The sequence below is a fragment of the Pleomorphomonas sp. NRK KF1 genome, from assembly GCF_023721755.1.
Lineage (GTDB): Bacteria > Pseudomonadota > Alphaproteobacteria > Rhizobiales > Pleomorphomonadaceae > Pleomorphomonas.
Map to the genome: position 1 here is coordinate 113,640 of NZ_JAMDLH010000002.1, position 56,540 is coordinate 170,179.

General features: G+C 63.7%; 54 protein-coding genes and 1 riboswitch (2 of these 55 cut by a window edge). Of the genes, 34 read left to right on the forward strand and 20 right to left on the reverse strand.

Features of this window, described 5'->3' with window-relative positions; genetic code table 11:
• Together M4J39_RS05965 and M4J39_RS05970 are read right to left on the reverse strand one after the other, a co-directional pair.
• Positions 1-533: the 5' end (the start) of a peptidylprolyl isomerase gene (locus M4J39_RS05965; protein ID WP_251726911.1), read on the reverse strand. It extends 1,360 nt beyond the left edge of the window; the window shows 533 of its 1,893 coding nt (coding positions 1-533); the start codon lies at positions 531-533; its stop codon lies off the left edge, out of view.
• A gap of 152 nt (positions 534-685) precedes the next feature.
• The gene (locus tag M4J39_RS05970) at positions 686-1,180 is read right to left on the reverse strand and encodes a TIGR00645 family protein (protein WP_251726912.1); all 495 of its coding nucleotides are present in this window, start codon (positions 1,178-1,180) and stop codon (positions 686-688) included.
• A 154-nt stretch (positions 1,181-1,334) separates the two neighbouring features.
• Here M4J39_RS05970 and tpiA point away from each other — a divergent pair, with 154 nt between their 5' ends.
• From tpiA to thiM, 6 genes are all read left to right on the forward strand, one after another.
• Positions 1,335-2,078 (forward strand): triose-phosphate isomerase, encoded by a 744-nt coding sequence (tpiA, locus tag M4J39_RS05975; RefSeq protein WP_251726913.1) that lies wholly within the window; start codon positions 1,335-1,337, stop codon positions 2,076-2,078.
• 295 nt (positions 2,079-2,373) lie between these two features.
• The gene (locus M4J39_RS05980) at positions 2,374-3,705 is read left to right on the forward strand and encodes a dihydroorotase (protein WP_251726914.1); all 1,332 of its coding nucleotides are present in this window, start codon (positions 2,374-2,376) and stop codon (positions 3,703-3,705) included.
• 1 nt (position 3,706) lies between these two features.
• Positions 3,707-4,186, forward strand: coding sequence for a cyclic pyranopterin monophosphate synthase MoaC (gene moaC / locus M4J39_RS05985; RefSeq protein ID WP_251726915.1), 480 nt, complete (start codon positions 3,707-3,709; stop codon positions 4,184-4,186).
• A gap of 235 nt (positions 4,187-4,421) precedes the next feature.
• A complete protein-coding gene (locus M4J39_RS05990; RefSeq protein ID WP_251726916.1) occupies positions 4,422-5,639 on the forward strand; it encodes an amidase family protein in 1,218 nt (405 codons plus the stop codon).
• A gap of 172 nt (positions 5,640-5,811) precedes the next feature.
• Positions 5,812-6,555 (forward strand): phosphotransferase family protein, encoded by a 744-nt coding sequence (locus tag M4J39_RS05995; RefSeq protein ID WP_251726917.1) that lies wholly within the window; start codon positions 5,812-5,814, stop codon positions 6,553-6,555.
• 88 nt (positions 6,556-6,643) lie between these two features.
• Positions 6,644-6,747: riboswitch (TPP riboswitch) on the forward strand.
• 60 nt (positions 6,748-6,807) lie between these two features.
• Entirely contained in the window at positions 6,808-7,614 is an 807-nt protein-coding gene (thiM, locus tag M4J39_RS06000) for a hydroxyethylthiazole kinase (protein ID WP_251726918.1), read from the forward strand.
• 2 nt (positions 7,615-7,616) lie between these two features.
• Here the strand turns inward: thiM and M4J39_RS06005 are convergent, their stop codons facing one another.
• From M4J39_RS06005 to M4J39_RS06020, 4 genes are all read right to left on the reverse strand, one after another.
• The gene (locus M4J39_RS06005) at positions 7,617-9,392 is read right to left on the reverse strand and encodes a monovalent cation:proton antiporter-2 (CPA2) family protein (protein WP_251726919.1); all 1,776 of its coding nucleotides are present in this window, start codon (positions 9,390-9,392) and stop codon (positions 7,617-7,619) included.
• A gap of 63 nt (positions 9,393-9,455) precedes the next feature.
• Entirely contained in the window at positions 9,456-10,574 is a 1,119-nt protein-coding gene (locus M4J39_RS06010) for an ABC transporter permease (RefSeq protein WP_251726920.1), read from the reverse strand.
• Positions 10,571-11,770 carry an ABC transporter permease gene (locus M4J39_RS06015; protein WP_251726921.1) on the reverse strand — a complete coding sequence of 400 codons (1,200 nt, stop codon included), beginning with the start codon at positions 11,768-11,770 and terminating at the stop codon, positions 10,571-10,573. The genes M4J39_RS06010 and M4J39_RS06015 overlap by 4 nt, the downstream gene beginning before the upstream one ends.
• A 3-nt stretch (positions 11,771-11,773) precedes the next feature.
• Positions 11,774-12,766, reverse strand: coding sequence for an HlyD family secretion protein (locus M4J39_RS06020; protein ID WP_251726922.1), 993 nt, complete (start codon positions 12,764-12,766; stop codon positions 11,774-11,776).
• A 120-nt stretch (positions 12,767-12,886) separates the two neighbouring features.
• On the opposite strand from M4J39_RS06020, the gene M4J39_RS06025 reads away from it, so the two are divergent.
• Positions 12,887-13,528, forward strand: a complete 642-nt coding sequence (locus M4J39_RS06025) for a TetR/AcrR family transcriptional regulator (RefSeq protein ID WP_251726923.1) — start codon at positions 12,887-12,889, stop codon at positions 13,526-13,528.
• Between the two features lie 4 nt (positions 13,529-13,532).
• On the opposite strand, the gene M4J39_RS06030 is transcribed toward M4J39_RS06025, so the two are convergent.
• Positions 13,533-14,612, reverse strand: coding sequence for an ABC transporter ATP-binding protein (locus M4J39_RS06030; protein WP_371875405.1), 1,080 nt, complete (start codon positions 14,610-14,612; stop codon positions 13,533-13,535).
• A 327-nt stretch (positions 14,613-14,939) separates the two neighbouring features.
• On the opposite strand from M4J39_RS06030, the gene M4J39_RS06035 reads away from it, so the two are divergent.
• The 5 genes from M4J39_RS06035 to M4J39_RS06055 all read left to right on the forward strand — a co-directional run bounded on the left by M4J39_RS06035 (position 14,940) and on the right by M4J39_RS06055 (position 21,710).
• A complete protein-coding gene (locus M4J39_RS06035) occupies positions 14,940-17,288 on the forward strand; it encodes an alpha-L-rhamnosidase (protein ID WP_251727567.1) in 2,349 nt (782 codons plus the stop codon).
• Between the two features lie 68 nt (positions 17,289-17,356).
• Positions 17,357-18,655 (forward strand): ABC transporter substrate-binding protein, encoded by a 1,299-nt coding sequence (locus tag M4J39_RS06040; protein ID WP_251726924.1) that lies wholly within the window; start codon positions 17,357-17,359, stop codon positions 18,653-18,655.
• A 238-nt stretch (positions 18,656-18,893) separates the two neighbouring features.
• Positions 18,894-19,784: a carbohydrate ABC transporter permease gene (locus M4J39_RS06045; RefSeq protein ID WP_251726925.1), complete on the forward strand. Its 891-nt coding sequence runs from the start codon at positions 18,894-18,896 to the stop codon at positions 19,782-19,784.
• On the forward strand, positions 19,781-20,614 hold the full coding sequence (locus M4J39_RS06050; RefSeq protein ID WP_251726926.1) for a carbohydrate ABC transporter permease: 834 nt from the start codon (positions 19,781-19,783) through the stop codon (positions 20,612-20,614). Before M4J39_RS06045 ends, M4J39_RS06050 begins: the two co-directional genes overlap by 4 nt.
• 73 nt (positions 20,615-20,687) lie before the next feature.
• Positions 20,688-21,710: a LacI family DNA-binding transcriptional regulator gene (locus M4J39_RS06055; RefSeq protein ID WP_251726927.1), complete on the forward strand. Its 1,023-nt coding sequence runs from the start codon at positions 20,688-20,690 to the stop codon at positions 21,708-21,710.
• Between the two features lie 3 nt (positions 21,711-21,713).
• Here M4J39_RS06055 and rhaM read toward each other — a convergent pair whose 3' ends face one another.
• Complete coding sequence (gene rhaM, locus M4J39_RS06060; protein ID WP_251726928.1) at positions 21,714-22,028, reverse strand: L-rhamnose mutarotase; 315 nt, start codon at positions 22,026-22,028, stop codon at positions 21,714-21,716.
• A gap of 382 nt (positions 22,029-22,410) precedes the next feature.
• Between rhaM and M4J39_RS06065 the strand changes: the two genes are divergently transcribed.
• From M4J39_RS06065 to M4J39_RS06100, 8 genes are all read left to right on the forward strand, one after another.
• A complete protein-coding gene (locus tag M4J39_RS06065; RefSeq protein WP_251726929.1) occupies positions 22,411-23,679 on the forward strand; it encodes an L-rhamnose isomerase in 1,269 nt (422 codons plus the stop codon).
• 6 nt (positions 23,680-23,685) lie between these two features.
• Complete coding sequence (gene rhaD / locus M4J39_RS06070; protein WP_251726930.1) at positions 23,686-24,543, forward strand: rhamnulose-1-phosphate aldolase; 858 nt, start codon at positions 23,686-23,688, stop codon at positions 24,541-24,543.
• Between the two features lie 78 nt (positions 24,544-24,621).
• A complete protein-coding gene (locus M4J39_RS06075) occupies positions 24,622-25,434 on the forward strand; it encodes a DeoR/GlpR family DNA-binding transcription regulator (protein ID WP_251726931.1) in 813 nt (270 codons plus the stop codon).
• 51 nt (positions 25,435-25,485) lie between these two features.
• Positions 25,486-26,481 carry a rhamnose ABC transporter substrate-binding protein gene (gene rhaS / locus M4J39_RS06080; RefSeq protein WP_251726932.1) on the forward strand — a complete coding sequence of 332 codons (996 nt, stop codon included), beginning with the start codon at positions 25,486-25,488 and terminating at the stop codon, positions 26,479-26,481.
• A gap of 348 nt (positions 26,482-26,829) precedes the next feature.
• A complete protein-coding gene (locus tag M4J39_RS06085) occupies positions 26,830-28,353 on the forward strand; it encodes a sugar ABC transporter ATP-binding protein (protein WP_371875406.1) in 1,524 nt (507 codons plus the stop codon).
• Positions 28,354-28,399: 46 nt separating this feature from the next.
• On the forward strand, positions 28,400-29,389 hold the full coding sequence (locus tag M4J39_RS06090; RefSeq protein ID WP_251726934.1) for an ABC transporter permease: 990 nt from the start codon (positions 28,400-28,402) through the stop codon (positions 29,387-29,389).
• Entirely contained in the window at positions 29,386-30,402 is a 1,017-nt protein-coding gene (locus M4J39_RS06095; protein WP_251726935.1) for an ABC transporter permease, read from the forward strand. The genes M4J39_RS06090 and M4J39_RS06095 overlap by 4 nt, the downstream gene beginning before the upstream one ends.
• Positions 30,403-30,425: 23 nt before the next feature.
• Positions 30,426-31,793, forward strand: a complete 1,368-nt coding sequence (locus M4J39_RS06100; RefSeq protein WP_371875432.1) for an FGGY-family carbohydrate kinase — start codon at positions 30,426-30,428, stop codon at positions 31,791-31,793.
• Here M4J39_RS06100 and M4J39_RS06105 read toward each other — a convergent pair.
• Together M4J39_RS06105 and M4J39_RS06110 are read right to left on the reverse strand one after the other, a co-directional pair.
• Entirely contained in the window at positions 31,769-33,163 is a 1,395-nt protein-coding gene (locus M4J39_RS06105) for an HWE histidine kinase domain-containing protein (protein ID WP_251726937.1), read from the reverse strand. The two genes, M4J39_RS06100 and M4J39_RS06105, sit on opposite strands and share 25 nt — an antisense overlap.
• Positions 33,164-33,220: 57 nt before the next feature.
• A complete protein-coding gene (locus M4J39_RS06110) occupies positions 33,221-34,024 on the reverse strand; it encodes a response regulator (RefSeq protein WP_251726938.1) in 804 nt (267 codons plus the stop codon).
• A gap of 218 nt (positions 34,025-34,242) precedes the next feature.
• Between M4J39_RS06110 and M4J39_RS06115 the strand changes: the two genes are divergently transcribed.
• On the forward strand, positions 34,243-34,455 hold the full coding sequence (locus tag M4J39_RS06115) for a NepR family anti-sigma factor (RefSeq protein ID WP_251726939.1): 213 nt from the start codon (positions 34,243-34,245) through the stop codon (positions 34,453-34,455).
• Complete coding sequence (locus tag M4J39_RS06120; protein ID WP_251726940.1) at positions 34,452-34,955, forward strand: sigma-70 family RNA polymerase sigma factor; 504 nt, start codon at positions 34,452-34,454, stop codon at positions 34,953-34,955. Before M4J39_RS06115 ends, M4J39_RS06120 begins: the two co-directional genes overlap by 4 nt.
• A gap of 68 nt (positions 34,956-35,023) precedes the next feature.
• Here M4J39_RS06120 and M4J39_RS06125 read toward each other — a convergent pair whose 3' ends face one another.
• On the reverse strand, positions 35,024-36,145 hold the full coding sequence (locus M4J39_RS06125; RefSeq protein WP_251726941.1) for an AI-2E family transporter: 1,122 nt from the start codon (positions 36,143-36,145) through the stop codon (positions 35,024-35,026).
• Between the two features lie 247 nt (positions 36,146-36,392).
• Between M4J39_RS06125 and M4J39_RS06130 the strand changes: the two genes are divergently transcribed.
• The gene (locus M4J39_RS06130) at positions 36,393-36,920 is read left to right on the forward strand and encodes a hypothetical protein (RefSeq protein ID WP_251726942.1); all 528 of its coding nucleotides are present in this window, start codon (positions 36,393-36,395) and stop codon (positions 36,918-36,920) included.
• The gene (locus M4J39_RS06135) at positions 36,917-37,315 is read left to right on the forward strand and encodes a phage holin family protein (RefSeq protein ID WP_251726943.1); all 399 of its coding nucleotides are present in this window, start codon (positions 36,917-36,919) and stop codon (positions 37,313-37,315) included. Before M4J39_RS06130 ends, M4J39_RS06135 begins: the two co-directional genes overlap by 4 nt.
• 14 nt (positions 37,316-37,329) lie before the next feature.
• Here M4J39_RS06135 and M4J39_RS06140 read toward each other — a convergent pair whose 3' ends face one another.
• The 4 genes from M4J39_RS06140 to M4J39_RS06155 form a co-directional block, all read right to left on the reverse strand.
• A complete protein-coding gene (locus tag M4J39_RS06140) occupies positions 37,330-38,385 on the reverse strand; it encodes a sensor histidine kinase (RefSeq protein ID WP_251726944.1) in 1,056 nt (351 codons plus the stop codon).
• A complete protein-coding gene (locus tag M4J39_RS06145) occupies positions 38,386-38,799 on the reverse strand; it encodes a response regulator (RefSeq protein WP_251727568.1) in 414 nt (137 codons plus the stop codon).
• Between the two features lie 29 nt (positions 38,800-38,828).
• Positions 38,829-40,337, reverse strand: coding sequence for an ATP-binding protein (locus M4J39_RS06150; RefSeq protein WP_251726945.1), 1,509 nt, complete (start codon positions 40,335-40,337; stop codon positions 38,829-38,831).
• Positions 40,338-40,458: 121 nt separating this feature from the next.
• Positions 40,459-40,620, reverse strand: a complete 162-nt coding sequence (locus M4J39_RS06155) for a DUF1328 domain-containing protein (RefSeq protein WP_251726946.1) — start codon at positions 40,618-40,620, stop codon at positions 40,459-40,461.
• Between the two features lie 419 nt (positions 40,621-41,039).
• On the opposite strand from M4J39_RS06155, the gene M4J39_RS06160 reads away from it, so the two are divergent.
• Positions 41,040-42,113: a putative zinc-binding metallopeptidase gene (locus M4J39_RS06160; protein WP_251726947.1), complete on the forward strand. Its 1,074-nt coding sequence runs from the start codon at positions 41,040-41,042 to the stop codon at positions 42,111-42,113.
• A gap of 111 nt (positions 42,114-42,224) precedes the next feature.
• Here the strand turns inward: M4J39_RS06160 and M4J39_RS06165 are convergent, their stop codons facing one another.
• The 5 genes from M4J39_RS06165 to M4J39_RS06185 all read right to left on the reverse strand — a co-directional run bounded on the left by M4J39_RS06165 (position 42,225) and on the right by M4J39_RS06185 (position 44,737).
• A complete protein-coding gene (locus M4J39_RS06165) occupies positions 42,225-42,440 on the reverse strand; it encodes a hypothetical protein (RefSeq protein WP_251726948.1) in 216 nt (71 codons plus the stop codon).
• A 93-nt stretch (positions 42,441-42,533) separates the two neighbouring features.
• The gene (locus M4J39_RS06170) at positions 42,534-42,680 is read right to left on the reverse strand and encodes a hypothetical protein (RefSeq protein ID WP_251726949.1); all 147 of its coding nucleotides are present in this window, start codon (positions 42,678-42,680) and stop codon (positions 42,534-42,536) included.
• 280 nt (positions 42,681-42,960) lie between these two features.
• The gene (locus M4J39_RS06175) at positions 42,961-43,797 is read right to left on the reverse strand and encodes an FTR1 family protein (RefSeq protein ID WP_251726950.1); all 837 of its coding nucleotides are present in this window, start codon (positions 43,795-43,797) and stop codon (positions 42,961-42,963) included.
• 36 nt (positions 43,798-43,833) lie between these two features.
• Positions 43,834-44,190, reverse strand: coding sequence for a cupredoxin domain-containing protein (locus tag M4J39_RS06180; RefSeq protein ID WP_251727569.1), 357 nt, complete (start codon positions 44,188-44,190; stop codon positions 43,834-43,836).
• Between the two features lie 4 nt (positions 44,191-44,194).
• Positions 44,195-44,737: an iron transporter gene (locus M4J39_RS06185; protein ID WP_251726951.1), complete on the reverse strand. Its 543-nt coding sequence runs from the start codon at positions 44,735-44,737 to the stop codon at positions 44,195-44,197.
• Between the two features lie 266 nt (positions 44,738-45,003).
• On the opposite strand from M4J39_RS06185, the gene M4J39_RS06190 reads away from it, so the two are divergent.
• The 9 genes from M4J39_RS06190 to M4J39_RS06230 form a co-directional block, all read left to right on the forward strand.
• Entirely contained in the window at positions 45,004-46,455 is a 1,452-nt protein-coding gene (locus M4J39_RS06190) for a 4Fe-4S binding protein (RefSeq protein ID WP_251726952.1), read from the forward strand.
• 365 nt (positions 46,456-46,820) lie between these two features.
• A complete protein-coding gene (locus tag M4J39_RS06195; RefSeq protein WP_251726953.1) occupies positions 46,821-48,002 on the forward strand; it encodes an efflux RND transporter periplasmic adaptor subunit in 1,182 nt (393 codons plus the stop codon).
• Positions 47,999-51,145: an efflux RND transporter permease subunit gene (locus tag M4J39_RS06200; RefSeq protein ID WP_251726954.1), complete on the forward strand. Its 3,147-nt coding sequence runs from the start codon at positions 47,999-48,001 to the stop codon at positions 51,143-51,145. The genes M4J39_RS06195 and M4J39_RS06200 overlap by 4 nt, the downstream gene beginning before the upstream one ends.
• A gap of 168 nt (positions 51,146-51,313) precedes the next feature.
• Positions 51,314-52,294 carry an aldo/keto reductase gene (locus M4J39_RS06205; protein ID WP_251726955.1) on the forward strand — a complete coding sequence of 327 codons (981 nt, stop codon included), beginning with the start codon at positions 51,314-51,316 and terminating at the stop codon, positions 52,292-52,294.
• A gap of 217 nt (positions 52,295-52,511) precedes the next feature.
• Complete coding sequence (locus M4J39_RS06210; RefSeq protein ID WP_251726956.1) at positions 52,512-53,348, forward strand: MetQ/NlpA family ABC transporter substrate-binding protein; 837 nt, start codon at positions 52,512-52,514, stop codon at positions 53,346-53,348.
• A gap of 114 nt (positions 53,349-53,462) precedes the next feature.
• Positions 53,463-54,551, forward strand: coding sequence for an ATP-binding cassette domain-containing protein (locus M4J39_RS06215; RefSeq protein WP_251727570.1), 1,089 nt, complete (start codon positions 53,463-53,465; stop codon positions 54,549-54,551).
• A complete protein-coding gene (locus M4J39_RS06220; protein ID WP_251726957.1) occupies positions 54,532-55,188 on the forward strand; it encodes a methionine ABC transporter permease in 657 nt (218 codons plus the stop codon). Before M4J39_RS06215 ends, M4J39_RS06220 begins: the two co-directional genes overlap by 20 nt.
• A gap of 182 nt (positions 55,189-55,370) precedes the next feature.
• A complete protein-coding gene (locus M4J39_RS06225; RefSeq protein ID WP_251726958.1) occupies positions 55,371-56,294 on the forward strand; it encodes a metal ABC transporter substrate-binding protein in 924 nt (307 codons plus the stop codon).
• 43 nt (positions 56,295-56,337) lie between these two features.
• On the forward strand, positions 56,338-56,540 hold the beginning of the coding sequence (locus tag M4J39_RS06230; protein WP_251726959.1) for a manganese/iron ABC transporter ATP-binding protein. It continues 694 nt past the right edge of the window; only the first 203 of its 897 coding nucleotides appear in the window; it begins with the start codon at positions 56,338-56,340; the stop codon falls past the right edge of the window.

Sequence of the window (56,540 nt, forward strand, 5' to 3'; positions counted from 1 at the left end):
ATGGTCTTCGGCACGGTCAGGCCGCCAACGAGGCCGGACGACAGCTGCCAGCGCAACTCCGCCGTACGCCGCTGGGCGATGAACATGGACTCGTTGAGGCCGCTCTGATTGAGAAGCTCGGTGAAATAGTCCCGATTGAAGCTCTGAGCCCCCGGCGGCCTCAGTTGCGGATCGTCGGCGATGCCCTGGGCCAGTCGCTCGTCGGAAACACCGAGGCCGGTGGAGGCGGCCATGTCGGCCACGGTCGCGTCGGCCAGCAACGAACTGAGGATTCCCTGCGGCAGGCCGATGGCACGCGCCATGTCGGGGGTGATCGCCTGACCGAGCTGACGGGCCAGTGTTTGCGACTGCCGCTGGTAGGCAAGCTGGAATTCGCCGAGCGTGACCTTGGTGTCGCCGACCGTGGCGAGCGTATCGGTGTGAGAGGCCCCAAGCCGAGAGCCGACGCCCCAGCCGATGAAGGACAACGTCAGGAGGCCCAGAAAGATCTTCGCAGGAAGCGTATTCGCCCCGCGGCGCATTGAATCAAGCATTATGTCGTCCGTCTCGGGGGCGCGCGCGCCCATCCATCCCAGTCACGCCACCGGTCTCGCAGGGACCGCTTCGGCGCGCGGGATCATAGGGGCGGCGGCCTTATGCCGCAAGCACCGGTTTTGCCCGACAAAGGGCCGAAATCCGGCTCCGATCAGTGCTTGGCCATGATCTTGTCGAGTACGCCGAGCATCAGCGCCGACACCACGAAAGTGACGTGCATGACCACCTGCCACATGATCTGGTTGTCGGTGTACTCCCTGGCGTTCAGGAAAACCTGCAGCAGATGGATCGAGGAAATGGCGACGATCGACGAGGCGACCTTGATCTTCAGGCTGCCGCTGTCGAGCTTGCCGAGCCAATGGAGTTCGGCACCGTGATCGTCGAACCGGCCGACGAAATTCTCGTAGGAAGCGATCATCACCATGACGAGGAGACTGGCGACGAGCGCCGCATCGATCAGGCCGAGCATCGCGAGAATCATCTCGGCCTCCTCGTAGACGAAGACATTGCCGATGACCTTCCAGAGCTTGACGCCGAAGGATAGGCCGTAGACGGCGAGCGCCACGGAAAGCCCGATCAGAAAGACAACGAGAATCCAGCGGCTTCCCAAAATGATACGCTCGACGACCGTCTCCAGTGCCTTCATAGTCAATAGCCCTTGCTAGCGTTTTGCACCTGCCGGATATAAATGCGCTTGCGGGTTTTCGCCTACAAGATCATCTTCCAGGCCGCTCCAAGGATTCACGCCGGCCCGGTTCGGAATGGTCCACGCCCACAACGCACATCGAAGGAACGAGAGCATGTCGGTCAAGCCGCTGGTTGCCGGAAACTGGAAAATGAACGGCCTCAAGGCCTCCGTCGCCGAATTCGAAGCCATCGCCGCCGGCTATGACGCCGCCCTCAAGGCCAAGGCCGAGCTGGCCATCTGCCCGCCCTTCACGCTCGTCGCCACCCTCGCCGCGAAGGGCCTGCTGCCCGTCGGCGGTCAGGACTGCCATGCCAAGGTTTCTGGCGCCCACACGGGCGACACTTCGGCCGAGATGCTGAAGGACGCCGGCGCCACCTATGTCATCGTCGGCCACTCCGAACGCCGTACCGACCACGCCGAGACCGACGCCGTCGTCAAGGCCAAGACCGAAGCCGCCTGGCGCGCCGGCCTCGTCGCCATCGTCTGCGTCGGCGAAACCCATGCCGAGCGCACCGGCGGCAAGACCCTCGAAGTGGTCGGCACGCAGGTCGCCGGTTCGCTGCCCGACGGCACGACCGCGGCCAACACCGTCGTCGCCTACGAGCCGGTGTGGGCCATCGGCACCGGCCTGACGCCGACCGCCGCCGACGTCAAGGAAGTGCACAACTTCATTCGCAAGGAACTGGTGAAGCGCTTCGGCGCCGATGCCAATGGCATCCGCATCCTCTACGGCGGCTCGGTGAAGCCGTCGAACGCGGCCGAGCTGATGGCCGTCGAGGACGTGAACGGCGCGCTGGTCGGTGGTGCCTCGCTGAAGGCCACCGATTTCCTTGGCATCGCCGCAGCTTACAAGTAATACTATCGGCTCCGGCGCCGTCTCCTTCGAGGGCGCGCCGGAGCCGACACCGCATGTACCGCCAGGAGGGCGGGCCGCCACCCCTCTCCAGCTCTTCCCGAGAATGGGAAGAGAGCTTGTCGAGACGACCGCCCCCTCTTGGGTCGCGTGCCGGATCGATGGTCGGTCTCGCCGGAGCGCGAGCGGCGCCGTCTTCCCGCCGGAAGGCGGAGAGGGGTAAATCTAGCGATTAAGTGGAAAGACCGATAAGAGGTCTTCCTGCCGGCCTTGGGCCACTCGCATAGGACCACGCCCCATGACTTTCGATACCGTCCTCAGAAACGGAACAGTCGCCAACCACGACGGCATCGGTGTGCGCGACATCGGACTTCGCGATGGCCGTATCGCCGAGATTGGCGACCTTTCCCAAGCATCAGCCGGCGAGACGATCGACTGTACCGGCCTGACCGTGTTGCCCGGCGTCATCGACAGCCAGGTGCATTTCCGCGAACCCGGCGCCACCCACAAGGAAGACTTGGAGACCGGCTCCCGTGCCGCCGTCATGGGCGGTGTGACCGCCGTCTTCGAGATGCCCAACACCAATCCGCTGACGACCACCGCCGAGCGCCTTGCCGACAAGGTGGCGGCCGGCAGCCATCGCATGCACTGCGATTTCGCCTTCTGGGTGGGCGGCACGCACGGCAACGTGCGCGACATTCCCGAGCTCGAACGCCTGCCCGGCGCTGCCGGCATCAAGGTCTTCATGGGGTCGTCGACCGGTGACCTGCTTGTTGCCGATGACGAAGGTGTCGCCGCCATTCTCGGCGCCACGCGCCGCCGCGCCGCCTTCCATTCCGAAGACGAAGCGCGCCTCATCGAGCGCAAGCCCTTGCGCGTCGCCGGCGACCCGTCGAGCCATCCCGTCTGGCGAGACGTCGAGGCAGCTCTGAAGTCGACCCAGCGGCTCGTCCGCATCGCCCGCGCCAAGGGCGCCCGCATCCATGTGCTGCACATCTCCACCGGCGACGAGATGGACTTCCTGAAGGACCATAAGGACGTCGCCACGGTTGAGGTCACGCCGCATCACCTGACGCTCACCGAGGCCGACCATCAGCGGCTGGGTACCCTCGTTCAGATGAACCCGCCCGTCCGTTCGGCCGCCCACCGCGACCGCATCTGGCGCGGCCTCAAACAGGGCATCGCCGACGTGCTCGGCTCCGATCATGCCCCGCACACACTGCAGGAAAAGGCCAAGCCCTACCCCGACAGCCCCTCGGGAATGACCGGGGTTCAGACCCTGGTGCCGATCATGCTCGACCACGTCAATGCCGGTCGCCTGACGCTGCAGCGCTTTGTCGATCTGACCTCGGCCGGCCCGGCGCGCATCTTCGGAATGGCGCGAAAGGGACGCATCGCCGTCGGCTACGACGCCGACTTCACCATCGTTGACCTCAAGCGCCGGGAAACGATCCGCGACCGCTGGATCGCCTCCCGGTGCGGCTGGACGCCTTATGACGGCGTCGAAGTCACCGGCTGGCCGGTTGGAACCGTCGTGCGCGGCCGGAAGGTGATGTGGGAGGGTGATCTGGTTACGCCTTCTTCCGGCGAGCCGGTCCGTTTCGTCGAAGCGCTGCCGCGAGGGACCTGACATGACGCGGCCCCTCAGCCATCTCGACGAGAAAGGCGCCGCCCACATGGTCGACGTCAGCGAAAAGGCGATCACGGCCCGCACCGCGATCGCCGGCGGCAGGGTGATGATGACGGCCGAAACGCTGGCGCTCATCATCGACGGCCGCACGCCGAAGGGCGACGTGATCGCCACCGCCCGCATTGCCGGCATCATGGCCGCCAAGAAGACGGCCGACCTCATTCCCCTTTGCCATCCCCTGCCGATCAGCAAGGCGGCTATCGACATCTCGCCGGATCCAACCTTGCCCGGCCTTGAGATCACCGCCATCGTCCGTTGTACCGGCAACACCGGCGTGGAGATGGAGGCAATGACCGCCGTCTCCGTTGCCTGCCTCACGATCTACGACATGGTCAAAGCGGTCGAGAAGGGCGTACGCATCGAAGCCATCCGCCTCATCGAGAAGGATGGCGGCAAATCCGGCCGTTGGCTCGCCGACTAGTCGTCTTGCCGACATGGCGGGGTTATCGGATCGGTTGAGGATAACCGGTTGAGGATGCGACGGTTTCGACCGACTTTCTCGCTCCAAGTGCGGGGCATGGTGCGTGCGGACTTCCGGACCGAGCGTGCAGGCGCGACCGTATCCACCGCCGATTGCCCCTACCATTCGCTTTGCGTTGTCCCTCGTCCCGAATCGTGGTCTGCCGGGCTTTGGGGGCAATACACGAGTGGAAACCATGTCCGAAATCGTTCCGTCCGACCCGTCCGGTTCTCTTGTCGAACGGCTGGATCTTCCGCCTGTCGGAAACGGGCCGCTGGATGGCATGACCTTCACGGTCAAGGACAATATCGACGTCGCCGGCCATCGAACGTCCTACGGCAGTCTTGCCTGGAGGGACGCTCACCCCGCACCGGTGCACAACGCGGTGTGTGTCGATCAACTGCTCTCGGCAGGGGCGCGTTGCGTCGGCAAAGTCGTGGCTGACGAGTTTACCTACAGCCTCGACGGAGAGAGCCAGTTCTTCGGAACGCCACGCAACGCCAAGGCGCCGGAGAGAGTTCCCGGCGGCTCGTCCAGCGGATCGGCCGCATCCGTGGCGAATGGGTTGGCGCATTTCTCCATCGGCACGGACTCCGGCGGATCCATCCGCGTTCCGGCCAGTCTGTGCGGGCTGTGGGGCATGCGCCCTTCGCTCCACCGGATTTCGGAAGCCGGCGTTCTGCCCTTCATGCCGAGCGTCAGTACGGTTGGCGTGTTGGCCGACCGGTTCGAACACCTCGACGCGGCGGCTCGCGTCCTGCTACGGAGCGGGTCACGAGCAGTCGCCCCGCTCAGGCGTCTGTTGCTGCTGACCGACGCGCTCGATGTTTCCGACAGGGCTGTGCAAGAGCAGGCCAGCGCCGCGTTGCGCCGCATTGCCGACAAGGCCGGAGTTCCGCTGGAGTCCGTTCGATTCTCCGAGATCGCAGGAGAAGACCTTCCGCTTGGCGACTGCAACGTCAAGGCTCTACGCGACATGCAGACGGCCGAGTTCCAGAGCACGATCGGCAACTGGATCGAGACCGCCAAGCCGACGCTCGGCACGACCTTTACCCTGGCCTACGGCAACGTACGGCGCTTCGACCGGGTTGCTGCGCTGGACAGTCTTGTCCTCTGCGAGCGTTTCTTCGAGGCGATCAACGCGTTCCTTCCGACCGGCGTCATGATCTGCTTTCCAACGACACCGGTCATAGCGCCTCTCAAAGGAACGCTGACGACCCTCAAGAACGTGCTGGACTTCTACGACCGCACCATGACCATCACCGCGTTCTCCGGCGTCGGTCGCCTGCCCGAGATTTCCGCGCCCCTGCTGACGATCGACGGTTGCCCTGTGGGCCTGTCCTTCGCCGCCGGACACTATCAGGACGAGTTCCTGTTGGCGTCGGCGCGCCAAATCCTCGGGGTCGCGGCCTAGCACGGTCGCGAGACCGCCAGGTGAACAACAAAGCTGGCCGGCCAAGAATGGCGCCGGACGCGCCCAATGGACCGGGCGATGAAGGGACCGGCGATCGGGGAAAAAAGCGACGGTCGCCCTTCTTTTCCCTGTAGAATGGGGGCGGTTGGGCAGCAATCGACAGGATTTTGGAATGAGCGAGATCGGCCGTCGGCTCGGCTCAGGCAATGAAGCCGAAGTGTTCGAATACGGAGAGTTTGCGCTCAAGCTCTACCGAAGCGAGTCCCGGAAGGCCGCCGCATTTCGGGAAGCGTCCAATCTGTCCATCCTCGAACAGCTCGCCCTGCCAACGCCGAGGATCCACGCTGTCGGTGAGTATGGCGGCCGCTGGGGCCTGGTGATGGACCGCGCGCATGGCCCGAGCTTCGCCGATCGGATGATGTCGGGCGACCGGAGGGCGCATATCGAAGAGCTGGCACGACTGCACCTTCTCGTTCACCGTCAGCCAGGAAGCGCCCTGCCGGATCTGAAAGAGCGGCTGTCAGCCAAGATCCGGCGCGCCGAAGAGCTTGATGACAACGCGCAGGACCGCCTCCTTCGCCAACTCGACGCGCTGCCGGATGGCGACAGCCTATGTCATGGCGACTTTCATCCCTGGAACATTCACGGCTCCGCCAACGAGATCATGGTCCTGGACTGGGTGGATGCCTGCAGTGGCACGCCGGCCGCCGACGTCTGCAGAAGCTATGTCCTGATCCACCAAGCTGACCCGATGGCAGCGGCCGAGTACGTCGACGCCTATGCCAGACTGGGCGGAACGACGGCCGCCGATATCATGGCCTGGCTGGCACCAGTCGCTGCCGCTCGTCTGGCGGAAAGGATACCTGCCCAAACCGAGGACTTATTGAGGCTCGCCGGTGTACCCTCCAAAGTGTGATGGTGGGTCGGCGGGATGGATGTCCGCCACGATACGCCACGCTCCGCCTCGGCTACTTGCGCCGCTTTCCCGTCCCGCCTATGCTCGCGCCGTCTCAAGGGGGTGTCCGGCCTGGCCGGACTGAGAGGAGCGATCCAACCCCACGAACCTGATCCGGATCATGCCGGCGGAGGGATTGAGGCGAGCGGCCCGGACTGTCCGGCAGCCACACGTCTTCTTGTCCGCGGGCGATCTTCGCGCAAGGAGCCCGCGATGACCACCCTGACGCTTGCCGACGTTCACGCCCTTCATGAGAAGGTGCGCGCCGAACGGCCGCTCGTACACAACATCACAAATTTCGTGGCGATGAACGTTGCCGCCAATGTGCTGCTCGCAGCCGGTGCCTCACCGGCCATGGTCCACTCCATGGACGAGGTGGAGGACTTCGGCCGCATCGCCCGGGCGCTGACGCTGAACATCGGCACGCTGTCGTCCGACTGGATCGCGGGCATGAAGCTCGCGGCAGCCGTCTACAAGACTGCCGGCAAGCCCATCGTGTTCGATCCCGTCGCCGTCGGCGCGACGCGTCTCCGCAACACCGCCTCCGCCGACCTCGTCGCCATGGGGCCGACGGTGATCCGCGGCAACGCCTCCGAGATCATGGCGCTTTCGGGCGTTGCCGGTCTCGCCTCCAAAGGGGTCGACAGCTCGGCGAGTTCCAATGCCGCCCTCGACAGCGCGGTCGCGCTGGCCCGGTCGAGCGGCGCGGTGGTCGCCGTCACCGGCGAGGTCGACTACGTCACCGACGGCGCGCGAACCGTTGCCATCGACGGCGGCCATGAGCTGATGCCGCTTTCGACTGCGCTCGGCTGTTCTCTGACCGGTCTCGTCGGGGCCTTCGTCGCCATCGCTCCGGCGTTCGACGGTACGGTGGCGGCGCTTGCCGTTTACGCGGCGGCCGGCGCCATTGCCGGCAAGCGCGTCAAGGGACCGGGCTTCCTGCCGCAGGAACTGTGCGACGCGCTCTACTCTCTCGATCTCGCGGAGCTCGAAGCCAACGCGGCGATACGCACCGTCTGACGTCAGGACTCGTCTGCCGCCAGCTTCCTGGGTAGTGTCAGCGGTTCGGGAACCGGCCGTGTCGTCAGGTTCTCGCGACCGGCCATGACGCCGCCTTGCACCTGCGCCAGCAGTCGCTCGGCATCAAGGCGGCGGATGGTGGCGAGCGCCTCGGTCGTCCGCTCTTCGCTGCAGCCGAGCGCCCTAAGGCCCTCGGCGCCCATGCGCAGCGCCGCGTCGAAGGTCTCGCGCACCTCCACATCGACACCGGCGCGGATCAGCTCGATCGAGTGGACGCGGTCATAGGCCCGGACCAGCAGCCGGGCCAGCGGGAAGTTCGCCTTGACGAGCTCGACGATACGGTTGGCGTCCTTTCGGTCGTCGACACAGACCATGATCACCTCCGCCTCGGCGGCACCTGAGTGCTCGAGAGCGTCGAGCCGGGTGCCGTCGCCATAGAAGACGCGGAAGCCGAACCGGCCCGCCTCGCGGATGCGGTCGGGATCGTTCTCGATCATGGATACGTCGACGCCGCGAGACAGCAGCAGTTGCGCGGCGATCTGGCCGAAGCGGCCGAAGCCAACCAGCAGCACCCTGCCACGCAGATCGCGCGCCTCCTCGACCCCGTCGAGCGACTTCACCTCCCCGCGCCGAAAGTGGCCGGCAACGACGAGCACCAGCGGCGTCAGGGCCATGGAAAGGATGATGACCGTGGAAAACAGCGCGGCATCGTCGGACGGAATGACGCCGCCACTCGCCGCCGCCGTGTAGAGTACGAAGGCGAACTCGCCGCCTTGGGCAAACATCAGTGCTCGACGAAAGGCGGACCGATGATTTGAACGAAAGAGGCGCGCCACCGTGTAGATGCCGATCGCCTTCACCACGACGAAGGCGAGCAGCAGGCCGACCAGCAGCGGCCAGCGCTCGGCGACGACGCGAACGTCAAGCGACATGCCGACCGCGAGGAAGAACAGGCCCATCAAAAGGCCCTTGAAGGGCTCGACGTCGGCCTCGACCTGATGACGGTAGCTCGACCCCGACAGCATCACGCCGGCGAGGAAGGTGCCCATTGCCATGGAAAGGCCAACCCGTTCCATCAGCAAGGCCGCGCCGAGGACAACCAGCAAGGCACCGGCCGTCAGCACTTCACGGGTACGGGCCCGGGCCAGCAGTCCGAAGAAAGGATCGATCAGGAAGCGGCCGGCAATGAGCAGTGCCGCGACGGCCGCGACCCCAAGCCCGATACCGATCCATCCGTTGTCGCTGTGGCTGACCGGCGACAGCCAGGCCACCAGGGCCAAAAGCGGCACGATGGACAGGTCTTCGAACAACAGGATCGACACTGCCTTCTGCCCGTCTGGGCCGGCCAGTTCGCCTCTTTCCTGGAGCATCGACATGATGACCGCCGTCGACGACAGCACAAAGCCGGCTCCGGCGATGAAGGCTGGAATCGGCAGGAGACCGAACAGCAGAATGGCAACGGATGTCAGCAGGCCGGTACAGGCGACCACCTGGGCAAGCCCCAGACCGAAGATCTGACCACGCATGGCCCACAGTTTCTGTGGCCTGAGTTCCAGACCGATCAGGAACAGGAACATGACCACGCCGAGTTCCGACACGTGCAGCATGGCGGCGGGATCGGAGAACAGACCAAAGGCCGAGGGGCCGACCAGGGCACCGGCGGCAAAATAGCCCAGGACCGAGCCGAGGCCGAGCCGACGGAAAAGCGGCACCGCCAGGACTCCGGCCGAAAGAAGGACCACTACCGGACCGATCGTCGACCCCAGACCCGCCGCCATGCCGCACCTCGCGTCAGTGTTTTTCCGAGTGTGGTCAGAAACCGTCCCAGCGCGCAAGTCGGCTCAGGCGGAGCGGCCTTTCTTCCACCGCTCGATCGCGACGGCGAGCGTCGAGTAGGCAATGCAAAGGGCGAGCTGAACGAAAATCGCCGTCTCGACCGACCTGAGATCGGCGCCCATCTGGTTGACCCGGACCAGCGCAGGCACGGCCGTCGTCGACGGAATGGCGAAAGCCACGGTGCGGAGAAACTGCGGCATGGCCTCGGCCGGCCAGGAAACGCCGGACAGGAAGAACAGTGGCATGCCAAGCACGACCAGAAAGAAGATGACGCCTTCCTTGCTGGGAATCAGCCGGGCAACGGCAAGCCCCATGGCCGTGACGGCGGCCAGAAAGGGCACGGCAACCGCGTACATGACGGCAACGTCGCCAATGCGGGGCAACCGGTAGACCCAGGGCAGCAAAACAAGCACCACCCCGGCCCAGAGACTGTAGAGGGCGACGTAGACGATCGCGTCGGCAAAGGTCGATAGCCCGCCGGCCGAACGGCGCCCCGCCTTGAGATTGCCGATCCCCATCAGAAGCGTCTGCTGCAGGATCAGCACGAAGACGGCCGGCAGGACGAAGCTCGCATAGCCACCGGTCGGGTTGAACAGCGGCACGGTCGTGACACGCAACGGCTCGACGATCGCCATGGCCTGCGCCGCGTCGACGCCGGACGCGGTGAGCCGCCCGACTTGCACCTCGGCGCCCAGGCTGCGCGCCGCGTTGGACAGCGCCGAGGACATGACCGAGTTCAGCAGGAAGTAGCCACCGTCGGAGAAAACGGCGATGGGCGCGGCGCGGGCGGCGAGAAGGTCGCGCTCGAACCGCGGCGGCACGACGACGATGCCGTGGACCTGACGCTTCAAGAAGAGCGCGCGCGCCGAGGGCATGTCGGCGGCATAGTGGGCAACCGCCACGGCATCGGCGGCGTCGATGCGGCGGATCAGCTCACGGCTCAACGTCGAGCCATCCTGATCGATGACCGCGACCGGCATGTCCCGTACCACTTCGGAGAGGTAGGGCTGAGGAAAGAACACCGAAAAGAACAGCGTGGCGCCCAACATGGTCGAGCGGGCGCCCTTGTCGTTCCAGATGGCCAGGATCGCAGCGGCGATCTCGCGGAAGAAGGCGCCGATCATCGGGCAACCTCCTTGCTTGCCGCAAGCCTGGGACGACCATGGCGCCACAGGAGAAGCAGAGTGACACCGCCATAAACCAGTGCCAGCGAACACAGCCAGGCGAAGGCCGGCATGGAAATGTCGAGCGGCGCGCCACGCAGGATGTTGTCGGTCCGAAGCTCCAGGTAGTGCGTCACCGGCAACAGGTCCGCCCAGACGTCAGAGAAGCCGTTCATGGACAGGCGTGGGAAGGTTATGCCAGTGAAGCCGAAGGCCGGCCCGGTGATGACGCCGACGGCGGCGAGCGCCGATACCGTGTCGCGGGCGACAAGCGCCGCCGCCGCGCCGAGCATCTGGGAGGCAAGTACGAAGACGACGCCATAGGCGACGTGAAACGTGAGGCTGCCACCAAAGCGCGCGCCCATCGGTCCGAACAGCAGCGCATCGGCGCCCCAGAGCACCAGGAGATAGGCGAGCGTGTAGGGAGCCAGCTTGCCGGCCGCCGTTCTCGTGAGAGTACCGCCGAGCCGGAGCGACTTGCCGAGGCCGGCGACTCCCTGACGATCCCGAGAGAAGGACAACGCCGCGCTGGCGCCGATGAAGATCTGCAACACGGTCGGCATCACCGCCGCCAGCAGGAACTGGACATATTCGAGGCTGGGGTTGAACAGCGCGCTCTGGCGGATCGGCACGGGAACCACCGCCTGCGTTGCGCTCTCCACGTCGGAGCCACGAGCGACACGCGCCTCGACCGAGATGCCGGCTGCCACCGTGCCGAGCGCGCCGCCAACCGAGCGGGCAACCAAGCTACCCGGCGTCATGTACTGGTTGTTGTAGAACAGCACCACTTCCGGTCTGCGTCCCGCCAGCACGTCGCGCTCGGTGCGGGGCGGGATCAGCACCACGCCGTAGGCTTGCCCCATGAGGAGCCGTTGCCGTCCCTCGCCGAGCGTGCCCTCCTCGTGAGTGACGGCTACCTCGGGTGTCGCATCGACGATGCGCACCATCTGTCGCGACAGCGTCGAGCGATCCTGATCGACGACCGTGATCGGAAGATCACGCGGCAACCCAAGCTGAAATACCGCCGCAAGCAGGACGAACAACAGTAACGGGAAAGGCGCGAGCATGAACATCAGCCCGGGGCGGGCGCCGATCTGTCGCAGTTCGGCGAGAAGAACCCGCCGGAAGCCGGCCGCGAGGTGGGCCTTCCGCGCCATGGTTCAGCGGTCCATGAGCCGGGGACCGGACCAGTCGATCAACCCGCTCATGCCGGGGCGTAGGCCTTCGACGGTTCCCTCCGGCCTTGCTCGCACTTCGAAGGTGCGCAGGTCGAAGTCGCCGGTTGCCTTGGTGGCGCGCCAGTTGGCGTAGGATCCTTGGGCGTTGATGACGGTGACGTGGGTTTCGATCTCGCGACCGCCCAATGCCGGCACGCGCACCTTCAGCGTATCGCCGACGGCAAGGCCGTTCAGCAGGTCTTCCCGAACGTTGAAGGTGAACCAGGCGTTGTCGATATCGACGATGGAAAGAAGCGGCGTGCCCGCGCCGAAAAGCTCGCCGATCTCGGCGGTACGCGCCGTCACTTCGCCGGCGATCGGCGCCGTCACCGTGAGTTCGGCAAGGTCGGTCTCGATCTGGGCGACGGCCGCCGCGGCCTGCTCGACCTGCGCTACCGCCACGGCCTTCTGCTCGGGGCTGTTGCCCTTGATCGCGAGCTGGAGGTTGGCCTCTGTGGCGGCGCGAGCCTTGATCGCGGCGTTGAGCTTGTTGGAGGCTTCGTCGAGCACCTGCTCGGAGGCAAACGACCGCTCCTGCAACTGACTGACGCGGTCGTAGGTCTTCTCAGCGAGGAGAACGTCGGCTTCTGCCTTTTCCCGTTCGGCACGGCGGGCGTCGATCATCTCCTGCCGCGTCGAGAAGGCAAGCTCGCGGTTGGAGTTGGCAACCGCCAGCGCCGCCTTCGAGGTATCGAGCCCGGCCCGAAGTGCCGGGCTATCCAGCTCGATGACCAGATCGCCGGCAGACACCCGATCGCCAATATCGACCGGCGTCCTGACGACGCGACCGGCGACGCGCGCGGCGAGGTCGACGCGGGTCGCTTCCACTTCACCCTGAAGCATCAGCGGTTCGGGGTGTTCGACCGCCCAGAGAACGGAAAGACCGAGGCCGGCGGAGGCCAGCAGAGCGATAACAAGGGGGCGCCAAGCGGACAACGGTTCTCATCCTCGCGATCCGCAGCCGCGATCCAGTCGGATTCGGCTTGCGAAAATATGGAAAATCATTGTTTTCTTTATTTCCCGACGCCACCCTATGTCAAGCAAGAGGGAACCATCATGGTCGACAGCACTCAGCCCCCAACGCGCGGTCCCGGACGGCCACCGGTCAGAAGCGAGGACGAAACGCGCGCCCTGATCATCGCGGCTGCGGCGAAGGCCTTTCTGGAAACGGGTTACGTTCGGACCGGCATCGATACCATCGCACGCGATGCAGGCGTATCGACGCGGACGCTCTATCGCCTTTTCTCCGCCAAGGAGGACTTGCTGAAGGAGGCGATGGAAGCCCGAATCGACGCCGCGATCGGCAGCCTCGACGCGGCGCGACTGGCGCGGGTCGATCCGCGCGCCAGCCTTGAAGCCTTGCTGTCCAGCTACGCCGACCTTGCGCTGTCGGATGAAGCCGTGCGCCTCACTCGCCTCATCGCCGGCGAGCGCCAGGAGGTGCCGGCGCTTGCCGACAGCTACCGGCAGGCCACGGCCCGCATCACCCAGGCATTCGAGACATGGGTTAGCGACCACCAGGAAAGTGGTTTTCTGCGCGCCGGTGACGTCGAGACGGTGGCGCATCTTCTTCGCGGCACGATCAACGAGGCGCAGCGACAGATCCTTCTCGGCCTCCGGGGACCATTCACCCCAGACGAGCGGAGGAACTGGGTGAAGGCGTCGATCGCCCTGTTCCTGGATGGATTTGCCGTGTGATCCCTTAGCGAATGCGCAGGCCAGTGTCCGAATCGAACAACAGAACGCTTGCGGAATCGAACCCGATGTCGAGCGTCGCGCCCCGCCAGCCCGGCGGCAGGAAGCGCGCCTCGGCGATCACCTGTTCTCCGTCCGGCGATCGGCCGTAGGCGTAGGTTTGCCCGCCGAGATTTTCCAGAACCTCGATAGGCAGAACCATCATGTGTGTGCCCGTCTGGTGGAAATGCTCCGGCCGGACGCCGGCCAGCACCGCCGCGCCGGCTGCGAGGTCCGCTTCGATGGGGAGCCTCAGCACCAGATCGAACGCGGGAATGCGGACTTCGGTGCCGGCTTCCGTCCGACCACCGACGATACCCTTCAGGAAATTCATCTTGGGCGAGCCGATGAAGCCGGCGACGAACAGGTTGTCAGGATCGGCATAGAGATCGATGGGGCGTCCGATCTGCTCGACCCGACCCGACCTCAGCACGACGATCTTGTCGGCCAGCGTCATCGCTTCCACCTGATCGTGTGTCACGTAGATCATCGTCGTCTTCAGTTCGCGATGCAGGCGGGCGATCTCGAGGCGCATCTGTACGCGCAGCTCGGCGTCAAGGTTGGACAGCGGCTCGTCGAACAGGAAGACCTTGGGATTGCGGACGATCGCCCGACCTATGGCGACGCGCTGGCGCTGGCCACCCGACAACTGCTTGGGCTTGCGATCGAGCAATTCCTCGAGATGAAGCACGCGGGCCGCCTCCCCGACCTTGCGGGCGATCTCGGCCTTGGACGCACGATTGATCTTCAGGCCGAAGCCCATGTTTTCCGCCACCGTCATGTGCGGATAGAGCGCATAGGACTGGAACACCATGGCGACTCCGCGCTGCGAAGGCGGCGTCTCCGTGACGTCCGCACCATCGATCTCGATGTTCCCAGACGTGGTGTCCTCCAAGCCGGCGATAAGGCGCAATAGCGTCGACTTGCCGCAACCCGACGGACCAACGAAGACGACGAACTCGCCGCTGTCGATGTCGAGATCGACCGAGTGAATGACTGCGAGCTCGCCAAAGCTCTTGCGCACGCTTTCGAGTTTCAGTCCCGCCACGTTGTCCTCCCGTCGGCGCTTGCTGCCCGGACGCGAAGCGGCCGGAATCCCTGTTTTTCAGAGTTTTTGAGAGACGGCTCCCATTCCGTCGTCCTCGACTTTGGTGCCGATACTTTTCGCCATCAGCCCTCTTTACAATTTTGTAAACTGGTCTACACTTTTTTGCAAGTGAGGTCGGTATGGGTGAACGCAGTCGTTTCTCTTCTATGTAAACCGGTCTCCAAACGAGTCGAGCCGCAAGCTGAGCCGGCGACAGGAACAAGAAAAACAAGAACGGCCCGCCGACGGTTGGCGGTCGGTTCCGGGAGGACAGGACAGATGAACGTGATGGGATCGGGCGCCCGCGCCACTGCCGGCGCATCGCGTGCCGCTGACAGGCACGCATGGACGGCCCGAATGATCCGCCCGCTCTCCGATGCCGGCGTTGGCACACGGCAGCCATTCCTGCGCAAGACTTTCGAGGCCAAAGGGGGCGGCCAGGCGATCCTGAGGATCAGTGCGCTCGGGCTCTATCGCGCCTTCATCAATGGCAAGCGGGTCGGTGACGATCAGCTCACCCCTGGCTGGACCGCCTATTACGACCGCCTGAGCTATCAGACCTATGATGTCGGCTCGCTCCTCGTCGACGGCGAGAACGTCATCGATATCTGGCTGGGCGATGGCTGGTACCGTTCGCAAATGATGTGGGCGCACGAACACGCTCTGCTCAACACCTGGGGCGACCGTATCGCCGCCATTGCCGAAATCGAGTTAGGCGGGCGAGCGATCCTGGCGTCCGACACGACGTGGTCAAGTGGCCTCAGCCCGGTCGTGAAGTCCGGCATCTACTTCGGGGAGACTTACGACGCCCGCCTTGAAGGTGCCCCCGCCGATCAGGGGGCGGTACTTCATGAGGATTTCGACCCTCGGGTGTTGGTCGCCCATGAGGTCAACGGGGTGAAGGAACTCGACACGCTGAAGCCGGTCTCGTCCTTTCAGGATACCGAGGGACGCACGATCTACGACTTCGGACAGAATGCCGCCGCCTACGTTTCCCTCAAGGTGAAGGGCGAGGCTGGGGCAACCATCCTCGTCGAGCACTCGGAAATCCTCGACAAGGGCGAGTTCTGCAACACCAATCTCCGCTCGGCTCCCTGCCTCGTCACCTACATCCTGAAAGGTGCGGGCGAGGAAGGCTATCGACCGATCTTCACCTTCCAGGGGTTTCGCTTCGCCCGCGTCACAGTGACGGGCAAGGCCGAGATCGTCGACATCGCCTCCGTGCCGATTTCTTCGGCCGTGACTCGCACCGGCTGGCTGACCACCGGGCATCCGCTGGTCAACCGTCTCGTCGAGAACTCCGTCTGGTCGCAGCGCTCCAACTTCGTTGACGTGCCGACCGATTGCCCGCAGCGCGACGAGCGCCTTGGGTGGACCGGCGATGCGCAGGTTTTCGCGGCAACGGCCTGCTACCTCCATGACAGCCACGACTTCTTCATCAAGTGGCTGCGCGACGTGATGGCCGACCAGAGGGCGGACGGCGAGATCGCCCACGTCGTTCCCGACCCGACACGCGGACATGAGGATCTCTACGCCGGCTTCTACGGGTCGACCGGCTGGGGAGACGCCATCTCGATCGTGCCGCACGCGCTCTACCGTCATTACGGCAACCTCGACATTCTTCGCGAGACGTTGCCGGCCATGATCCGCTGGAACGATTTCGTCTGGTCGATCAGCAACGGACCGATCGTCCGGCCACCACGCCCCTGGGCGGGACGCGGGTTCACCTTCGGCGACTGGCTACAGCCGAAAGGTCCGAGCGAGAAGCCACTGCCGACCATCGGCGACGACGCGGCTGCGACCATCTATCTCCACATCGCCGCGAAGCTGACTGCCAAGATTGCCGGCCTCGTCGGCGACGAGATCACCGAAAAGCGTCTGTCCGAGAGGGCAGAGACGGTGAAGGCCGCCTTCGCGCACGAGTTCATCACGCCATCGGGCCGCCTTGCCTATGACGACCAGACCTCCTACGCCCTCGCCTTCCTGCACGACCTCATCCCCGAGGACAAACGAGCGGCCGCGAAGGAGTATTTCAAGGCGACCATCGCCCGCGCGGATGGCCGCATCGGCACCGGCTTCATCGGCACCCCGGCGCTTCTGCCCGCTCTCATCAAGATTGGCGAGCCGGAACTCGCTGAAGCGGTATTTCTCCAGGAGGAGGTGCCGGGCTGGCTCTATCAGGTGAAGAACGGCGCGACGACCATCTGGGAGCGCTGGGACGCCATCCAAGCGGACGGCTCGGTGTTCGATCCGTCGATGAACTCCTACAACCACTACGCATACGGCGCGGTCTGCCAGTGGCTGTTCGAGGAGGTGGTCGGCCTCAGGCCCGACGAGGACGAGCCGGGCTTCCGGCATATCGTGTTCGAGCCGGCGATCATCGCGGCACTATCGCCGGTTGAAGCCGCTCATGACTCGATTGCCGGCCGCGTCGAAGCCGGCTGGCGCATCGAAGGCGACACCGTCACCTGGGAGGTCACCGTCCCCGAGGGAGCGCGCGGCACACTGGTCGTGCCCGTGGGTGCCAGGAACGTCATTCTCGACGGGAAACCGGTCAGTCGGGGCACCGAAGAGGGCAAGCAGCGCCTCGCCGTGGGAAGCGGGCGCCACATCGTCATATTCGCCGTCGCCCGCTAAAGGCGGGCGATTTATTCTCCGCCCCGACCGAGAGGACGGCCGGGCGGTTGACCAAGGGAGGAGAGACAATGACCTACGAGATTTCCCGCCGCCTTCTGGTGGCGGCCGCGGCCGGCAGCGCCCTTGCGCTGTCCTTCGCCACCCCGGCCTTCGCCGAGGTAAAACTGACATTCCTGGTCGATAACGCGGCGGCGACCGTGACCGCTTCCGAAGCGCTGGCGGCCGCCTTCCACGCCAAGAATCCCGACATCTCCGTCGAGGTCGAATCCCGACCCGGCGGCGGCGAAGGCGACAACATCGTCAAGACGCGCCTTGCCACCGGCGAGATGACCGACGTCTTCATGTACAACACGGGATCGCTGTTCCACGCGCTCAACCCGCAGCAGAACATGCTCGACCTTACCGACGAGTCCTACCAGTCGGACATTATGGACACCTTCAAGTCGGTGGTCAGCGAAAACGGCAGGATTTACGGGGCTCCCTTCCGCACCACCATGGGCGGTGGCGTGCTCTACAACAAGAAGATCTACGCCGAGCTCGGCCTCAAGGTACCCAAGACCTGGCCCGAGTTCATGCAGAACAACGCCATCATCAAGGAAAAGACCAAGGCAGCCCCGGTCATCCAGACGTTCAAGGATACCTGGACCTCGCAGCTGTTCTTCCTGGGCGACTTCTACAACGTGCTGCGGGCAGTACCGACCTTCCCGGAGGACTTCACGGCCAACAAGGCGAAGTTCGCCACCACGCCGGCCGCCATCAAGGGCTTCGAGCATCAGGAAGAGGTGTTCAAGGCCGGCTTCCTCAACGAGGACTTCGGGTCGGCGAGCTACGACGACGGCCTGCGCATGGTCTCGACCGGCGAAGGCGTCCATTATCCGATGCTGACCTTTGCCATCGGCAACCTCTTCGAGACCTACAAGGACAATCTCGACGACGTCGGCTTCTTCGCCTTGCCCGGCGACGAGGCCGCCAACAACGGACTGACCGTCTGGGTCGGCGAAGGCATCTACGGATACGCTCAAACCGAGCACCCTGACGAGGCCAAGAAGTTCATGGCCTTCGTCGCCAGCAAGGAAGGCTGCGACGTACAGACCGAGGCGATCGGCGCCCTGGGCCCCTACATGACCAAGTCTTGCACGCTGCCCGACGACGTGCCGTCGCCCACCAAAGACCTCGTCTCCTACTTTGCCGAGGGCGCCAAGAACGCGCCGGCGCTGGAGTTCCTGTCACCCGTCAAGGGACCGGCCCTCGAACAGATCACCGTTGAGATCGGCTCGGGCATTCGGTCTCCGATCGATGGCGCCAAGCTCTATGACGAGGACGTGCGCAAGCAGGCGCTTCAGCTCGACCTGCCCGGTTGGGAATGAGGCCAGAAGCCAGGGAGCCGGCCGGCAATCGGCCGGTCGTCCTTCGGGCTGACCTCGCGAACGCCCCAAGAAGTCCTGCGACTTTTCGGATGGATGATCCAAGGCGGTTTCTGCAAAGCAAAACCATTCTTGTGCCGGAACTACGCTTGGCTTCGAGATAAAAGACTCTCCTCCCAAGAAGCGGTCTCGCGTTCGCGCGGGGTCGCATCCGACCGGATGAACCCAGCTGGAGTGCCCCATGACAACTCAGAACAAGAAAGGCACCCGCCGCGCGTTCGCGGCGGCTTACCCGAGCTGGTTCTACCTGCCGGCCGCCGTCATCTTCGGCATTCTCTTCCTGTTCCCGACCTTCGCCTCGCTGTTCTTCAGCCTGACCCGCTGGACGCTGTTCAAGTACTCCTTCATCGGCCTGGACAACTTCCGCCAGTTCTTCAGCGAGCCCTTTCTGGTCTGGGGCCTGATCAACACGCTGATCTATGCCGTCGTCACCTCAGGATCGAAGGTCGTGCTCGGCATGCTCCTCGGCATCCTGCTGACCTCAAACGTGATGATGCGAGGCCTGCTGCGCGCCATCGTATTCTTTCCGGTCCTGGTGTCGACCATCGGCGTCGGCATCACCTTCACCATGCTGATGCATCCGACCAACGGCCTCATCAACGACGTCATCGCCGTCTTCGGCGTCAAGGGACCGGCCTGGCTGACCGACCCGCGCTTCGCGCTGCTCTCCGTCGCCTTCGTCGACGTCTGGAAAGGCGTCGGACTGGCGACGGTCATCTACATCGCCGGCATCGTGTCCATCCCGGCCGAGTATTACGAAGCCGCCAAGATGGATGGCGCCAATGCTCTACAACGCTTCTGGAACGTGACGTTGCCACTCGCCCGCCCGGCCACCGTGACCGTGATCATCCTCAGCCTGATCGGAGGTCTCAGGTCGTTCGACCTGATCTGGGCGATGACCAAGGGCGGGCCGGGCTTCACGACCGACGTCGTGGCCTCGGTGATCTACAAGCAGTATCAGGCTGGCTTCTACGGACTCTCCACCGCCGGCAACGTCGTGCTGTTCGTGCTGGTGGCCGCCATCGTGGTACCCCTGTCCTTCGTCCTCAATCGCAGGGAGGTCGAGGCATGACCGCCAAGAAGCTGAGATATTACGCAACGGGCATCCTGTCGCTCGCCGTCGCCTGCATCGTCTTCGTCGTGCCGTTCCTGTTCATCGTCGTCAACGCGCTGAAGGACAAGCCGGAAGCGGCCCGGCTGCACTTCACTTGGCCGACCGAGACTCACTTGTGGGAGAACCTGGTCGCCGTAGTGCAGGCGCGCGACTACATGCTGATCACGGCCTTCGTCAACTCGATCATCCTGACGGTCGTCGCGGTGACCGGGCTCGTCGTTTTCGGCGCCATGGTCGGCTTCGTGCTGCAGCGGCGCCCATCGCGCTGGAGCGGCCTCATCAACTTCATGGTGCTGGCCGGCCTGATCATGCCGCCGGCCGTGGTGCCGACGATCTGGCTGCTGCAATGGCTCGGCCTGTTCAAGACGCTGTCCGGGCTGATCCTGATCGAGATCGCCTACAGCCTGTCTTTCTCGGTGCTTCTGTTCCGCGCGTTCATCGCCACCATCCCGCGCGAGCTTGACGAAGCGGCGATTCTAGAGGGCGCGGGACCATTCACGCTGTTCTTTAGAGTCGTTCTGCCGCTGTTGAAGCCTGTGGCGGTCACGGTGATCGTCGTCCAGTCGGTCGCCATCTTCAACGACTTCACCAACCCGCTCTACTATCTGCCGGGCTCCAAGAACGCGACGGTGCAGCTGACGTTGTTCAACTTTCAGAGCATGTTCAACACGTCGTACAACCTTCTTTTCATGAACATCCTGATCATCACCATACCGCCGCTGATCATGTTCCTGTTCTTCAACCGGCAGATCGTCGAGGGCATGACGGCGGGCGCTGTGAAGGGATGACATGACCGTTGCCGGCAAACCGGGGTGCATATAGAGGAAGCTAGGGGAAACCGGCGAAAACGGGCGGAGAATCATGAAGCGTGCGACGATCAAGGAGGTGGCGGAGGCGGCCGGCGTGTCGCGCGCCGCCGTCTCCAAGGTGCTGCGCAACGCCTACGGCCTGTCCGACGACATGCGAACGCGCGTCGAGGCGGCGATGGCCGCCCTCAACTATCGTCCGCAGACGGCGGCGCGCGGCCTCAGAGGTCGGACCTACACGCTCGGCATCGTCTTGCCGGATCTCCGCAATCCGTTCTTCCCGGACATCCTCGACGGTGTCATCTCGACGCTCAGGAGCACCAACTACGAGCCGCTGATCGGCTTTCGTCCATCGGCGGAAGCCACCGAGAGGCATGCCATCGAAACCATGCTCGATCGCAAGATCGACGGGTTCCTGATGGTCGCCCCGCTGCTCGAAGAGTCCTATCTGACGACGGTCGCCACCTCAGTGCCGACGGTAATGATCGGACGCCACGACCGCGACTGCGGCTACGACACGGTCAACAATGACGATCGCAACGGTGCTCGCCTCGCTGTCGAGCACCTGATCTCGCTCGGCCATCGCAGCATCGCCTATTTCGGCCTCGAACCAGCATCCGCCGCTCCGAACAATTCGACAGCCCTTCGTCTGGTGGGCTATCGAGAGACCATGATGGCGCACGGCCTCGCCGACGGTATTTCGGTTTTCGACGGCAGCCATTTTCTCGGCGAGCGCAACGACGAGGAAGTGGCCCATCGCATCCTGAAAAGCGAGCGACGCCCGACGGCCGTGTTCTGCTGGACAGACACGGTGGCGTTCACATTGATGGCCGAAGCGCTGAAGCTCGGCATCAGAATACCGGAAGACCTCTCGGTGGTCGGGTACGACAACGCGCGCATCGCGGCGTTGCCGCAGCTCTCTCTGACCTCGATCGATCAGTCGGGGCACCTGCTCGGGAGCGAGGCGATGAAGCTGCTGATCGAGCGGATCGAGGGACGACGAACTGATCGACACATCATCCTGCCGCCCCGTCTCGACGCAAAGGGATCGACAGGTCCGGCTCCGGCGCGGGCTTGACCGTCAGGCGAGGAAGAACACCTCGCGGAGGTCCGACGACTTCGGGCTGTTGTCGGGGTTCGACGGCATGATGTCGGCCATGTACTTCCACCACTTCTGGCAAACGTCCGTGGCGGCCACGGCGTCCCAGCGCTCCTCCGACTCGATCTCAACGGTGGCAAACAGCGTCGACGTCTTCGGATCGAGATAGATGGCGTAGTTGTGGGCGCCATGCGCCTTGAGCACGGCCGACAACTCCGGCCAAATCTCGTCGTGGCGGCGCTTGTACTCGGCATGGGCGTCGGGGTTAACCCACATGATGAAGGCTTTTCTGATCATGGCGCTCCTCCCTGTCGGCGCTGTGTCGATGATCGAATGGATCATAATCAATCCCATCCGCTCGACCCCAGTGGGGATATTACGCAAATTCAATCATTCTCAATCTTAATCCGAACGTTTGAACACCAAGCAGAAGCCATCATGCGGCTGCCTGAACTTTTGTCGATAAGCAGTTGTACGTCCGATTTTTGACCATGATCATAATAGTCATGCTTTATCAGTGTGTTAGAAGCCAACGACGCCGTAATGCAGACACGGCGAGACGGGCACGGAGACCGCGCGCCCAAATGATCGTACTTGATCGGTTGTGACTAAATGTGATTGATAGCATCAACACCAAACAGACGCTGGCAGCGGAGCCAATGGGAGGAAACCGCCGGTCATGTCCGAACAATCGCCGATCACCAAAGCCTACCAACTGGCCCGCGAGCATTTCTCTCGCGACGGCATCGACACCGAGGCCGTTCTTTCCAAACTCGACACCGTTCCCGTCTCTATGCACTGCTGGCAGGGCGACGACGTCAAGGGTTTCGAGAATCCCGATGGCGAGCTCACCGGCGGCATTCAGGTTTCCGGCAACTATCCCGGTCGGGCGCACAATGCCGACCAGCTGCGCGCAGATCTCGACAAGGCAATGTCGCTGATCCCCGGCGCCAAGCGGCTCAACCTGCACGCCCTCTATCTTGAGGCTGACCGCAAGGTGGAGCGCGACGCCATCGAGCCCAAGCACTTCCAGCGCTGGGTCGACTGGGCGAAGGAGCGCGGCCTCGGTCTCGACTTCAACCCCTCCTGTTTCTCGCACCCCAAGAGCGCGGACAACCGGACGCTCAGCCATCCCGATGCCGGCATCCGCCAGTTCTGGATCGATCACTGCAAGGCCAGCCGCAAGGTGTCCGAGCATTTCGGCCGGTCACTCGGCACCGCCTCGGTGATGAATATCTGGATCCCCGACGGCTCGAAGGACTATCCGTTCGACCGCTACGGACCGCGCGAGACGTTGAAGTCTGCCCTCGACGAGGTCATCGCCGAAAAGATCTCGACCGAATTCCACTACGACGCGGTCGAGAGCAAGCTGTTCGGCATCGGCGCCGAAGCCTACACCGTCGGCTCCAACGAGTTCTACATGGGCTATGCGGCGACGCGCGGCACTATGCTGTGCCTTGACGCCGGCCACTTCCACCCGACCGAGGTCGTGTCCGACAAACTGTCCGCCGTCTTCCAGTTCGTCGATCGCGTACTGCTGCACGTGTCGCGCCCCATGCGCTGGGACAGCGACCACGTCGTGCTTTTCGACGACGAGCTGCAGGCCATCGCCAACGAACTGGTCCGCGGCAACATGCTCGATCGGACTGCGATCGGTCTCGATTACTTCGACGCGTCGATCAACCGAATAGCGGCCTGGGTCGTCGGCATGCGCAACATGCGCAAGGCGCTGCTCAAGGCCATGCTCGAGCCGGCGACCAAGCTCAAGGCCGCCGAAACCTCCGGGGACTACGGGCTTCGCATGGCGTTGTTCGAGGAACACAAGACGAGCCCCTGGGGTGCCGTCTGGGATCATTACTGCGAAAGCCGGAACGTGCCGGTCGGCGCCGCCTGGTTCGACGTCGTCAAGAGCTACGAGCGCGACGTGCTCGCCAAGCGGGAGTCCTGAGCCATTATGACTGCGAACATGATCGACGCTTGGTTCGTCAAGGCTATGGTGAAGGCCACGACGGATTGCTGGGAGAAAGGCTGGGATGAGCGCAACGGGGGCAATATCAGCCTTCGGCTCACCGACGACGACCTGGCGCCCTATCTCGCCAGCATTCGCGAACCGCGCCGTCTGCCGATGACGGAACCTCTGCCGGCAATCGCAGGGCAGAGCTATATCGTCACCGGCACGGGCAAGTTCTTCCGCAATGTCCAGCTCGACCCCGAGAACAACCTCGGCGTGGTGCGCGTCGCCGCCGACGGCAGCTTCCTGGAGGTGCTGTGGGGCTATCGCGACGGTGGTGGCCCGACGTCGGAATACTCGAGCCACTTCAAAGGCCATATCGCCCGGCAGACCGCCACCAATGGCGGCGACCGCGTCGTGCTCCATTGCCACGCCACCAATCTGATCGCGCTGACCTACGTGCTCGACTGGAGCGACGCCAACGTGACGCGCGCCCTCTGGGAGGGCTCGACCGAGTGTCTGGTGGTGTTCCCCGATGGCGTCGGCACCATGCCCTGGCTGGTGCCCGGCACCGACCAGATGGGTGACGCCACAGCCCGGCTGCTGGCGAAAAGACCGCTGGTGCTCTGGCCGTTCCACGGCGTGTTCGGTGTCGGTCCGACGCTCGACGACGCCTTCGGCCTGGTCGACACCGCCGAGAAGGCGGCCGAGATCCTGGTGAAGGTGCTGTCTATGGGAGGGCCGCTCCAGACCATGTCGACGCAGGACCTGATCGATCTTGCCGCCCGCTTCAAGGTGGTGCCGCAGACGGAAGCCATGGCACTCGACGGCTGGAAGCTCGCCGGCCCCAAGACCGTCTGATCAATCGCGCCGGCGCTTGCCCCCGCGGCGCCGGCACGCCATCGTCCGAGCCCCAACTACAGGAGCCGAGACAGCCCCATGCACGAACGCGAACGCCACCGCATCATCCTTTCCGCCGTCCAGGAACGCCCGATCCTGACGGTGCAGGACATCGTCGAGCTGACCGACGCCTCCGAGGCGACGATCCGCCGCGACATCAGCGCGCTGGCGCTCCAGAACCGCCTGAAGAAGGTGCGCGGGGGCGCCGAGGCTTTGCATCCGCCACAGATCGGCGTGCTGGCGGCGCGATCGTTCCGAGCCGACGAGACGGTCAACTCGGCGCAGAAGCGCGCCATCGCCCGCGAGGCGGTGAAACTCTGCCACGACGGCGAGGCGATCACCATCAACGGCGGCACCACCACCTTTCCGATGGTTCACTATCTGGCGCAGATGCGCCTGCAGGTGATGACCAACTCGTTCCCCATCGCCGAGCACCTGATCAAGCATTCCAAGTGCACGGTGATGCTGCCGGCCGGCGCGGTCTATCGCGAGCAGAACATCATCCTGTCGCCGTTCGACAGCGATGGAACCGGCCACTTCTATGCCCGCCGCTTCTTCATGGGCGCCCGCGGTGTATCGCCGCTCGGCATCATGGAATCGGACTCGCTGATCATTCAGTCCGAGCAGCGGCTGATGCGACAGGCCGACGAGCTGATCGTTCTGGTCGACAGTTCGAAATTCAAGACACGGTCCAGCCTGATCCTCTGCCCGCTCGAACGGGTGAGCACGATCATTACGGACGACGGCATCGACGAGCGCGACCGGAAGATGGTGGAAGCCGCCGGCATCGGACTGATCGTCGCATCGACAGACCGAAAAGAAGACATCCAGCAATCCCCGACCGTCGCCTGACTGAGGAAAGAGGCGGAGGTCGAAGGAAGGTCGAAACGGGAGGAGACCCAGATGACCCTGTTCAAGAAACTGATCGTTACCACGGCTGCCGCCATTGCCCTCATGGCCGGTCCGGCCAGCGCCGAGAGCGTCAAGATCGCCCTCGTGGTCAAGACGCTCGGCAACGGCTTCTTCGACGCCGCCCACAAGGGCGCCCAGGAAGCTGCCAAGGAGCTCGGCGACGTCGAGATCATCTACACCGGCCCGACCAACTCGACCGCCGAGGCGCAGATCGACGTCGTCAACTCGCTGATCGCCCAGAAGGTCGACGCCATCGCCATCTCGGCCAACGACAAGGACGCCCTGGTACCGGCCCTGAAGAAGGCCATGCAGCGCGGCATCACCGTCATTTCCTGGGACTCCGGCGTTGCTCCGGAAGGCCGCCTGATGCACCTCAACCCGTCGTCCAACCCGCTGATCGGCAACATGTGCGTGAAGCTGGCTTCCGACGGTCTCGGTTCTGAGAAGGGCGACGTCGCCATCCTCTCGGCCGCCTCGACGGCGACCAACCAGAACATCTGGATCGAGGAGATGAAGAAGGTTCTGCCGAACTACCCGAACGTCAACCTCGTCGATACGGTTTACGGTGACGACCTCGCCGACAAGTCCTATCGCGAGACGCAGGGCCTGGTCGCCAAGTATCCCAACCTCAAGGCCATCATCGCGCCGACGTCGGTTGGCATCGTCGCCGCCGCCCAGGCGATCGAGGACGCCGGCCTTGTCGGCAAGGTGAACGTCACCGGTCTCGGCCTGCCGTCGGAAATGGCCGGCCACGTCAAGGCGGGCTCGTCCAAGGCCTTTGCCATCTGGAACCCGATCGACCTCGGCTATTCGGCGACCTACATCGCCTACGAGCTGAAGACCGGCAAGGCCGAAGCCAAGCCGGACGCCGAGATCGCCATCGGCCGCATGGGCGCGATCAAGCTCGACGCCAACAACGAAGCCGCCATGGCAGACCCGTTTGTCTATGACGCCGGCAACGTCGAGGAATTCGCCAAGATCTTCTGATCTGGGCACGCCTATCCGGGCCCGGCGTTCGCCGGGTCCGGAACCGATACGCCAATAGGCCCCTCACCCTGTTCCTCCCCCACAAGGGGGAGGGGACGCGGTCGTCGCCGATCGGGCTTCTCTCCCACGGCTTCCGTCGTCCACCCCGGCGCGCCTCCCTCCAGCGCAGTCGGCGTATCGCGCAGGGTCCCCTCCCCCTTGTGGGGAAGGAACAGGACGAGGGCAGTTCCGCCGATCCGATCCCAGCCGGTCGTCCCGGAGTGATCGTCGTCGCGACGACAGCGATACCGATCGCCGCCCGGCCACTCGGGCTCCAGGCTCCCGCAGCAAAAAGCGCCGATGAACGCCATGCCTTCCACGGACACCCCCACGACAGAGCCCATCCTGAAGATGACGGGCATCTCCAAGACCTTTCCCGGCGTCAAGGCGCTGTCGGACGTGGCGCTCGAGCTTCGGCCCGGCCACGTCACCGCGCTGATCGGCGAGAACGGCGCCGGCAAGTCGACGCTGGTCAAGATCCTGACCGGCATCTACCAGCCGGATGGCGGCAACATCGAGATCGACGGCAAGAAGGTCGATCTGCCAACCGCCGAGGCCGCCCAAGATCTCGGCATCACCGCCATTCATCAGGAAACGGTGCTGTTCGACGAGCTGACGGTGGCCGAGAACATCTACATCGGTCATCAGCCGCGCAATCGCTACGGCCTGATCGACTGGGCGGCGATGCATGCACGCGCCGCCGCCATCCTGCACGGCATCGACGCGCCGATCTCGACCCGCACGCGCCTCAAGGATCTCTCCATCGCCCAGCGCCATCTGGTGGCGATCGCCCGCGCTCTGTCGATCGACGCCCGCATCGTCATCATGGACGAGCCGACCGCCGCCCTCTCCTACAAGGAGGTTGAGGAGCTGTTCGGCATCATCGACCGGCTCAAGAAGGCCGGTAAGGCCATTCTCTTCATCAGCCACAAGTTCGAGGAGGTCTGGCAGATCTGCGAGTATTTCGCGGTGTTCCGGGATGGACGCCAAGTGGGCGCCGGCCGGCTCGACGAAGTGTCGCACAACGACCTCGTCAAGCTGATGGTCGGCCGCGACGTGACGCAGGCCTTCCCCAAGCTTCCCGCCGAGATCGGTGACGTGGTGCTGAAGGTCGACGGCTATTGCCACCCGACCGAGTTCGATCAGGTTTCGCTGGAGCTCCGGCGCGGCGAGATCCTCGGTCTCTACGGCCTCGTCGGCGCCGGACGTTCGGAGTTCTGCCAGGCGCTGTTCGGCGTCACCCACCCATCGGCGGGAACGGTGACCCTGTCGGGCAAGCCGATCACCGTGCGGTCGCCATCCGATGCCATCGATGCCGGCATCGTCTACGTGCCTGAAGAGCGCGGCCGCCACGGCGCCATCACCGCCATGTCGATCGTCTCCAACATCTCGCTGCCGTCCCTGAAGGTCACCAGCCGTCGCAACTTCCTCCGCATGGCCGAGGAGTTCGACCTCGCCCGCAAGTATGCCGAGCGGCTTGACTTGCGCGCCGCCTCGCTCAGCCAGCCGGTCGGCACCCTGTCGGGCGGCAACCAGCAGAAGGTGGTGATCGGCAAGTGGCTGGCCACGCTGCCGAAAGTCATCATCCTCGACGAGCCGACCAAGGGCATCGACATCGGCTCCAAGGCCGCCGTCCATGCCTTCATGAGCCAACTCGCCGTCGAAGGGCTCGCCGTGATCATGGTGTCGAGCGAGATCCCGGAGATCCTAGGCATGAGCGACCGGGTTATCGTCATGCGCGAGGGCCGGATGGCCGGCGTGTTCGAACGCGAAGGCCTGACGCCGGAAGCGCTGGTCCGCGCCGCCACCGGCAACAAGGAGGCCGCCGCGTGACCCGCCGCTCCACTTTCACCGCCATCTCCGCCCCGGAGCTTTTCAGATGACTATCGTTCGCAGCCTTCTTGCGCGGCGCGAAGCGCTTCTGGTGCTGGCCTGCCTTCTGTTGCTTGCCGCCATCACCGCGCGCTTCCCCGCCTTCTCGACCCCCAAGAATCTCGCCGGCGTGTTCAACGACACGTCGATCCTGATCATGATGGCGCTCGGCCAGTCGGCGGTCATTCTGACGAAATCGATCGACCTGTCGGTAGCCGCCAACGTGGCGCTCACAGGCATGACGGTCGCCATGCTGAACCACCTTGTTCCGGGTCTGCCGGTCGTGGTGCTGATCCTTGTCGCCATCGGCATGGGCATGCTGCTCGGCGCCATCAATGGCTTCCTGGTGTGGTGGCTCGACATTCCTGCCATCGTGGTGACGCTCGGTACCATGACCATCTTCCGTGGCCTCGCCTTCGTCGAGTCCGGTGGTGCCTGGGTCAACGCCCATGAAATGTCGCCGGCCTTCCTCGAGTTGCCGCGCACGCTGATCCTCGGGCTGCCTGTGTTGTCGTGGACCGGCCTTGTTGCCATCGTCCTGGCGACACTCCTGTTCACCCGTACGGGGCTTGGTCGCGCGTTCTACGCCACCGGAGGCAACGCGGTCGCCGCCGTCTACGCCGGCATCGACATCGGCAAGACCCGCTTTCTCGCCTTCGTCCTGTCGGGCACGGTCGCCGGCCTCTGCGGCTATTTCTGGGTGTCGCGCTATGCCGTCGCCTATGTCGACGTGGCCTCGGGCTTCGAACTCGACACCATCGCCGCCTGCGTCATCGGCGGTGTCTCGACCATCGGCGGCGTCGGCACGGTCGGTGGCGTGGTGCTGGGCGCCTTGTTCCTCGGCATCATCAAGAATGCGCTGCCGGTGATCGGCATCTCGCCGTTCTGGCAGATGGCGATTTCGGGCGCCATCATCATTACCGCCGTCGTCATCAATGCCCGCGGCGAACGCGTCAAGGGCCGCGTCATCCTGCGCCGCAAGGAGCTTCCGCTATGAGCGATCAGTCCGCCGCTCTCACCCCGCGCCACATTCCCGACCGTCTCGACAGCCCATTCAAGCGGGCGGCAAAAAGCTGGGAAACGCTGCTGCTGGCCGTGGCGATCGCCATCGCCATCGCCAACTCGCTGGCCTCGCCCTATTTCCTCGATCCGTGGAACCTGTCGGACGCCACCTTCAACTTCACGGAAAAGGCCATCCTGGCGCTGGCCATGACCTTCGTGATCATCACCGGCGAAATCGATCTGTCGGTGGCCTCGATCATCGCACTGGCGTCCACCGCCATGGGAGCCGCAGCCGAGGTCGGAGCCGGCACGCCGGTGCTGTTTCTCGTCGGACTCGGCGTGGGACTCGGGTGCGGTGTCTTCAACGGCTTCCTGGTGGCCAGGCTCGGCCTTCCGGCCATTGTCGCGACCATCGGCACCATGAGCCTTTATCGCGGCATCGCCTACGTCGTACTCGGCGATCAGGTCTACAAGAACTACCCGGCCGATTTCGCGGTCTTCGGCCAGGGCTATGCCTTCTGGATCTTCTCGATCGAGTTCGTCACCTTTCTCGGACTGGCAGTCGTCGCCGGCATCGTGCTGCACAAGACGATCTTCGGCCGGCAGGTCTATGCCGTCGGCAACAACCCGCTGGCGGCAAGCTTCTCCGGCGTGAAGATGCGGCGCATCAAGTTCATCGTCTTCCTGATGACAGGCGTCGCCGCCGGCCTCGCCTCGGTGATGCTGACCTCGCGGCTCGGTTCTACCCGACCGTCGATCGCCGTCGGCTGGGAGCTCGACGCGGTGACCATGGCCGTTCTCGGCGGCGTCGGCATCAACGGCGGCACGGGCAACATCCTCGGTGTGGTGATCGCCGCCTTCGTCATGGGGCTCGTCACCTTCGGGCTGGGCCTCTTGAACGTACCCGGCATCGTCATGAGCATCTTCATGGGACTGATGCTGATCCTGGTGATCGCCCTGCCGCTCGTCGTGCAACGGATCAACAATCGGCGCCGCGTCGCCCGTTAATGTCGCGGACAAGGGGGGAAATGATGACGACGCCGAGGTTCATCGCAGTTCTCGATGTGGGCAAGACCAACGTCAAGCTGGTGGTCCACGACCTTGAGACCGGCGAGGACGTTTTCGTCCGAACCCGACCGAACGCCGTCATCAATGCCCCGCCCTACCCCCACTACGACGTGGAGGGCATGTGGTCGTTCTTCCTCGACACGCTGAAAGCGGCCACGGCGGACCAAAGGATCGATGCGATCTCGTTCACCACCCACGGCGCCACATTCGCACTGATGGCCGGGGACCAGTTGGCATTGCCTGTTCTCGATTACGAATACTCGGGTCCGGACGCCCTCAATGGAGCCTATGTCGCCGCCCGACCATCCTTCGACGAGAGCTTCACGCCTCGCTTGCCGGGCGGCCTCAACGCCGGCGCTCAGATCTACTGGCAGGAGAGAATCTTCCCGGACGCCTTCGCGAAGGTTACGACCATTCTCCCCTACCCGCAGTACTGGGCTTTCCGGTTCACCGGCATACTGGCGAGCGAGCGGACCTCTCTTGGCGTGCACACCGACCTGTGGGCGCCAGAGAAGCGCGGCTATTCTTCATTTGCCGCGGCGGAAGGCTGGAACAGGCTGTTCGCCCCCCTATGCTCGGCTTTCGACCGTCTCGGCACGGTGTCGGCGGATATCGCCACCCGGACAGGCCTTTCCCCCGATACGCCCGTCTATTGCGGCATCCACGATTCCAACGCCTCGCTGCTGCCGCATCTTCTTGGTCGCGAGCCACCATTCACAGTGCTTTCCACCGGCACCTGGGTGATCATTTTCGCCGTCGGCGGCGAGGCGTCGGCACTCGACGCCCGTCGCGACGGTCTCTGCAATGTCGATGCATTCGGCAATCCGGTGCCATCGTCGCGTTTCATGGGAGGACGCGAGTTCGATCTCCTGACCGAGGGGCACGCCCGGAAACCGACCGTGGAAGATGTCCGCACCGTTCTGGACGGCGGCATCATGGTTCACCCGACCGCCGTTCCCGGCTGCGGCCCGTTTCCGGACGGAAAGGGAGGATGGAGCACCGACCCCTCGTCGCTTGCGGCTGGCGTGCGCACCGCCGCCGTCAGCCTCTATCTCGCATTGGTGGCGCAGGCCTCCATGGCCGTCGCCGGCGCGGCCGGCCCGATCATCATAGAAGGGCCTTTCGGCCGCGATACTCTCTTTGCGGAAGCCCTGCAACGGCTCACTGGGCGACCGGTGGCGATTGCCGCTGGTGCCACAGGCACATCAACCGGTGCCGCCATGCTGGCGCTTGGTTCGGACGGACAACTCGATCTGCCGCCCGACCGGCCGGTCGGGGGGATCTACGATCTCGCGGGCCTTGAGAGTTATGCGGAGCGCTGGGCGGGCTGAAGCTGCGGACCGATCCGCCCGCGCACCCCGTAGGCGAAACCCGCATCGGAAAGATCGAGCGCCGTCACCTCGCCGTCAAGGACGACCGGGATGACGGTGCGCAACAGCAGATGGCCGAAGGCGCTGATTTCGATCGACGACGTTCCCAACATGCGCCATTCCAGACGAAAGCCGCCATCGGGCAACATCGCCCATGACACGACTGCACGCTCGGGCGGACGCTCCGCCTTCGCAGCAGCCACGACCAGTTCGTGAGCCCCCAGCATGACGTTCTGGGCGACGTCAGGACCGAGCAGGACGCGGGGGCCATCCATGTCGACGCTAATGTTGGCCGTGCCCTCCACATCGGCCCAGGCGCGGATAATCACTTCGTCAAGCAGGATACCGCGCCAACCGTTCTGCACCAGTAGTTCGTGAGCGGCCGACAGAGCCAGCAGGCGACCGCTGAAGGGGGCCAGAAAGCCGGCAGCCTCGGGGCATCCTTCGGCACTCTGCCGCGCGATGCCCTGCACGACCGCCAGAAGATTCTTGGAGCGGTGGGTGAGTTCGCGCAGGATGTCCCGCATCTCGCGCTCATGTTCCTTGTAACGGGAAACGTCGATCGCCGCCGCCAAAACACCTTTGACGCTTCCATCTGCCGTCACCGGCTCGACGAAGCCTTCGAACCAGCGCTGCCGCCCGCCCAGAACGAAGGTGATCTCGAACCGCTCGGGCGTACCGCCGGCCAGCACGCGACGCGCGACGGCGACGAACTCGGCTGCTTCGGCCGGCGGCAGGAGATCGCCCGGCCGACGCCCCAGCAAGTCGGCTTGGGTGAGCGGATGAGGCGGATTGTGCACCCAAGTGAAAAGGAGATCGGAGTCGAGTTCCAGGATCGAGATGTCGGACCCTTCAAGCGCCATCTCGAACCGATGCCGAACCGTCTCCAGCTCGGCGGTGCGTCCGGCAACGCGGCCTTCGAGGTCGCGATTGAGATCGCTCAGCTGGTCGATCAACCTGCGGTTCGCCGCCTGCCCCTCCATGAGGAGCGCGTTGGCTTCGTTGGCTTCCTGACGGGTCGGCTGACCGACGAGCTTTGGGATCATCGGCCAGACAGCGATCCCCACGACGAAAGCGACGACGGCGGTCACCGTCTCCATCAACACCGGAAGGCCGCCGCCGCCCGTCGCTCCGGGCAGAAGGCGGCCTATGGCTCCCAAGGCCACAGCCAGGACAAAGACGAAGAGAAGCGCGGACGTGCCCATCAAGCCACCGGCACGGTGGCGCATGCGAAAAAGATACGTCACGAGGCCGGCGGACACGGAAGCGCAGGCGGCAACGGTCATTGCCCTCGCCAGCGTCTTGAGTGTCTCGAGGTCATCGGGCTGCACCTTGCCCTCCGCGTCAGACGGACGAGGATCGCGAAGTCCACCTGTGGCCGGCCAACGTCACGCGCTGTCCCTCAACCTCAGCGATGCGACCTTGTCGAAGAACAGCGCCTGGGAGATCACTGCCTTCACCATCTCCTCGCGGAACGGCTTGGCAATGAGGAAGGTCGGCTCCGGCCGTTCACCCGTCAGTAGCGATTCCGGGTAGGCCGTGATGAAGATGACGGGCACCTCGAAGCTCGAAAGAATGTCGTTGACGGCATCGAGGCCCGACGAGCCGTCGGCGAGACGAATATCGGCCAGGATGAGGCCCGGCCGCTCGCGGCGGGCCATCGCAACCGCCTCGTCGCGCGTGCGCGCATTGCCGACCACGGTATGGCCGAGCCCCTCGACCAGTCCTTCGAGGTCCATCGCGATCAGCGGCTCATCCTCGATGACGAGAACGCGCGACGCGACCTGTTCGCCAATCTGGCGAGAGGCTTCCGACAGCAGGGCCGAGAAGGCTTCCGGCCCTACATCCAGAATGAGGGACGCATCGAAGGCGGAGAACCCTTCCATGGCAGTGAGAAGAAACGCCTGACGGGGGAGCGGGGTAATGGCGTCAAGGCGCCGATCGGCCGCCGGGCGTTCACTCGGCTCGTCCACCCTCATGTAGTTCATGGGGTTGGCGTTCCAGACCGCCGAGAAAAGCTTGTAGACGCCAAGCCGCGGATCGAGAGACTGATCGAACCCGTCCGGATCGGCCACCAGCTGCTCCAACATGGCCACGACGTGACTGTCGCCGCTCGTCTGACTGCCACTCAAAGCCCGCGCATAGCGGCGGAGAAGGGGGAGCTGAGGAGCGATCAAGGCCGTGATAGACATGAGAAACCTTTCCAACGCTTGGGCGAGCAATCGACTAAAGAGTACCGTTCTGCGTTAAAACGTCTGAGAGGATAACCGGTTCCCCGTTTCCGCACATTTTTTGTCGCGCATTGGAACCGGAAACTATCATCCGCGTTCAGCACAAGAGTGATCATGCAGCCTTCGCCGTGAGATCGTCGATAGGATTGTTGTTTCGAAGTCGTCCTGAAAGAGCCGCCATGTCAGACAAAAAAGAAACGTCAGAGCGTCCGGTCCTGGAGCCGCCAATCCAGGCTCATCTCGGTGACCAGCTCAAGAAGCTTTACGGTTCGATCCTGTCCGAACCCATTCCCGAGAAGCTGACCATGCTGCTCGACCAACTCGAGAAGGCCGAAAGAAAGGAGCGAGAGGGCCAGTCGGAACGTAGTCCCGACGGGGGTGGCGATCAATGACAGCCATTGCGGCCTTCAAATCCGCTCTCCTGGCAGAGCTCCCTTCGCTGCGTGCATTTGCCATTTCCCTCTCCGGCAGTCACGACCACGCCGACGATCTGGTGCAGGAGACGGTGATGAAGGCTTGGGGAGCCCACGCCAGCTTCATTCCCGGCACCAGCCTCAGGGCCTGGCTGTTCACCATCATGCGCAACACCTATTTCAGCCAGTACCGAAAGGCCCGCCGCGAGGTGCAGGACACCGATGGCGAGGCGGCGGCCCGTTTGGTCTCCGCCCCGGCCCAGGACGGTCATCTCGATCTGGCCGACTTTCGCTCGGCACTTGAAAAGCTGCCGGACGATCAGCGCGAAGCCCTCATCCTGGTTGGTGCCTCGGGCTTTTCCTGTGAGGAAGCGGCGGAGATCTGCGGCTGCGCCGTCGGCACCATCAAGAGCCGCGTCAATCGGGCGCGTCAGAAGCTCATGCAGATGATGGCTATTCAAAGTGCCGCCGAGCTCTGATCATCACCCTATGCTCCCTTTCGCCATTCAGCCGGTGCACCAAACGCACCGGCTTTTTCTCATTTGCGTCACGAGGGCAGCGATACCCGGGTCTCGGCCTTGAACTCGCAGTGGATCGTGCGGGCTATGAGCAATAGCGGCACGGCGAGCACCGCGCCGATGGCGCCCCACATCCAGGTCCAGAAGATGATGGCCACGAAGACGAGAAAAGGATTGATCTCGAAACGGCGCCCCAACACCGCGGGAACGACGGCATTTTCGCAGATCAGGTGAACTGTCATGAATGCGCCGACCGGCCACATGACGGCCAGCGGACCATAATCGAGCAGAAGGCCGCCGGAGGCGATGGCCAGCGACACGACGGCCGGCCCAAGAAACGGCACGAAGCTCATGGCAAAGGCAAACACCCCCCACAGGACGGGTGTCGGCAGTCCCGCCGCGAAGGCGATCAGCCCCGTGGCGATGCCGATGCTGGCATAGATGACCGACGTCGTCCCGAAGTAGCGGGTCAACGAGGCCTCGGTCGCATTGAAGATGCGAATGGCGGCGAGGCGCGCCTCCCGGTCGCCAAAAGCGAGGATCGACTGGCGTCTCAGCTGAGCGCGCCCGGCCACGTAGAAAACAAGGGTCGCGAGAAAGATCAGGAACTCGCCGAAGGCCGGCGTCAGGCCACCGAGAAACCCCGCGATCAGACCGAAGTCCAGCGACCCCAGCATTTTCTCCAGGTTGGCCATGCCCCCATCCGGCCCCAAGCTGCCGCCGGTGAGCCGTGCCTGCAGCGTTGTGAAGGGGGAAAGCAGATCGCCCAGAGCGGCAACGAGGCGGGGCAACACCTGAGGCAACCGCTCGATCAGCGTCATGATCGGGTCGGCCACCGCCTCTATCAAAAGGAACATGCCGACACCAAGGATGGCGGTCAGGATGAGGCCGGCAACCATCGGCGAGATACCGATGCGCTGGCCGCGATCGCCAACGTGGGCAACGACACTGCCGATGATAATCGCCGCGACCATCGGCATCACGAGAGACGCGGCGACGTGCAAGGCCACCAGCAGCGCCAGAACGAACAGTCCGATGATCGACAGGTCGGCCAGCGTTCGACGCGTATCCGGCGAGTTCTGGTCGTTCGGCACCGCTCTTTCATCTGGCAACTGCCGGTCGAAAGGAGCCCGGCGGACAATGTATTTCAAGGAAGCGCTCCGTCGCATGAGGACCGCAGCCGACAAGATGTGGTGCGATGCTTCTCTGCAATTCGCGAGCGTCGGTCCGGTTCCTTGCCATTGTGAAGACGTCGGGCACCGAAGGAAGCGGCACCTCGCCGAAAAGCGAGGAACCCGACGCAACATCGGGCGTTGTCCTGCCAGATGCCCGTCTGGAGCAGGCCCAAAGCCTCGATTTGTCCGGGCTCTCTTGCCAATGAGATGAAAGGATCAAGCCATGCTAACTCCTGACCCCTCGGCCTCGAAGTCCGGCTCGAGCGCGGCCGACAAGATCAAGAAGGACGCCGGTGCGGCCGTATCGTCGGCAAAGGCGGCTGTCGAAGACGCGACGAACGAAGTGCGCGAGGAGCTCGGAGCTTCCGACTCCACCGGCGCCAGGGTCGTCGCCGAAAACGCCCGAAAGATCAAGCAGGACCTCGGCGCAGCCGGTAGCGAACTGGCTGGCAAGGCAGGCGATGTGGCAACAGCAGCGCAGGAGGCGCTTACCGAGATGAAACGCATCATGGACGAGTTCGCGGCCAAGACCGGCACCAAGGCTTCCGAGGCAGCCGAAACTGTCAAGGCCGCCGGCGCCGATACGGCCGGCCATATCGGTGCTGCCTTCAACGGCGCCAGTTCGCTTGGCAAGGAGAGCATCGACGGCATCGCCGAAGCGGCGGCCAAGCGCCCGGTGACGGCCATGGCGATCGCAATGGGTGTGGGGTTGCTTCTCGGCCTCGCCTCGCGCGGTAGCTCGCGGGCATGATGTTCGCGCGTCTCCTCGGCATTGATGTGTCCCGGATCAAGCGGCGCGGCGGCATTGCCGTCGTTGCCGCGATGATCGCGGCCTTGATGGCGATGCTGGCGATCGGGTTCGCCGCCCTTGCCGGGCATATCGCGCTTTCGAGGCACTTCGATCCGGAGGTTGCCGCGTTGATCGTAGCCGGCTCGTTGATGGTCTTGGCCCTCATCGCGCTTCTTGTCGCGCGACAGGTGCTCCATAGAACGCAGCGAGAGCTAAGGTCGGCCGTTGCCTCCAGCGCAGCGGTTGCCTTCGTTCCGACCGCAGCGTCCATGGCCGCGAAACACACCAGGCTGGCTTCGGTCGTCGGTGTGGCAGCCATTGGATTCTGGCTGGCGCGCAACGCCTTCCGCCGCTGAAGAGTTGGCTGGCGTCAGCCGAGCGGAAACTCGATACAGACCGAGGTGCCGGGGGCGAGCTCCGAGTAGGAGACCTCGGCATCGAGATTGCGCGCCATGGCCCGCAGAACCTTGGAACCGATGCCCGTTCCTTGCGCCGGTCCGGTACCGTCGAACCCGATACCGTCGTCATCGACGCAAACTTGCAGCCGACCATTCTCGGACTTGCGGGAATGTACTCGGATTTCTCCGCTGGTATCCGGCGGATAGGCATACTTGAAGGCGTTGGTCACCAGTTCTCCGACCATGACTCCCAGCGTTACCGCCTTGTCGGTGGGAAGGGCGATGGGGACGAGATCCGTCTTGACCATGCGGAGAGCGCCGTTACCTGCGAGCGACGCCGAAAGCTCGCCGACCAGGTGGCGAAGATAGGCCCCTATGTCGACCTCGCCAATGTTGTCCGACGTGTAGAGGTGGCGATGAACGCCGGCAACCGCCGAAATGCGGCTCTGCGTCTCTTCAAGGGCGTGGCGGGCATGCGGATCGCTGACGGCGGCGGCCTGCATGCGCACCATGGCGGCAACCAGTCCCAACGAGTTGGCAACGCGATGGTTGACTTCCTTCAGCAGCATCTCGGCGCGATCTCTCGCCTCCCGGATGAGCTGCTGATCGCGCTCTCTGGCGTTCTTCAGCCGCCAGCGTTCGTACGCCTGCTCCAGAGCCGCGATCAGGAGATCGAAAAACTCCCGCGATGCATCCTTGATCACATAGTCGTCGGCCCCCTGCTTGAGAGCCTCGATGGCCAGCCGGGCGTCCATGGAACCGGTGACGTAGACGACCGGGGGGCGATCACTTCGCGGCCCCATGCGGGCGAGAATGTCGAGACCGGTCTCGGCGGCAAGCGTGTGATCGAGGGCGATGATGTGTATGCCGCCCTCCTCAACGATCTTCACCGCTTCATCGCCGGTCGTGACATGGACCGTCTCGTGGCCCCGCCGGGCCAGAGCCTTGCGGACCAGCGCGGCAAGGGCGAGATCGTCCTCGACGTGCAGAACCCTGATCGACTCCTTGAGATCGGTACCGTAGGGCATTCAGTCCAGCTCCGGAATCTGCATCACGGACAGGAACAGACCTAACTGGCGGATGGCATTGGCGAAGCTCTCGTAATTGAGAGGCTTGGTAATGTAGACGTTGGCGCCTAGGTCGTAACAGCGCTGAATCTCGCGCGCGTCATCGGTGGTCGTCAGAACGATGACCGGCGTCCGTCGCGTGTGCTCGTTGGCCTTCAGGCGAGCAAGAATGTCGATGCCGGTCATGTCCGGAAGATTGAGGTCGAGCAGCACAAGCGAGGGCCGCCCGATGGCCGCGCGGCCCGATCCGTCCGAGCCGAGCAGATAATTGACGCCGCTGGTACCATCCCGGAATGAGATGATCTCATTGGTGACGCCGGCGCGACGAATGTTCTTCTCTATGAGACGGGCATGTCCCTCGTCGTCCTCGATCATGATGATCGCCACTGGCTTCGGGTCTTTGGTCACGCTTCGTTTCTCCCCATACGCAATACAAGGTCCCGGGCGATCGTCACGATGAACGTCGTCCCCGTCTCGCCGTCGCTCTTGACGGAGACATCGCCGCCGAGGCGACGAGCAAGCATGCGGGTGTGCGCCAAGCCAATGCCGTCTCCCGGCTTGTCTTGGGCTCCCGCGCGCCGGAATAACTCGAAAATGCGCTCGAAATCAGTCTCGGCGATGCCGCGGCCATTGTCTTCCACCTCGAACACCGCCGATCCGCGCTCAAGGCGACCGCGTACAGTGATTTGTCCTGGGCGTCCATCCTTCAGATATTTGGTCGCATTGTCGAGCAGGTTCGTGAACACCTGCTGCAGGGCCGAACGGTCCGAAACGACGTCCGGCAAGCGGCCTTCGATGTGAACTTCGGCCCCTGCTTCGGCAAAGCGCTGGCGGATGGAGTCGATGCATTCGGAAACGAGGCTCTGCGTGTCCAACGGGATCGGCTCAAGCACCCGTCGGCCGGCGCGGGACAGCTTCAAAATCTCGTTGATGAGGCTGTCCATGCGCTTCATCGAGGAGCGTATAAAGCCAAGCGCCTCCGGAATGTCCTCGTCGACGGCAAGAAGCGCGTCGGCTTGGTCGGGATCGTTGGCCTCTTCGCCGGTTTTCCGAACATAAGTGGTGAGACGCTCCGTGGCGGACTCGAGCTCGGAGGTGAAGCCCATGATGTTGACGAGCGGAGCCCTGAGATCGTGGCTGACGATATAGGCGTAACGCTGCAGCTCGTCGTTGGTGCGCATCACCGCCTCGGTGCGCTCCCGGACGCGCGATTCCAGTTCCTGGTTGATCTCGATGAGCTCCTGGCGCGCCTCGTCGATCTGCCTGAGGTGGCGGATCATGATCATGGTGGCGCCGGCCGTCAGCACCACGATCATGGCGACGCCGAGACTGATCATGGTTCGCAGCATCGTCGCGGTCTCACGCATGGCAGCGGCGCGGGCGATGCGAACGGCTATGGCAATCTCGCGAATGGCCTCGGCTTTCCCGCGGATCTCGTCCATCAGCACGCGCCCCTGGTCGGAGGCGATGACCACCCGCAGTTCGTCGACATTTCCGGCCCGGAACTCGGCCAGGTTGTGACCGACAAGGTCCATCTTTTCCTGTCCGAGCCTGATCAGCTCCTCCACGGGCTCGGGCGCAATCGCCTTGCCTTCGTCGACCTCGGCTGCTCGCAGCCTAAGGTCGGCAACGTCCTTGGCAAACTGCGTGAGAGCTTTCTCGTAGGGCTCCAGATAGGCTTCGTTGCTCGTGATGATGAAACCGCGCTGCGCGGTCTCGGCGTCGACAAGATCGGAAATGAACTCCAGAATGAGGCGGTCGACCCGGGCCGCTCTGAGCGACTCCGTTCCATGCAGCTGAGAGCGGGAGGAAAAAATGAAAGCGGCCGAGACGATCATCAGCAAGACGACCGCCCCGCCCGCCAGGAGCAGAAGACTATAGCCGACGAACCGGCCGGCACCCCATCTCAGCATATGTCAGCTTCCCCCCATTCGCGCTGAACCCGCCGATGCATACTGCCTGCGAACCGGGAAACCACAAGTTCCATTCTTGCGGTCGCTCATTCGCAGGAGACAGGAACACTGGAACAAGCCGTTAGGCCTGGAGCAATTGGAAGACGAAGCTTACTACGAACAGGATGAGGAACAGACCGAACAGAACCCTGGCAACTCCCGCCGAGGCGGCGGCGATACCGGAAAAACCGAAGACGGCGGCGATCAGGGCGACAACAAGAAAGATGAGGGACCAGTAAAGCATGACACGTAACTCCATCTGATGCGCTTTCGGATGAAACAACGCGGGACCGCCGGGACGGTTCCTGAGATGCCGTACCGTTTCACTGCAATGATCACCGGGAGCATCGACTTCACGATTTGCAGGAACCGCCGACAGACTGGAGCGTTGTATTCTCCGAAGCCCCAGAGCGGTGATGGACCCCGGACTGGCGTTCCATTGTCACTCCAAATATGGAGCAGCAGCATGCGTAGCATTCTTCTTTGGTTTCTCGGAGTCCCCATTCCGATCATCATTTTGATCGCTCTTTTCTTTCATTAAGACTGACGAACCAATCGGTGGACTCTTCTGAACTGGCCGATGTCATCTTTTCCGCCGGTCCCTGAACGGGGCCGGCGGTTTTGCGCCTGCAGAGGCACCGCAGTCATTCGACGGAGAACACAATGCGGCTTTTCTCATGTGATGCCTGCGGCAATACCGTGCATTTCGACAACCACGTCTGCGTGGCCTGCAACAGACGGATTGGGTACGTTTCCGAACGATCTCGAATGACGGCCCTCGAACCTTCCGGCGACGGCTGGATGTCTCATGCCAGTGGCGAGCGCTTCGTCCCTTGCGCCAATGCCGAGGTGGCCGCCTGCAACTGGCTGCTCCCGGCGGACCGGGCAGGACAACTATGCCCCGCCTGCCGGCACAACAGGACCATTCCCGCTCTCGACGGCGACAAGACGATCGAGGCCTTTCGCCGTATCGGGGCGGCCGAGCGCCACCTTTTCTATTCGCTACTCGCATGGAACCTGCCAGCACCGGACAAGACCGAGGATGCCGAAGCGGGCCTGGCTTTCGATTTCCTCGCCGACGACGTCGGGTCGGACGGCGTCGTCATCCCGGTCATGACCGGGCATGCCAAAGGGGTCATTACCCTGGCTATCGCCGAGACGGACGACGCCGCGCGAGAAGAGCGTCGTGTTCGCCTCCACGAACCATACCGAACCCTGCTCGGCCACTTTCGACACGAGATAGGACACTATTACTGGGATCGACTTGTTCGTGACGGCGGTCGCACCGACGCCTTTCGTGCCTTGTTCGGCGACGAGCGGCAGCACTACGTCGAAGCGCTCGAGCGAAACTACCGCGACGGACCGCCGCCGGACTGGCAGAGCCGGTTTGTCAGTTCGTATGCCGCCTGCCATCCTTGGGAGGATTTCGCGGAAACCTTCGCCCACTACATTCACATGGTGGATGCGTTGGAAACGGCGCATGCCCTTGGCCTTGTGGTTTCCCCGCGCGTGGCAAGCCCCCAGCAGCTCGATCTTGAAGTCGACTTCTCGCCCTACCGACAGAAAGACTTTTCCGCGCTCGCCGCCGCCTGGCCGCCGCTCACCGTGGCGGTCAACGAGATCAACCGCTCACTGGGGCAGCGAGACTTCTACCCCTTCGTCCTCTCCCAAGACATCTTGTCGAAGTTGGAGTTCGTTCACGCGCTCATTTCATCGCAGGCCCGACGTTCCGCTTGATCTGGACTCATCCAGCTCAAGCGGGTCTTGGCCCGCGCGAACGGAGGCAGCATTGAAAAAGCCCGGCTCCAAAGGAACCGGGCTACGGACAAGACTTTGGGGACACTGAACTCATCCCCCGATTTTCCGATCGCGCGCTCGACGCGGAACGATCTCGGCTGCCGGTAGTCGACGTCCACCGGCGGAAAGGGCGGCAATCAGCAGGATAACGGCGGCAATCAGCGGGGCCAACGCCAGGAACTGAGCCGCCAGGGTGGTTACTTCCGGACCGGTGATCGCCGGCAGGTGCGAAAGGGTGGTTTGCTCTGCGAGGGCAAGGGTGGCCATGGCTTGATCCTCTTCTTGCACCAGCCGTCGAAGCCTTGAGGCCGACGGAGGTAGCTGTTGCGAAATGGGGACCAGCGAGGTTCTCGCTAGTGGTTACTTTCCTTCGACCGACACGCCACTCTCACCAATCGAGATCTCCACACCGTCCGGCTGCTTCTTCTCTTCATAGAGTTGATAACCGAGGACACCGACACCGGCGACAAGCAGAACAATGACGGCAACAAGTATCTGACGGTTCATGACGTCTCCCCAGCTTGGCGCCGGGTCGAAATGCCCCGGCGTAACGACTGAAGCTCGGCAAGCGCCCGATCTTCACAGGAGAAACACTTCGAACGATCCGTTGGTTCCCTTCGTCGTGAAACATTCGCCGTATCCGTGTCGCATCTTCGGCATCGACGCTGACTTGAAACTGACCATCGCCTCTCGGGATCTGCGAACATCGGAGCCTAAAACAAACTCATCCCGGCGCTCCTTTCGGAGTGCCGGGATGAGTTTGTGACTATAGTGAAGAAGTTCGCCGTCAGGCGACTGCCGGCGCCGCAGATCGTTTCGGGCGCATGATCACCAACAGCACCAAGGCCCAGTAACCGACGAAGACCAGAACCTCCATCAGATTGGGCGTGGCTCTGTAGCCGGTCAGCGCGGAGATGAAGCCACCGGTGGCGTTGCCGTCGGACAGCAGCCAGCCGCTATCCCAAAGCCGGCGCGACAGACGCGGCAAGATCTCCAGGTCGATCAGTCCGTCGATGCCGGTCATCAGCAGCGCACAGGCAAGGAACAGCAACATCACCTCGGTGATGCGGAAGAACACCCGCCATGACAAAACGCGGCTGCCGGCCTGCAGCAGCCCGTAGCTGAGAAGCGCCAGAACGAAACCGAACAGCCCCGCGCCGACACCCGACAGGAGATCACCGGCGGCTCCCGAAGACAGGATGCCGTAAAGGAAGATCACCGTTTCGCTGCCCTCGCGGGCGACAGCGACCAGCGCCAACACGAAGACGCCCCACCACGAGCGGCGGATAACCGCGATGGAGAGCTGCTCCTCCAGATCTCGCTTCATCGAACGGCCGTGCTTGCGCATCCAGAACACCATCTGGAGGATAAGCGCGGCGGCGACCAGTACGACGACCGTCGTGTAGGTGAGCTGCGCTTCCTCGGAAATGGCTTCGCCGAGCTGCACCAGCAGCATGGCCAGCAGGCCGGCAAAGGCAAGACCGGCGACGACCCCACCCCACAGGAACATGCGGGCGCGACCGGTGTCGCGCGTCTCGGCGCGCAGCCATGCGTCCAGGATGCCGATGACCAGCAACGCCTCGACGCTCTCGCGCCAGACCACGAAGGCTATGGAGCCGAACATTGAGCTAGACCTCGTCTTGGCCCGTCACGCCACCGCTCACTTGGCGACAAGGATGGCGGGCGGTGCTTCCGGGTGGAAGTCGTCGAAGAAGGAGTATTCGCCCGGATCGAGATACTTGATCACCATGGACGTGGTGACGCCCGGCCCGATCACCTTCTCCTTGCGGAGCGGCACGCTCTCGAACTCGGCCGGCGTCTTGCCGAGATTGACAAGCTGCAGTTCAAAACGGGTATCGGCCGGCACTTCGATACGGCTAGGGGTCATGGTGCCGTCGTTGAACTCGATACGGAACACCGGGTCGTCCTCGGCGGCGGCCGGAGCGGTCGCCGCGAGAACCACGAGCAGGCAACCGGCGGCCTGGCAAAGCCGCCGCCGGGGCGTCGTGCTGGAGATGGGCTCAGTAGCCACCCTTCTTCCCCGTTCCGGCATAGGTGAACTCGTACTTCGCCTCGAAGGGCTCGAACCACGGCGCGACGCCTGTTTCCTTGTCGACGTGGCGTCCGAACATCGCCATGTGACCGCTGCTCGCGGGAGGCGCGATGCTGAAGGTAAGCTGGTAGACGCCGGGTCCGTCCAGCTTGACGTTGTCGCCGTAATGCGGACCGTCCGAAGCGACCATGCCCATGAAGGGGCCCTTGGAAACGGTCTTGCCATCCTTGGTCAGCTCATAGGTGATCTCAAGGTAGGGGACCCAATCGCCGTTGGCAAAACCGTTGACGTTGTCCTTGGTCGCATGAATGTCGGCCTCAAGATGAATGTCCGCCTTGTCGGCGGCCAGCATCATTCCGGCCGGCTCCATCTCGATCGGCTGCAGGTAGACGGCGGCGACTTCCATGCCACCACCGAACTGCGGCTCGCCGATCGGATACTCGAGCGCATAGGCGCTCGTCGCAAAGCCGATGACCGCCGAGGCCAGAACCAGTCCCTTCAGGATACGCATTTCGCTGCCCCTTTTTGCAAATGATTGTCATGAGTATTTTCAGCCTTGGACGTGCGTCAACCGTAGGGAAACCCCTGACATCGCCCACTTTCCGTTTCATAGCACTGATTTTACTGCATCTTTCCTATAAGCCGCATCCTGCCGGATATTATGAGTGATACCCCCAGCTTGATCGTCAGTTGCAATTGCAAGCAGCTAGCACCTTGGTGTCCTTCGCGGACGGGTGAAGTGGCGCCGACAGGAACCGGTGTCGGAGGGACGCACCAATGAACAGGTTTGCCCGTGGCGACGACTTTGTCGGCCCGGCCGTGAAAACCATGATCGAAGCCGGAGGCACCGACTCTCGCAGCCCTTTCGCCCGCACGGTCGAGGCGCTGTTCGTCCGCTGGAGACGACACTTCGGCTGGATACAGGTTCTGATGTTCGGCGTTTTTCTCGTCGTCATCGGCCTGCCCGTGCTGCTACCCGATCCGCCGGCCGAAAGCGGCATTCTGTCGAACCCGACGTTGTTCCTGCGCTATCTTCTCTGGGGTATCTGGTTTCCGCTGGTCTTCCTGTCCGTCATCGTTCTCGGCCGCCTGTGGTGCGGCACCCTGTGCCCGATGGGCGCCGCTTCGGAGCTTGCCAACAAGTACGGTTTGCAGCGGCGCATTCCCGCCTGGATCAAGTGGGAGGGGACGCCGGCTCTCAGCTTCATCATCATGACACTGTACGGTCAGACCATCGGCGTGCGCGACCATCCTGAAGCGGCGGCGGGGCTGTTCGGCGGCACCATGCTGCTCGCCATGGCCATCGGCGGACTCTACGGTCGCAACAAGCGCGTCTGGTGCCGACATCTCTGCCCGATTGGCCGCGTGCTGGGCCTCTATTCCCGGCTCGGCGCCGTACAGTTCACGCCCAAGATTCGCCTGAGCGGCGGCGATGCCTATACCGAGCGCGGCGCCTGCCCGACCATGATTGACCTGCCGCGCAAGGTCGAGAGCCGCCACTGCATCGAGTGCTTCCGCTGCGTCAATCCGAAGGCGGCCGGCAGCATAAGGCTGGACCTGCGTCGCCCCGGCGTCGAAGTGGAAGAGATCCGCGACCATCGTGCCAACCCCGCCGAGGCGTGGTTCCTGTTCCTCGACACCGGCGTGGCGCTCGGCGGTTTCCTCTGGCTGGTGCTGCCGCAGTATCAGACGATGCGCCAAGGCCTCGGCGTCTGGGCCATCCAGAACCATGTCGACTGGATCACCCGAGTCGGTCCGTCGTGGCTGATGAGCGTGCATCCGGCGCGGGCCGAAACCTTCCTGTGGCTCGACTTCATCATGATCGTCGGTTTCATGCTCGGCACGATGGCCGTGCTTACTGTCGTTCTTGCGAGCTTGACGGCGGTCGGAGCGATGATCGCCAGGCGGCTCGGCGCCGACGGCGGCTTCGGCCAGGTATTTACCGAGCTCGGCTATCAGTATGCGCCGGTCGCGCTGATGAGTCTGATCATCGGTCTTGGCGCGGAACTCCTGATGCCGCTGCGCGAAACGTTCATCGGCATGGAAGGCGTGCACGCCATTCGCGGCGGCCTGTTCCTGATCGGCGTCCTCTGGAGCATCTGGCTCGGTGACCGCATCCTGCGGCGCCAGGGGCTACCGCTCTCCAAACGCTGGATGCCGCTCCTTCCAGGCATCGCTGGCAGTCTGTTTGTCGGCTTCGGTTGGTGGCCGGCCATCTTCGGGCTGTAGACGCTCCAAAGACCAGAACATGTCCGGCGAACTCTGGTTCGCCAACATGCTCTGGTTCCTTGTTGCCGCATTGTTTTTGCGGAAAACCGGTTCCCACCTTTCCGCACGGATATTCTAGCTCCCTGATTCATTGACAACGACGCGGGCGATCAGAAACGATCGCTCGCAAAAACATTCCCATTCCTTTCAAGCATACGACGTCAGTTCTTTTCCAGCTTGCGACAACTGTATATCCGGTTACCATTCAGCTCCAGTCATGATATTGACTTAGCGAAGCGCGGGAAACTATTCATCCCGTTCACGATCATCATTCGACGGTTTGTTCCGAAATATTTAGATACGGAACTTATGGCTGGAGCCGAAACATGCGTTCTATCGGAAGACTTGGCGGCACAGCACTTGTTCTGACCTTTATTGCTGCCTGCCAGCCGAGTGGTCCCTCGGGGCCGCCGCCGGCCGGTAAGGCCGAGGTCGGCTACGTGACGCTTCAGCCGACTTCGGTGCCGCGAACCATGGAACTGCCGGGCCGCGTCGTGGCATTGGCAACAGCCGAGATCCGGCCTCAGGTGGCGGGCATCGTCCGCAAGATCGCCTTCAGAGAAGGCGGCGTGGTCAACGCCGGCGACGTGCTCTACGAGCTCGAAGACGCCAAGTTCAAGGCCGCCTATGCCGCCGCGGCAGCGGCCGTGAAAAAGGCCGAAGCGGCCACCGCCGGTGCGCAAACGGCCTTCGACCGCAACGCGAAGCTCGGCGAAAGCAATGCGGTCGCCGCTCAGACTGTCGACGACTCCCGCTCGACGTTGTTGCAGGCACAGGCGAGCGAGGAGGCGGCGCGAGCCGACCTGGAAACGGCGCGCATCAATCTCGAGAATGCCACCATCCGTGCGCCGATCGGCGGGATCATCGGCGTGTCCACGGTCAGCGTCGGCGCATTGGTCACGGAGAACCAGACCGATGCGCTCGCCACCATTCGCCAGATCGACCCGATCAACGTCGATCTCGTCGATTCCAGCGCCAACCTCCTGCGCATCCGCGACGAAGTGGACAGCGGGCGTCTGGGGCGTGAGATGGACAAGCCAGCGGCGGTGACGCTGACACTGGAGAATGGCAAGGCCTACGGCGAGACAGGCACAATCCTGCTCACCGACATGGTGGTCAGCGAAACGACGGGAACCTTCACGCTGCGCGCCACCTTCCCCAACAGCAAGCGAGTCCTGCTGCCCGGCATGTTCGTCCAGGCCAGCGTCGATCTCGGCACGCTCAACGGCGCGTTCCTCGTGCCGCAGCGCGCGGTGACGCGGGATGACGACGGCATCGCCACGATCTACGTCGTGTCGTTCGACAACAAGGCCGAAGCCAAGCGGATCACCACGGTCGGCACGTCTGGCAACAACTGGATCGTCACCGATGGTGCTTCCTCCGGCGACAGGCTGATCGTCGACGGCTTCCAGAAATTTTCGGCCGGTGCCGAGGTCGTGCCCGTCGAGGCAACCATCGACGATGACGGCGTGGTCGAGCAGGATCTGGCGAAGGAGAGCGGCAAATGACTCTTTCCTCGCCACGCAATGCGCTCGCCAGCTTCTTCATTGCCCGGCCGGTGTTCGCCATCGTTCTGGCCATCGCCACGCTGCTGGCCGGCGTGATGGGGATCTACTCGCTGTCGATCTCGCAATATCCCGACATCGCGCCGGTGACGGTTCGCGTGTCGGCCACCTACTCCGGCGCCACGGCCGCGGCGGTCGAGAACTCGGTCACCAAGAAGATCGAAAGCGCCATGACCGGGCTCGATGGCCTCCTCTATATGGAATCGTCGTCGAGTACCGGTTCCGCCTCGATCGAGCTCACCTTCGCCAACGGCACCGATCCGGAGCTGGCTCAGGTGGAAGTGCAGAACAAGCTGTCGCGCGTCGAGTCGCAACTACCTGACGCCGTGCAGGACGCCGGCGTTCGCGTCAACCGGTCGCCATCCGGCATCCTGATGATCGGCAACATCATCTCGCGCGATGGCCGCTACACCTCGGACGAGTTGTCCGACATCATGTCCAGCCAGATCGAGGACCGCATCGAGCGGCTCGACGGCGTCGGCGGGGTGCAGTCATTCGGCTCGGGTTATGCCATGCGCATCTGGCTCGATCCGGCGGCGATGCTGAAATACCAGCTGGTGCCGAGCGACGTGACCACCGCCATCAAGGCGCAGAATGCCCAGGTGGCCGCCGGCTCGATCGGCGCCACGCCGGTGGTCAAGGGCCAGCAGCTCAAGGCGAGCATCATCGCCCAGTCGCAAATGACCTCGGTCGACGAGTTCAACCGGATCAGCCTGAAGACAGCAGCCGACGGCTCGGTGGTCCGGCTGTCCGACGTGGCCCGCGTGGAGGTCGGCCTCGAAAGCTACGGCCAAAGGTCGAGCTTCAACGGACAGCCCGCCGCCGGATTCGGCGTTCAGCTCGCTTCCGGCGCCAATGCCATCTCCACAGCCAACCTCGTTCATGCCGAACTCGACAGCCTCCAGGATTCGCTGCCCGATGGCGTGGAGATCGCCTACTCCTACGAGACGACACCCTTTGTGGAGCTTTCCATCGAGAAGGTGGTCGAAACACTGATCGAGGCCATCATCCTCGTGTTTCTGGTGTTGCTCCTGTTCCTCCAGAACCTCCGCGCCACGCTGATCCCGATGATCGCGGTGCCGGTAGTGTTGCTCGGAACCTTCGGCGTACTCGCCGCACTCGGCTACTCGATCAACATGCTGACCATGTTCGCCATGGTGCTGGCCATCGGCCTGCTCGTCGACGATGCCATCGTCGTGGTCGAGAATGTCGAGCGCATCATGCGCGACGAGAAGCTGCCGCCGCGCGAAGCCACCGAAAAATCGATGGGCGAGATCACCGGCGCTCTGATCGGCATTGCCCTGGTGCTGACAGCCGTGTTCATTCCGATGGCCTTCTTCTCCGGCTCGGTCGGCGTCATCTACCGGCAGTTCTCGGTGACCATCGCCAGCGCCATGCTGCTCTCGGTTCTGGTCGCCGTCATCCTGACGCCTGCGCTTTGCGCGCTCATGCTGAAACCCAGCCACGAGGGACCACTTCACCGCTGGCTCGGCTGGTTCGACCGTGGCTTCGCGCGCCTGACCAACGGCTACTCCCGCACGGTCGGTCGAGTTGTCTTGCGCCCCGTGCGGATGTTCGCCGTCTTTCTGGCCCTGATCGCAGGGGCCTACGGGCTCTACAGCAACCTGCCGACTTCATTCCTGCCGGAGGAAGACCAGGGTGTCCTGATGACGATGATCACGCTGCCGGCTGGCGCCAATGCCGCCCGCACCCAGGCCGTGATCGACAAGGTTCAGGACTACTACCTCAACGAGGAAAAGGACGCGATCCAGAGCGTGTTCATGACGCTTGGCTTCGGATTCTCCGGCAGCGGCGAGAATAGCGCCATGGGCTTCGTCCGCCTGAAGGACTTCGACCAACGAACCGACAGTCGCCTTTCGGCAAGTGCAGTCGCCGCTCGCGCTTCCGCCCATTTTCGGAAGATCCGGGATGCCGAGGTGTTCGTGCTGGCGCCGCCGGCCATTCAGGGCCTTGGCCAGACCAGCGGTTTCTCGATGTACTTGCAGGACAGCGGCAACGAAGGTCGCGACGCACTCAACTCTGCAGCCAACGAGATGGCCGACAAGGCGGCGACCAACGCATCGATCGCCAACTTGCGCGGTAACACGCGCACACTGGAATCCCAGCTCAAGATCAACATCGACCGGAACAAGGCCGGCGCGCTCGGCGTCGATCTCTCGGGTATCAACAGCCTGATCACCACCGTCTTCTCCGGATCGGACGTCAACGACTTCATCTACCACGGCGAGATCAAGCCGGTGTACGTGCAGGGAGACACCCCCTTTCGCATGCAGCCCGGCGACATAGATCGCTGGTACGCCAAGAACGACGACGGTGAAATGGTGCCGTTCTCCGCCTTCGCCAGCACCGAATGGGTGAAAGGGTCGCCCTCGCTCGACCGGTTCAACGGTACCGCAGCCGTTGCGCTCGATGGAACGGCGGCGAGCGGCGTCAGCTCCGGCGACGCCATGACGGCGGCCGAGACGCTGGTGGCCGACCTCGACGGCGGCTACTCGGCAGCCTGGTCCGGCCTTTCCTACCAGGAGCGCCTGGCCGGTTCGCAGGAGATGCTGCTCTACGCCGTGTCGCTGGTCGTCGTCTTCCTTTGCCTGGCCGCGCTCTATGAAAGCTGGTCCATCCCGTTCTCGGTACTGCTCGCGGTCCCGGTCGGCGTGTTCGGAGCGCTTGCCTTCGCCAAGCTGTTTGGCCAGTCGAACGACGTCTACTTCAAGGTCGGGCTGCTCACCACCATCGGACTTACGGCCAAGAATGCCATCCTCATCGTCGAGTTCGCCAAGGACCTGATGGAGCGCGGAAGCACGGCCGTCGACGCCGTCATCGAGGCGGCACGGCTTCGTCTCCGGCCGATCGTCATGACCTCGCTCGCCTTCGTGCTGGGTGTGCTACCGCTCGCTCGAGCCACGGGGGCCGGTTCGGCGGCGCAGAATGCCATTGGCATCGGGGTCATGGGTGGAATGATCTCGGCAACATTGCTCGGCGTGTTTTTCGTGCCATTGCTGTTCGTGACCATTCAGCGGATCACGACTGCCCGGCGGGAACCGCGCGCAACCGTCGATAGAACATGATGTCTTTGGCCGACCGGCAAACGGCTTGCCGAAAAGCCATGCGCAGGCGGCATTTCGTTCCGGGATCGAGCGAAAAAGAGAAAACCAGCCCTGATGGCCCCTTCCGACATTGGCTAGCCTTTTCGGACGCTGGCGCAGACGCGCACGGCCGTCACGCAAGAGGAGAACATGCCGGAAAGACATACGCCAGGCAGCTCGGCCGCGGTCGGCGGCTTGCAACTATCGCGGATCGGGCTTGGCGCGGCGTCTTTCGGAAAGAGCGAGAGCCACATCGCCGAGGTGGTCCGCCAAGCATCCGCATTGGGCATCAACTGGATCGACACCGATGCCATCCTCGATCGCGGCGAGGTCGAGCGTCGCATAGGTGTTGCCCTTGCCGCCTTGCCGGCTGGCGACCGCCCCTTCGTTTCGCTGGCCGTCGGCTTCGACTGGGATGAACGCTCGCGACATGGGCAGCTTCGCCCCACTTTCGAACCACGTCGCCTGCGTCGGCAACTTGAAAGATCGCTCTCCCGCCTTGGCACCGAGACCGCGGACCTCGTCAAACTTCATCTCACCGCCACCTCCGACACCCTGTTCGAGGATGCATGGTCAATGCTCCTCGACTTGCGGCAGAAAGGTCTCCTGCGAAACCTTGGACTGATCGCGCCCGACAGCAGCCATCTTGAACGGGCCGAACGGATCGGCGCCTGCGACACCGTTCACGTGGAGATGTCGCTGTTCGATCGTCGCGTCAGCGACGGCGAGTTGCCGGCGCGTGGCCGGCGGACCCCGGCAATCATTGCCAATCACGCCGCCGGACCTGACCTGGCGGTACCGCCGGACGGTCCGGAAGGGCTTGCCGACACTTTGCAATCGATGCGGCGGCTTCTCCGGACCATAGCAGCACGCCGACGCGCGACACCGGCCGCCGTGGCGGCGGCCTGGAGCCTGAGCTGGCCAGGTGTGGCCGCCGTGGCCGTCGGCGTTCGCAGCCCGGAGGACTTGTCGGCCGTCGCAAGGGCGGCGGACATCGAGCTTTCGGTGCGCGATTTCTCCGATATCAGCAAGCTGCTGCCGGCGCTCGGCAGCGGGCGCGGGCCGGTGCACCCTCGTCTTGCGGGACAACCCGAGCCGTCACACGGCAATAACATCACCTCAGCTCGATAGATGTGATCTGTCATGACGGTTCGCGCTCATCGCAAGCGAGGCTCCAGAAAATTCGTCCGATACTCGGCCGATTTTTGGTAGAACTTTTCGCGAGCACATTGCACAAGCGCTGTGCACAGCGTCGCCGCGACAGTCGGCATCTGCCATAGTCTCATGCGAAACGAAGCTTTTCGTTCCGAAGTCCGAATGCCGGATGTCCAACAGGAATTTTTGCGAGATGACCAAGCCTCTTCCCTTCGCCCTCACCCGTCGCGCGGGCCTTACCGCCCTTGCCGGCGCCGCTGCGCTCGTGTCCATTGCCGCCGTCGGTGCGACGGCGGCGCTCGCCGCCGACAAGACATCGGTCAAGGTCGGCATCATGTCGGGCGAGGACGAAGATGTGTGGCGGGCTGCGGCGGCCGAAGCCGAGAAGGTCGGTCTGTCGCTGGAGCTGGTCACCTTCAATGACTACACCCAGCCGAACGAGGCTCTCGAGCGTGGCGAAATCGACGCCAACGCCTTCCAGCACAAGCCCTATCTCGACAACCAGATCCAGCAGAACGGCTATCATATCGTCGTTGCCGGCTACACCGGTCTGTGGCCGATCGGCCTTTACTCCAAGACCCACACCAAGGTTGCCGAGCTCAAGGAAGGCGCCAGCATCGGCGTGCCGAACGATCCCTCCAACGAGGGCCGCGCCCTCAAGGTGCTGGAACAGTTGGGCCTCATCAAGCTCGCCCCGGGGACGGGCATTCTGGCGACCGTCGCCGATGTCACCGAAAACCCGAAGAATCTTGAAATCAAGGAGTTGGACGCCGGCGTGGTCGGCCGGGCCATCGACGATCTCGACGGGGCCGTCGTCAACACCGACTGGGCATTGAAAGCCGGCCTCTCGGCGGAGAACCGCATTGCCCAGGAAGCGATTGCCGACAACCCCTACAGGAACTTCATCGCAGTCCGCGAGGCTGACGCCAAGGAGCCGTGGGTGGTCAAGCTGGTCGCCGCCTACCAGAATCCGACCGTCAAGGCCGTGTTCGACGAGGTCTACAAGGGCACCGGCGTCGCCGCCTATTGACCTCAGGGACGGAAAACCGTTGAAGAGGCGGTCCGGCGGCGATTTCCCGCCGGATCGCGTTCATCGGGGAGGCCCGACCGCGCACTCTCCGGACGAGACATGACTGGAAGAAACGTGAACTCGCAGCCGTCCGCCACAGCCTTCTCGGCCGTGGACTCCGCAGCCGGCGCGCCGGATACCCCTGTCGTCGCGCTATCCGGCGTCAGCCGCAGCTTCGGCCCGACGCGCGCCCTCGACGATCTGTCGCTCACCGTGCAACGCGGCGAAATCCTCGGCATCATCGGCCGATCCGGCGCCGGAAAGTCGACGCTGATCCGCTGCCTCAACGGCTTGGAGAGGCCCGACAGCGGCCGCATCGAGATCGAAGGACGGAACATCGTCGGCCTCAGCGAAAGCGAGCTGCAGCCGATCCGCCGCAAGATCGGCATGATTTTCCAGCACTTCAACCTGATGTCCGCCAAGACCGTGGTGGACAATGTCGCCCTGCCGCTGAAGATCGCCGGTTGGGCCAAGGCCGAGCGGCGCGCACGGGCGCTGGAGCTGCTCGATCTCGTCGGGCTGTCCGACAAGGCCGGCTCCTACCCAGCGGCGCTTTCCGGCGGCCAGAAGCAGCGGGTCGGCATCGCGCGGGCACTTTCCGCCCGGCCCGCCCTGCTGCTTTCCGACGAGGCGACGTCCGCCCTTGATCCGGAAACCACTCGCGCCATTCTGACTCTCCTCAAGGACATCAACCGCAAGCTCGGCGTTACCGTCGTCCTCATCACCCACGAGATGGAAGTGGTGCGGACCATCGGCGACCGTGTGGTGGTGCTCGAAGCCGGTCGCGTCGTCGAGGAAGGAGAGGTCTGGCACGTCTTCTCCGATCCGAAGACAGAGCTGACCCAAAGTCTTCTGTCAGGCGTCCGGCCGCAACTGCCGGCGCATATCGCCTCGCGCCTATCCCAAGACGGTCAAGAGGTCGTCCTCGGCGTCGATCTTACCGATCCCGCCTTGGGCAATGGTCTGTTCGCCGAAATCCTGGCGCATCTGCCCGAGGCACACTTCCTGCACGGCGGGATCGACCATATCCACGACCAGCCCGTGGCCCGCTTCTTCCTGACCGTGCCGCGCGAGCCGGCCAGCCTCGCCGACGAAGCTGCCGCCTATCTCCGCTCCATCAACGCCCGCGTCGAGGTGCTCGGCCATGTCTCCCGTCCTGTTTAACCTGTTGCTCCAGTCGATCTGGGAGACGGTGCTCATGACGCTGGCTTCCGGCGTCATCTCTTTCGTCGCCGGCCTGCCGCTGGCGCTGATCCTCGTCGCCACCGACCGGGACGGCATCGCCGAGAACCTCGTCATCAATCGCGCGCTGGGCTGGGTGATCAACGGCTTCCGCTCGGTGCCCTTCATCATTCTTCTGGTGGCCTTGATCCCGTTGACCCGCCTTCTCGTCGGCACGTCGCTCGGCACAGCGGCGGCCATCGTGCCGCTGGCCATCGCCGCGGCGCCCTACTACGCCCGCGTCGCCGAAGTGTCGTTGCGTGAGGTCGATCCCGGCCTGATCGAGGCGGCGCGCGCCATGGGCGGCAACCGCTGGACCATCGTCCGGGAAGTTCTGGTCCCGGAGGCGTTGCCCGGCATCGTGGCCGGTTTCACGGTGACGCTGGTAACGCTGGTCGGCGCCTCGGCCATGGCCGGTGCCATCGGTGCCGGCGGCCTTGGCGATCTCGCCATCCGCTACGGCTATCAGCGCTTCGAGACGGGCGTCATGATCGCCGTCGTCGCCGTTCTGATCATATTGGTGTCGGGAATCCAGTGGCTCGGCGACCGGTTGGTCGCCCGCCTCGATCACCGCGCCTGATCCAAACGACGAACAGTCCGCGCCCGGGCGCGGCGGATATCACCTAATCCGATCGCCGCCCGCGGCCGCGCTTCGGCGCGGTCAGCCTGCACGGCTGCCCTCAAATATGTACTTGCAAACGCCTCGCAATAGCATATGATGCCCATGCTACACATTCGAGACTAGCCTACAGGAGATCGAGCATGCGCGGCCCGCGATTCCGGAACACACGAAGATGGTTCGGGTTGGCGATCGCCGCCCTGGTGGCGCAAGGGCTTGCGGGAGGTACGGCTAGTGCCCAGGAGAAGTTCAAGGCGGTGACGACCTTCACCGTCATCGCCGACATGGCGAAGAATGTGGCCGGCGACGCCGCCATTGTCGAGTCGATCACCAAGCCCGGCGCCGAGATCCATAACTATCAACCGACTCCAGGCGACATTCAGCGGGCGCAAGGCGCCAAGCTGATCCTGTGGAACGGCCTCAATCTCGAACTATGGTTCGAGAAATTCTTCGACAATCTTCAGGATGTGCCAAGCGCCGTCGTTTCGGACGGCATCGACCCGATCGGCATTGCCGAGGGGCCATACACAGGCAAGCCCAATCCGCATGCCTGGATGTCGCCGACCTCGGCGCTCATCTATGTCGACAACATCCGCGATGCTTTCGTCTTGCATGATCCGGCGAATGCCGAGATCTACAAGGCCAATGCCGAAGCCTACAAGGCCAAGATCTCGGCGGCCATCGACCCCATTCGGGCTGAACTGGCCGCCCTGCCGCCGGACCGGCGTTGGCTGGTCACGAGCGAAGGCGCCTTCTCCTACCTCGCCCGTGATTTCGATCTCAACGAGCTCTACCTCTGGCCGATCAACGCCGACAGCCAGGGCACGCCAAAGCAGGTCCGCAAGGTGATCGACGCGGTGCGCGAACATGGCATCACCGTCGTCTTCTCCGAAAGCACGGTATCGTCCAAGCCGGCCGAACAGGTCGCCCGCGAGACCGGCGCTCGATACGGCGGCGTTCTCTACGTGGATTCGCTAAGTGAAGAGGGCGGCCCCGTGCCGACCTATCTCGACCTGCTGCGCGTTACGGCGGAAACAGTTGCCAAAGGGTTGGCCAACACGCCATGATTTCCGCGTTAGTCTTTGAAGCCACCGCCGACAGAGCACGCCCATGAGCGAAAAGCTGGACCACCAAGGAACGATCGCCAGCTCCACCAGCGCCGGAATCGAAGTGCAATCGGCGACCATCACCTATCGCAACGGCCATACCGCGATGCGTGACGCCAGCTTCGTGGCGCCGCCGGGCACCATCACGGCGCTGGTCGGCGTCAATGGGTCGGGCAAGTCGACGCTGTTCAAGGCGATCATGGGCTT

Excerpts from the sequence above, each read along its gene's own strand:
- M4J39_RS06110 (WP_251726938.1), bottom strand. The coding sequence starts at position 34,024 with ATGTCTATCACGGCCTTGATCGCTCCTCAGCTCCCCCTTCTCCGCCGC.
- M4J39_RS05980 (WP_251726914.1), top strand. The coding sequence starts at position 2,374 with ATGACTTTCGATACCGTCCTCAGAAACGGAACAGTCGCCAACCACGAC.
- M4J39_RS06145 (WP_251727568.1), bottom strand. The coding sequence starts at position 38,799 with ATGATCGAGGACGACGAGGGACATGCCCGTCTCATAGAGAAGAACATT.
- M4J39_RS06040 (WP_251726924.1), top strand. The coding sequence starts at position 17,357 with ATGACCTACGAGATTTCCCGCCGCCTTCTGGTGGCGGCCGCGGCCGGC.
- M4J39_RS06175 (WP_251726950.1), bottom strand. The coding sequence starts at position 43,797 with ATGTTCGGCTCCATAGCCTTCGTGGTCTGGCGCGAGAGCGTCGAGGCG.
- M4J39_RS06035 (WP_251727567.1), top strand. The coding sequence starts at position 14,940 with ATGGGATCGGGCGCCCGCGCCACTGCCGGCGCATCGCGTGCCGCTGAC.
- M4J39_RS06015 (WP_251726921.1), bottom strand. The coding sequence starts at position 11,770 with ATGGCGCGGAAGGCCCACCTCGCGGCCGGCTTCCGGCGGGTTCTTCTC.
- M4J39_RS06095 (WP_251726935.1), top strand. The coding sequence starts at position 29,386 with ATGAGCGATCAGTCCGCCGCTCTCACCCCGCGCCACATTCCCGACCGT.
- rhaS (WP_251726932.1), top strand. The coding sequence starts at position 25,486 with ATGACCCTGTTCAAGAAACTGATCGTTACCACGGCTGCCGCCATTGCC.
- M4J39_RS06155 (WP_251726946.1), bottom strand. The coding sequence starts at position 40,620 with ATGCTTTACTGGTCCCTCATCTTTCTTGTTGTCGCCCTGATCGCCGCC.
- M4J39_RS05970 (WP_251726912.1), bottom strand. The coding sequence starts at position 1,180 with ATGAAGGCACTGGAGACGGTCGTCGAGCGTATCATTTTGGGAAGCCGC.
- M4J39_RS06160 (WP_251726947.1), top strand. The coding sequence starts at position 41,040 with ATGCGGCTTTTCTCATGTGATGCCTGCGGCAATACCGTGCATTTCGAC.
- M4J39_RS06130 (WP_251726942.1), top strand. The coding sequence starts at position 36,393 with ATGCTAACTCCTGACCCCTCGGCCTCGAAGTCCGGCTCGAGCGCGGCC.
- M4J39_RS06220 (WP_251726957.1), top strand. The coding sequence starts at position 54,532 with ATGTCTCCCGTCCTGTTTAACCTGTTGCTCCAGTCGATCTGGGAGACG.
- M4J39_RS06005 (WP_251726919.1), bottom strand. The coding sequence starts at position 9,392 with ATGGCGGCGGGTCTGGGGTCGACGATCGGTCCGGTAGTGGTCCTTCTT.
- M4J39_RS06150 (WP_251726945.1), bottom strand. The coding sequence starts at position 40,337 with ATGCTGAGATGGGGTGCCGGCCGGTTCGTCGGCTATAGTCTTCTGCTC.
- M4J39_RS06050 (WP_251726926.1), top strand. The coding sequence starts at position 19,781 with ATGACCGCCAAGAAGCTGAGATATTACGCAACGGGCATCCTGTCGCTC.
- M4J39_RS06045 (WP_251726925.1), top strand. The coding sequence starts at position 18,894 with ATGACAACTCAGAACAAGAAAGGCACCCGCCGCGCGTTCGCGGCGGCT.
- M4J39_RS06025 (WP_251726923.1), top strand. The coding sequence starts at position 12,887 with ATGGTCGACAGCACTCAGCCCCCAACGCGCGGTCCCGGACGGCCACCG.
- M4J39_RS05995 (WP_251726917.1), top strand. The coding sequence starts at position 5,812 with ATGAGCGAGATCGGCCGTCGGCTCGGCTCAGGCAATGAAGCCGAAGTG.
- M4J39_RS06170 (WP_251726949.1), bottom strand. The coding sequence starts at position 42,680 with ATGAACCGTCAGATACTTGTTGCCGTCATTGTTCTGCTTGTCGCCGGT.
- M4J39_RS06100 (WP_371875432.1), top strand. The coding sequence starts at position 30,426 with ATGACGACGCCGAGGTTCATCGCAGTTCTCGATGTGGGCAAGACCAAC.
- M4J39_RS06010 (WP_251726920.1), bottom strand. The coding sequence starts at position 10,574 with ATGATCGGCGCCTTCTTCCGCGAGATCGCCGCTGCGATCCTGGCCATC.
- M4J39_RS06190 (WP_251726952.1), top strand. The coding sequence starts at position 45,004 with ATGAACAGGTTTGCCCGTGGCGACGACTTTGTCGGCCCGGCCGTGAAA.
- tpiA (WP_251726913.1), top strand. The coding sequence starts at position 1,335 with ATGTCGGTCAAGCCGCTGGTTGCCGGAAACTGGAAAATGAACGGCCTC.
- M4J39_RS06140 (WP_251726944.1), bottom strand. The coding sequence starts at position 38,385 with ATGCCCTACGGTACCGATCTCAAGGAGTCGATCAGGGTTCTGCACGTC.
- M4J39_RS06165 (WP_251726948.1), bottom strand. The coding sequence starts at position 42,440 with ATGGCCACCCTTGCCCTCGCAGAGCAAACCACCCTTTCGCACCTGCCG.
- M4J39_RS06225 (WP_251726958.1), top strand. The coding sequence starts at position 55,371 with ATGCGCGGCCCGCGATTCCGGAACACACGAAGATGGTTCGGGTTGGCG.
- M4J39_RS06210 (WP_251726956.1), top strand. The coding sequence starts at position 52,512 with ATGACCAAGCCTCTTCCCTTCGCCCTCACCCGTCGCGCGGGCCTTACC.
- M4J39_RS06065 (WP_251726929.1), top strand. The coding sequence starts at position 22,411 with ATGTCCGAACAATCGCCGATCACCAAAGCCTACCAACTGGCCCGCGAG.
- M4J39_RS06085 (WP_371875406.1), top strand. The coding sequence starts at position 26,830 with ATGCCTTCCACGGACACCCCCACGACAGAGCCCATCCTGAAGATGACG.
- M4J39_RS06205 (WP_251726955.1), top strand. The coding sequence starts at position 51,314 with ATGCCGGAAAGACATACGCCAGGCAGCTCGGCCGCGGTCGGCGGCTTG.
- rhaM (WP_251726928.1), bottom strand. The coding sequence starts at position 22,028 with ATGATCAGAAAAGCCTTCATCATGTGGGTTAACCCCGACGCCCATGCC.
- M4J39_RS06115 (WP_251726939.1), top strand. The coding sequence starts at position 34,243 with ATGTCAGACAAAAAAGAAACGTCAGAGCGTCCGGTCCTGGAGCCGCCA.
- M4J39_RS06200 (WP_251726954.1), top strand. The coding sequence starts at position 47,999 with ATGACTCTTTCCTCGCCACGCAATGCGCTCGCCAGCTTCTTCATTGCC.
- M4J39_RS06120 (WP_251726940.1), top strand. The coding sequence starts at position 34,452 with ATGACAGCCATTGCGGCCTTCAAATCCGCTCTCCTGGCAGAGCTCCCT.
- M4J39_RS06055 (WP_251726927.1), top strand. The coding sequence starts at position 20,688 with ATGAAGCGTGCGACGATCAAGGAGGTGGCGGAGGCGGCCGGCGTGTCG.
- M4J39_RS06135 (WP_251726943.1), top strand. The coding sequence starts at position 36,917 with ATGATGTTCGCGCGTCTCCTCGGCATTGATGTGTCCCGGATCAAGCGG.
- rhaD (WP_251726930.1), top strand. The coding sequence starts at position 23,686 with ATGACTGCGAACATGATCGACGCTTGGTTCGTCAAGGCTATGGTGAAG.
- M4J39_RS06195 (WP_251726953.1), top strand. The coding sequence starts at position 46,821 with ATGCGTTCTATCGGAAGACTTGGCGGCACAGCACTTGTTCTGACCTTT.
- moaC (WP_251726915.1), top strand. The coding sequence starts at position 3,707 with ATGACGCGGCCCCTCAGCCATCTCGACGAGAAAGGCGCCGCCCACATG.
- M4J39_RS06185 (WP_251726951.1), bottom strand. The coding sequence starts at position 44,737 with ATGCGTATCCTGAAGGGACTGGTTCTGGCCTCGGCGGTCATCGGCTTT.
- M4J39_RS06090 (WP_251726934.1), top strand. The coding sequence starts at position 28,400 with ATGACTATCGTTCGCAGCCTTCTTGCGCGGCGCGAAGCGCTTCTGGTG.
- M4J39_RS05990 (WP_251726916.1), top strand. The coding sequence starts at position 4,422 with ATGTCCGAAATCGTTCCGTCCGACCCGTCCGGTTCTCTTGTCGAACGG.
- M4J39_RS06075 (WP_251726931.1), top strand. The coding sequence starts at position 24,622 with ATGCACGAACGCGAACGCCACCGCATCATCCTTTCCGCCGTCCAGGAA.
- thiM (WP_251726918.1), top strand. The coding sequence starts at position 6,808 with ATGACCACCCTGACGCTTGCCGACGTTCACGCCCTTCATGAGAAGGTG.